This is a genomic window from Shinella sedimenti (genome assembly GCF_022601905.1).
In the GTDB taxonomy this organism is placed as follows: Bacteria; Pseudomonadota; Alphaproteobacteria; order Rhizobiales; family Rhizobiaceae; genus Shinella; species Shinella sedimenti.
This window is the reverse complement of record NZ_JAKVIN010000005.1, coordinates 57672-114251: the sequence shown is the minus strand read 5'-3', so window position 1 is coordinate 114251 and position 56580 is coordinate 57672. Positions and strand designations below refer to the sequence as shown.

Here is a 56580-nt window from a genome sequence, read left to right as displayed (position 1 = left end):
ACGCTCGTTGGGACTGGAACATCAGGCGGTCCATGTCGTTTCGGCATGATCCATGCCCGAGCGAGGAGATCCGATATGCCCCGTGGAGACAAATCCGCGTATACCGAAAAGCAGAAGCGCAAGGCTGAACATATCGAGGAAGGCTATAAGGAGCGCGGCGTTTCGGAGGATGAAGCCGAGCGCCGGGCCTGGGCAACCGTCAACAAGGATAGCGGCGGCGGCAACAAATCCGGATCTGGCCGAGGCAAGCCGGATACGAATGCTTCCGCCGAGAAAGGCGGGCGAAAGGGCGGTGCCGCATCGGCTGACCGCCCCGCATCCGAGCGGTCGGCCAGCGCGAAGAAAGCCGCCGAAACCCGCAAGGAACGGCACCATTGACGCGGTCGTGTCTTACCAGCCTAGTCTTTCTTTCGAACGAAGCTTACGTTGCCGAGGCCAGTGCCGATGGTGATTGCGCCCCAGTGATCGACATCGGCCATGCGCGGCACTTCCGATAGGCCCTGAACGACTGCGTCGTTATGCATGATGACGAAGGTAGGGTGGTCCGCTATCTGCGGAATCGCCTTGCACAGTGCTTCCGGCAGGTTGAAATGGGTGCTTTCCCAATTCCCGCCGGGCAAGTTCTGGCCGCCGCGGGCAATCGAGCCGTCGGCCGCGATAATGCCGGGACATCCGATGCCGATCACAGGCGCCAGCGCGATCTTCGCCTTCTTCGCCTTGGCAATCAGGTCCTCGATCATGCTGACCAGATAGGCGATGGTCGCTGTGCGTCGCGGCTCATCCTCCGCATGACGCCACAGTTCCGATTTCCATACCTTTGCCTTGGAGAAATCCGGCTTCTCATCGAGATTGAGTTTGACAATACCGGCACGGATGTTGGTGCCGCCGATATCGACGGCGATGATGGCGTCGTGACCTCGAAGCATCCAAGCGGGAATGAGATGCACCGCGCCGATGAGGCCTGCCTTGTCAGGGTGATGCTCGATCGGCAGCAGATCCACCTTCATTCCGGCCGCCTTCAGTAGAAGGCCCGTTCGTGCAATCACCATGAGGCCGGACAGGCTGTCCTTGAATCCACCGCCGACCACGATCTTTTTCACGCCCTTCCAGGGCTCTTCCTTCATGTAGCGAGTCAGGACGCCGGCCAGTTCCCGCGAAAAGTCATCGATTGCTGAGAGCACAAGGGCCGCCTTCTCCGTTTCGAGCTGGTCCAGAAGGGCGTCGACATCCTTCTTGGAGAGATCGCCTGTGCTAATGTCGCCTATTGGGTCAGGCCCACCATCTCGCGCGCGCTTGCGCCATTCGTCGAGTATGTCGCGGAAGGCAGACTTGTTGGCGCGGTCGCCAATAAAGCCCTCCTTGTCACGGACCTCCAGATTGTAACTTGCCACCGTCACCGCCGGCAGATCCTCTGCACCGTGCGCGACAGGCGCCGCGCCACCGTTGCTATCCTGCGGTTTTTTCTTTTTTGTCATGCCAGCTCCCAGCCCCGTGACGAAACGCAGAACCCAAATGCCGCCCGATGAAAGTTGTTCCAGCGCACCCCTTGCCGGGCCGGATTTACGATCTAATTGCAATGCCATGACTGAATTGGAGAAATTGCGTCCGTCGGACGCGGCCATTCGCCATCTCGTTCGCCGCCTCGTCGACGAGCCCGACCGCTGGGCACTCTTCCTCGATATCGATGGCACGCTGATCGACCTCGCGGCGACCCCCGATGCCATTCAGGTGCCCCTATCGCTGAGATCGGATCTCAGCGCGGTTTCGGCCCGCCTCGGTGGCGCATTGGCGTTGGTGACGGGCCGAAGCCTTCCTTATGCCGATCGACTCTTCGCGCCGCATCGCTTCCCAATCGCCGGGTTGCATGGCGCGCAGTTCCGTGGCGCGGATGGCAAGGTCAATGCTGTCGTCGAGACACCGGCTTTTGCGGACATCAAGCTGCGCCTTTTACAGCAGACGGCGTGGATGGAGGGTGTGCTGATCGAGGACAAGGGGGCTGCCGTCGCGGCCCATTACAGATTGGCACCTGCCTATGATAAAGCGCTAGAGCAGATCATGCGTGCCTTTGCCGAGGAGGCGGGACCAGACTGGGTGTTGCAACCCGGAAAGATGGTTTTCGAAATCAGACCATCGCGCGCCGACAAGGGCGAAGCGGTTGCGTCCTTCCTGGAAGAACCGGTGTTTGCCGGGCGCCTCCCGATCACGATCGGTGACGATCTGACGGACGAATCCATGTTTGCACTGGCCAATGCCCGGGGCGGAAAGTCGATCCGTGTTGGCTCGTTGTCGACCGAAACCTGCGCGCTTGCAAAGGCATCTTCGCCCTCTGCCATCCGCTCGGCACTGGCAACCATCGCGTCCACGAGTGCAGACCGAACGGCTTCTGCGTCGTAAGCGCCGGAACCCAAACCGGTTCCGCGTCTTTCCCCGAGAACAAGGGAGAAATCGATGAAGCACAAATTGCTGGCAAACGATGCGGGTGAGCGCACCTTCATCCTTATCCTCGAGGAAGACGACGAGGCTTTTGCGTGTCTCACCGCGTTCGCGCGGCAGGAACGCATCACGGCGGCGTCCGTCACGGCGATCGGCGCCTTCCGCTCGGCAACCATCGCCTTCTTCGAATTCGAGACGAAGAACTACAAGAAGATACCCGTCGAGGTGCAGACGGAGGTGCTGAGCCTGATGGGTGATGTCGCTGTCGATGAGAAGGGCGAGGCGAGCCTGCATCTTCACGTCGTGTTGGGCCTGTCCGATGGCAGCACGAGGGGCGGACATTTTCTGCAAGGCCATGTGCGGCCGACATTGGAGGTGGTGGTGCGTGAAACGCCGGCGAAACTGCGCCGAAGGCACAATGCCGAACTTGGCATCGCATTGATCGATATCGATCAGGCTTGACAGAAAGGGCGGAAACAACCGTTTCCGCCCTCCCAGACCGGTTTACTTGCCGGCGGTGTTGTATTTGGCGTCCACGTCGTTGATGGCATTGACGTTGCCGGCCGAGCGGCCGTTTTCATCGAAGGTCTGGGCAAGGAAGGCGTCCGCGATGGTCTTTGCGACTTCCGAGCCGATGACGCGTGCACCCATCGTGATGATCTGCGCATTGTTGGACAGCGCCGCGCGCTCGGCCGAATAGGTGTCGTGGGTCAGCGCGGCGCGGATGCCGGGCACCTTGTTGGCGGCGATGCACACACCGATGCCGGTGCCGCAGACGAGGATGGCGCGGTCATATTCGCCCGCGATGACCGCCGAAGCGACGCGGTCGGAGAGGGTGGCGTAGAAAGCATCCGCGCCGGCTTCGGTGCGCGAGATTTCGTGCACCTCGTGGCGGTCCTTGAGGTAATCGGCGAGAACCTTGGCGAGGCCTTCGCCCGCGCTGTCACCGGCAATAGCAAGTTTCATGGTGCAACTCCTTTTCAGATGGTGGCGGCGCAACGCGCCAGGATGTCGAGATAGCCTTCAACCTTCCAGGCTGAACGGCCGATGAAAAGCCCGTCGATATTGGGGCAGGCAATCAGTTCCTCGCAGTTCTGCGGGTTGACCGAACCACCGTAGAGGCAAGGAATCCGGCGGCCGAGGATATCCTCCGCGACCTTGGCGATTTCGGCATGCCGCGCGTCGGCATAGTCTGCGGTTGCCGGAATGCCCTTTTCGCCGATCGCCCAGACGGGCTCATAGGCGAGCAGGATTTCCGCTTCCTTCTGTGCGCCCTGGAGTTTTCCGAGGGCGCCGCGAACCTGCTGCGCCAACACGGCGTCGGCATTGCCGCTTTCCCGGTCCGCGAGCGTTTCACCGATGCAGATGAGCGGCACGAGGCCATGGCGCACGGCGGCCTCGGTCTTCAGGCCGACAGCCTCGTCCGTCTCCCCGAAATGCTCGCGGCGTTCGGAGTGGCCGAGTTCGACGAGGTCGAGATTGCAGTCCTTCAGCATGACCGGAGAAATCTCGCCGGTCCAGGCGCCCTCGTCGGCCCAATGCATGTTCTGTGCGCCGACCTTGACGGAGGTCTCGGCAAGCAGCGCCTTGACCTCGCGCACCGCGGTGAAGGGCGGGATGATGAAGCGCTGGATGCGGGCATGGCGATCCTTGTCGGCAGCCTTCAGGCCCTCGGCGAAAACCTTTGCCTCGGCCAGCGTCTTGTTCATCTTCCAGCTTGTGCCGACCCAGAAGTTCCGGCCGTCGCTCATAGTGTATTCTCCCTCGTCATTGTGTGCCTCATGCGGAGCTTTGTAGCAGAAGACGGGCGGTTCGCTCGTCGGTGATAAGGCCGTGAAGCTTGTAGCTGTGCAGAACGGCCCGGATGGCTTCGGTCTTGGCTGGGCCTCCCGCAACGGCAACGATGCGATCCCGGCCGGCGTCGGTGAACGAGGCTGCAAGTGTGCGCGCCGTCACGGATGTCTCGAGAATGCGGCCCTTGATGTCGAAGAAGTGACCGAGCAGTTCGCCAGCACCGCCAAGCGTTGCGATCTCCTCCAGCTCGTCGGCGTGTAGCATACCCGATGTGACCAGGTGCGCCTGGTTGTCGACTGTGCCAATACCGACGATCTTGAGATCGGCACTGCGGGCGAGATTGAACACATCGCTGACGCCGCGCTGGGAGAGCAGAACCTCGCGGTCGTCCTCCGTATTGGCGAAAAAGGGCACAGGCATCACATAGGCTTGCCTGCCGGTCTTTGCGGCGAGCTGATGCATGACATCATAGGGATTTGTGGCGTAGTCGCGGGTAAGCCCGCCGAGAAGCGAGACAAAACGCGTATTACCCGCGTTGATGCGCGGCAGGTGGTGAACGGCCGCCGAAAGCGTACGGCCATGGCCAAGACCGATCACGGCAGTCGTGCCGCTTTCGATTTCACGACGGAGAAAATCCGCGCCGGCATGCCCGAGCGCCGTCAGCGCAAGCGCGTCGTCATCGACATCGGGGGCGACCTCACAGTAATCGAGGCCGTAGCGCTCCGAAAGCGCGACCTCCAGGTTGACGCATTCGGCGATGTCGCCATCTATGCTGACCTTCACCACACCGTCGGCCACAGCACGCGCAATCAGGCGGTGTGCCTTGCCCGAGGGAATGCCGAGCCGCTTGGCCACGGCCGCCTGGGTGAAGCCCCCGACATAGTGCAGCCAAGCGGCACGGACGGCGAGGGAATCTTCGTTGTCGGTCATCGATGATGTCCTGTCCTGCTGTCCCCCCGCAACGTCCCTGTCAGAGATGTCCTGACATGCGTTCCGGAAATGGTCAGCCCACTTTGAGATCGGATGCACCGGTGTTGATATAGGGCGCCCAGAAGGCAATGCTTTCGGCAATCTGCGGGATGACCTCGCGGTCGTTCGGTTCGCGTTCCTTGAAGGAGAGTTCGAGGCAGATCTCGTTCTCGACCGCGCCACCCTCTGCAAACGCCTTCAGCAGCGGCTCCGGCTGGATACGGCCCTTGGCATTGAATGCGGCGGTGAACGGCCTGTGGCCGCCCTTGTCCATCAGGCTCTGCTTGATATGGATGATGGGGGATACTTTCGGGACTGCGCGCGCCCAGGCATAGGGATCGTAATCGTCCGGGTTTTCGGATGTGACGTCGCCATGGTCGATATCGGCCATCATCCACATGGGAACGGCCATGTCCGCCGCCGTCAGCCGATCCTGCAAGGCAAGGCAGGCTTCGATGGTCTCGCCGAATTCGCGTCCGATGCTCATTGGTTCCCAGAACACATAGGAAAGGCCGGCGTCCCTGGCGTGATCCGCGACCTCTGCCCAACAGTCGATGGCGATCTTGATCAGCTCCTCGCGACGAACCGGATCATCGTAGTCCTTGTAGGTGAAGATCGCGAACTGCGTACCGACGGACTGGCCGCCAAGGTCACCGATGATGTCGGCGAAGGTCTTGAACCAGTCGACGTAATAGCGCCGCACTTCCGCATCCGGGTGGCCGAAATGATTGAGGCGGCCGTAAGGGCCGGTCATACCGGATGTGACACGCACGCCCGTGCGCTGGAGCGCGCGGTCCATCTGGCGCGTCAGGCGGCGGATCGTATCGGCGTTCCAGCTTGGGTTGATGAACTCATGGGTCAGCTGAAGATCGCGCAGCCGGAGATCCCTTGCGACCGTGTCGATAAGGTCGTCAGGGTCGGCGAAGCGGTTGACCAGCGGATTGGTGTTGAGCGAGAGCGTCAGCGGCATGGTCATCCTCACGCCGCTGTAAGGCGGCTGGTGCTGAACCAGTCCGCGAAGGCGGCCCGTTCGGCTTCAGTCAGGTGAAGGTAGTGCTTGGTGCGACGATAGAGAATGTCCTGCGCCGTCAGCGCCCATTCCTTCTCGACGAGATAGCGGGCTTCCGCTTCATAGAGCTGCCCGCCGAAATACCGACCGAGGCCTTCGATGCCCGTGGCACTGCCGACGACAGATTTCGTGCGCGTGCCATAGAGGCGCCCATAGTGCTGCACGAGCTTGCGCGGCATCCAGGGATAGGTGTCCCGCAGGCTGTTGGCGAAGGTCTCGTAGTCGGCATTTGGCATGTCGCCGCCGGGCAGGGGTGCCTTTTCGGTCCAGTCCGCGCCCATATTAGGGAAGATATGTTTCAGGCGGTGCATGCCGCGCTCGGCAAGTTCGCGAAATGTCGTGATCTTGCCGCCAAACACGTTGAGCAGCGGCGCGCCGCCGGTTTCATCGAGATCGAAGACATAGTCGCGGGTGACAGCAGAGGGGTTGCCTTTGCCATCGTCGAAGAGGGGGCGCACGCCGGAGAAGGAGTGCAGCACATCTTGCCGGCGCAGCTTCTCCTTGAAGTAGCGGTTCACGGCCGTCAGCAGGTAATCGATTTCGGCCTCGTCGGCGGCGACATCCTCGGCGCGGCCTTCATAGGCGATGTCAGTGGTGCCGATCAGCGCCTTGTCGCCCTCATAGGGATTGATGAAGATGACACGCTTGTCGTGGTTCTGGACCAGGTAGGCGTTCGCGCCCGCCCAGAACTTCGGCACGATGATGTGGCTGCCCTTCACAAGGCGGACATTGCGCGCGGAATTCGAGCCGGCGACACGGTTGATAATGTCCGTGACCCAGGGGCCAGCACAGTTGACGAGGCACTTTGCGCGGAAGGTCCTGCTTTCACCGGTCACGCTGTTCTGCGTCGTGACCGTCCAGGCGCCGTTCTCGCGGCGGGCCGATACGGTCGGCGAGCGGGTCAACACGACCGCGCCCTTTTCTGCGGCGCCGATGGCGTTCAGCGTAACGAGGCGGGCGTCATCCACCCAGCAGTCGGAATATTCAAAGCCGCGCGTATACTGGTCGAGGATCGGCGTACCTTCGGGATCGCGCTTCAGGTCCAGCGTGCGTGTGCCGGGCAATTTCTTGCGGCCGCCAAGATGGTCGTAGAGGAAGAGGCCGAGGCGTACGAGCCAGGCCGGCCGGTCCTGCGGGCTATGCGGGAGGACGAAACGCATCGGCCAGATGATGTGCGGCGCAGCGTTTAGCAGCACTTCGCGCTCGATCAACGCCTCGCGTACCAGGCGGAACTCGTAATATTCAAGGTAGCGAAGGCCGCCATGCACCAGTTTTCCCGAGCGCGAGGATGTGCCTTCGGCAAGATCGTCCTTTTCGCTGAGTACCAAGGAAAGGCCGCGTCCGGCAGCGTCGCGTGCGATGCCCGCGCCGTTGATGCCCCCGCCGATGACGAAGAGGTCAATAAGCTTTGGCTCGTTCATATCAGTCTCCTCTGGCGCCGCCGCGGCGGCACGATCGTCGTTGTCCTCAACGCGCGGCAAGGATGTCCCAGGCGGGCGCGATGCCCCGGCGCACATCCGCATAGGCGGTGAAAAGGCGTGTCATACGTTCGGATGCTTCTGCATCAGGCTGTTCGGCCGCGCCGAGCTCGGGTGTCACCCAATCGGCGATGCAGTCGTCCATGGTGCTGTAGGCGCCGATGGCGACAGCTGCCATCATCGAGGCGCCGGCAGCTCCGGCTTCTTCACGCGTGCTGACGCGCACGGGCGCTCCAAGGGCCGCACCAAGCGTGCGCCGCAGGGATGCCGAGCGTGCGGCGCCGCCGCTCACGCGCAACTCGGAGGGCAGGCCCCCCATGGCGGCATAGCAGTCGCGCGTTGCCATTCCGAGGCCCTCGACCACGGCGCGAACGAGATCGGGATAGCGATGGCGACTGGAAAGGCCGGTGAAATTGGCGCGCGCGCGTGCATTGACGAATGGCCCGCGTTCCCCGGCTTCCGAAATATAGGGGTGATAGAGAATGTTGCCCGGCTTGCTTGCCGTAAACCATTGGTCGACGCGGGCGATCATCTCGTCCAGCCCGACGCTGACGCCGAACTCGCCCAGCATGTCGACGCCCACCTGCAGCAGCCAGTCGAGATTGATCGTCGCGCCCATATTGGTCTGGGCTTGGGTGACGATGCCCGGAATCGGAAGTGCGATCACGTATCCGGTGCGTTCGGCATTCAGAACGACGTCTTCTACAGCCTTGGCCAGCAGGTGAACGCCGGTCGAGCCGATGGCGGAGCAGGCGGCGTTGCGGCCCTCGCTGCGTACGCCGGCACCCAGCGCTGTCATGCACATATCGACATAGCCGAGGCAGACAGGCGTACCGGCCCTGAGACCGGATGACGCCGCCGCCTCCGCCGTCAGCTTGTGCGATGTCTGCGTGCCGTCGATGACCTCGGGCAGCAGGTTGCGCCGGTGCGTGAGGCCAAGGGCGGCCAAAACATCCGTATCGTACTGGCGTGTTCGGAAATTACCGAAGGTGAAGCTGACCTCGGACGGGTCCGTCGCGCGCACGCCCGTCAGGTTGAGATAGAGCCAGTCCTTGCAGTGCATGGCCGTTTCCGCCCCGGCGAGGAGCTCGGGATAATAACGGTCCATATGGGCCAGTTGCGTGCCCTGCTGGCAGGTGTTGAGGCCCGTTCCCGTCGCAGCGAATCGCGCCCTATCCCCGTCGGTAGCGGCAAGGCGCTCGACGGTGGAGGCGGCACGGGCATCAAGCCAGAGCCAAGCTTCGCCGGCCGGGCGATTTCCGGCGCCGACGAGCCAGGTGCCGTCGCCCTGTGCTGTGACAGCGATGGCGGCCGTACGTTCGGCAAGACGATCGATCTTTTCCGCCAGTCCGAGCAGGGCGCGTGTGCAGTCGTGCCAGGTCTGGTCCAGGGATTGCGTGACGGACCCGTCGTCGCCCGTTTTGTAGCTGTTGCGCACCGAGGCGCTGGCAATCTGGCGGCCGTTCAGGCTGAAGGCCACCGCCTTCATGACCGACGTGCCGGCATCGATGCCGATGATCAGATCATGCGACTCAGTCATGTCGCGCACCCACGCCACGCGAAGCGGTGGCCGCCGCGTTGCCTGATCCGAAACAGGGCATTCAATCCTCCCGACAAGTCTTTCCGGAAGCGCGTGCTTTTTCGTGTTCGGCGGTGACGCCAAAAGGAAATGAACGCAGATATTCCGTACCTCGCGATGGAAGATAACACAAAGTTATCGCATGTCTCGGAAAAATTTTCGGCCTGTGGAGTTTTTTTCAAGGTAAGCGCAGGTTGTGGTGCTTGTTGAGTCGACGCAATTTTTGAGGTCCCAGCACCGTGTGCCAGATTGTGATTGTGTTCTCATGCGTTGTCGAAAAGTGCCCTGTATTCACGCGGCTTGCGAGGTTAATTGAGTAAAATCAGCATTATATCGGATTTCTCTACGCTTCCAAGGCGACGATTTCACTCTGTCTGGCTTGTTTCTGTCGGGGCGGGGATTCTGACGTTTCGACGAGGGCAGTCATCGCGAATGAATGTGGATTGCCGCAAAAAGCCCGATTGACAGCCTGTGTTAACTTAACATATGTGTTGGGACATATAACGTGCACATACCGCAGATGCGAAGATGTGTGCAATGCAGCGCGAAGCGGGTGAGGAGATCTGGCCAGCGCGGTTCATGGGAGGACGTCGTGACATCTTCTGATCTCCAGATGCCCGTAAACGGTCGCCGCATGAGCGATGCGCCGTTCCTGTCGTCGCCGTCCTCGCTGACAACCTCCTCGTTCTATCTCAAGGCCAACGGACATGACTGAAGCCACGCTCTCGAAATCGCCGCAGCCGGCGCGGTCCTATCGCTGGTTTGGCATTGCAGCCGCCATCGTGCTCGTCGGCGCCATGGCCTTCGACACGAAGATCGTAACGATCGGCTCGGACGCTGACGTCCAGGTGCAGAAGTTCTCGCCGGTCGCCTTCGGTGCCGAGCAGTTCCCCATTATCAAGCAGGATGTGGAAGGGCGCGCCGTCGACGCTGTCGAGCTGTCGCAGGCCATTGCGGCCGACAGGAAGGCCGCCGGTGAAAAGTATGGCGTCGCTACGTCCGTCGGGCCGGTCTTTCCTGTGAAACTCACCGGCGTGCTCGGCGAGCGCAAGGCGAACTACAATGTCGTTGCGGTCGAGGGCCTGCCCGCCGAGCTGACTGTGCGCGTCCAGACCGGGCCGGCACTGAACGGCACGGACCTGCGCGACGCGACGGGCAAGATCGAGTTCGGCCAGTTCAAGAACCAGATCGAATATCAGGATGCCGGTTCTGCCATCAACAACGAGGTCAAGAAGGTCGTGCTCGGCGATCTCGATCCTGCAGCGATCGAGGGCAAGACCGTAACGGTCATCGGCGTCTTCAAGCTGGTCAACCCGAAGAGCTGGATCGTCACGCCCGTGAGGTTCGACGTCCAATGAGCGAAGTTGCCGACATCGGCCAGAAGGGTGAAGTCGTCCTTGCTGCACGCAACGTGGCGAAATCCTACGGCAATATCCACGCTCTCAAGGGTGTGAACTTCGACATTCGCCGCGGCGAAGTGACGACGCTGTTCGGCGAGAACGGCGCCGGAAAGTCGACGCTGATGAAAATCCTGTCCGGCGTGGTACAGCCCACGTCCGGCGAAATCATACTCGATGGGGAACCTGTCGCCTTCGCGTCATCCTCCCAAGCACGCGACCGCGGCATCTCCATCATCCATCAGGAGCTCAGCCTCGCTCCCAACATGAACGTCCGCGACAACATCTTCATGGGTCGCGAAATCATGACGGCGACGGGCGTGGACTTCGCAGAAGAAGAGCGCCAGACGCGCCTCCTGATGGAAGAGCTCGAAGAGCATATCGATCCTCTGACCCCGGTAGAGGAATTGCGCCTCGGTCAGCAGCAGATCGTCGAGATCGCCCGCGCGCTGTCCGTCAATTCGCGCATTCTCATCATGGACGAGCCGACTTCGGCGCTCAGTGCGTCCGAGGTGGAGGTGCTGTTCAAGGTCATCCGCGATCTGACCGCCCGCGGCGTCTCCATCGTCTACATTTCGCACCACCTCGAGGAGGCGCTGCAGATCACAAACCACGCGGTGGTTCTTCGCGACGGCGCCATGACCGCCTATGCCGGGCGGGAAGACATTGATCTGGAATGGATCGTGCGCCACATGGTCGGTGAAAATTTCGATCTTGGCTCGCCGCCAACAGGTTATGAGATGGGCGGCGTCGCGCTTTCCATCGAAGGTCTGACGGTTCCCGATCCTGGCGGTGCCGGCTATTCGGTCGTCGACGACCTGTCGCTGTCGGTGCGCGAGGGCGAGATCGTCTGCATCTATGGCCTCATGGGGGCAGGGCGCACGGAATTGCTGGAAACGGCCGCAGGACGTCTCTTGCCAACCGCCGGAAAGGTGCTTTTGAAGGGTAGGGACGTGACAGGCCAGTCGATTGCACAGTGCATTCGCGACGGTCTCGTGCTCGTGCCGGAAGATCGCCAGCGCGACGGTCTGGTGCAGACCATGACTGTCGGGCGAAACCTCTCGCTCGCCAGTATCGGCTCCTTCACCCGCGGCCTCTTCACGTCCGCCGGCCGCGAGCTCGATCTCGTCGGCAACGCGATCCGCAAGGTGCATATCAAGACGGATGGCGGCGATGCCGCAATCGGTTCGCTCTCGGGCGGCAACCAGCAGAAGGTGGTTATCGGCAAGATGCTGGCGACCAACCCTGAGGTCATCCTGCTCGACGAGCCCAGCCGCGGCATCGATATCGGCGCCAAGGCGGAAGTGTTCAAGCTGCTGGCCGAGCGCGCAAGGCAGGGACTTGCCGTTGTCTACACGACCTCCGAGGTCGGCGAGTGCCTCAGCATTGCGCACCGTATTATCGTCATGCGGCGTGGCCGCATCTCCGCAGAATTCGGTCCCGATGCGACCAAGGAACAGATCATGGCCGCCTCCGGCGAAGCCGTGCATGCCCATTAGGAGCGCTGAAGCATGTCAGTCACACCTGCAATAGACACGATGGCGGCGACAAGCGGCGGCAAGCGCAAGAAAAGCCTTGTCGAACTGCTGTTCGAAGGCCGAGCTTTCTTCGCGTTGATCGCCATCGTGGTCGTCTTCTCGCTGATGTCGCCGAACTATTTCACGATCAACAATTTCCTGATCATGGCGTCGCACGTGGCGATCTTCGGGCTGCTGGCCATCGGCATGCTGCTCGTCATCCTCAATGGCGGTATCGACCTGTCCGTGGGTTCGACGCTCGGGCTTGCCGGCGTTGTTGCGGGCTTCCTGATGCAGGGCGTGACGCTGCCGCAGATCGGAGTGATCCTTTATCCGTCTGTCTGGGTCGTCGTGGTTCTGACATGCCTGCTCGGTGCGGTCGTCGGCGCGGTCAACGGCGTACTCATCGCGTATCTGCGTGTCCCGGCGTTCGTCGCCACGCTCGGCGTGCTCTACGTCGCCCGCGGTATCGCTCTCTTGATGACCAACGGGCTAACCTACAACAATCTTGGCGGTCGTCCGGAGCTTGGCAATACCGGCTTCGACTGGCTCGGCTTCAACCGCCTGGCCGGCGTTCCAATCGGTGTGATTGTGCTGCTGGTCTTCGCCGTCGTCTGCCACATTATCCTGACGCGCACCGCCTTCGGCCGCTGGCTCTATGCTTCCGGCGGTAATGAGCGTGCTGCAGAACTGTCGGGCGTGCCGGTCAAGCGCGTCAAGATCAGTGTCTATGTGCTTTCCGGCATCTGCGCTGCCGTGGCCGGCCTCGTCCTGTCCTCGCAGCTGACATCCGCAGGCCCGACTGCCGGCACCACCTACGAGCTGACGGCCATTGCGGCCGTGGTCATCGGTGGCGCGGCGCTGACTGGCGGCCGCGGCACGGTCATCGGCACGATGCTGGGCGCCTTCGTGATCGGCTTCCTTTCGGACGGCCTCGTGATTATCGGCGTCTCCGCATACTGGCAGACGGTTTTCACCGGCGCCGTTATCGTCACCGCCGTTCTTCTGAACAGCGTCAAATACGGCCGCCGCTGAAGCGCGACGGCTGACTGGAACTGACCGCGGCCGGACGAGGCGGACCATCGAGGAGCCGGCAGCGGAAAGTATTGCCGAAAATCGGCGTCAACAGACTCAACAAAGGGAGTGAGACTATGTTCAAAAAAGGTATGCGTATCCTCTTCGCAGCAACTGCCGTCGTGCCGCTGCTGTTCAGCTCGGCCTGGGCCGAAGGCCTCATCACCGTCATCGTCAACGATCCGTCCAACCCGTACTGGTTCACGGAAGGCGAAGTTGCCAAGAAGACGGCTGAAGGCCTCGGCTACACGGCCAATGTCGGCGCACACAAGGGCGACACGAACACTGAAAGCAACCTGATCGACACCGCGATCACCAACAAGTCGGTTGCGATCATCCTCGACCCGGCCAACGCCGACGGTTCGGTCGGCGCGGTCAAGAAGGCCGTTGCCGCCGGCATTCCGGTCATTCTCGTCAACGCAGAGATCAACCAGGAAGGCCTGGCCAAGGCGCAGCTCGTCTCCAACAATGCCCAGGGCGCCGCTCTCGGTGCGCAGCAGTGGGTCGAGTCGGTCGGCGAGACGGGCAAGTATGTCGAACTCTTCGGCGCGCCTTCGGACAACAACGCCGCAACGCGTTCAAACGGTTACGAAACCGTCCTGACGCAGTACCCGGACCTCGAGAAGGTCGGCCGCGAAGTGGCCGACTGGGACCGCACGAAGGGCCACGCCAAGATGCAGTCCCTGCTTCAGGCAAACCCGGACATCATCGGCGTGATCAGCGGTAACGACGAAATGGCCCTTGGCGCCATCGCGGCCCTGAAGGAAGCCGGCAAGCTCGACCAGGTCAAGGTCGGCGGCTTCGACGGTTCGCCGGACGCTGTTGCGGCCATCAAGGCCGGTGAGCTGCAGTACACCGTTCTCCAGCCGGTTGCCGTCTTCTCTGAAGCAGCCGTCAAGCAGGCCGACAACGTCATCAAGACGGGCTCGACCGGCGTTGAAACCGAAAAGCAGCTCTTCGATTGCCTGCTGATCACCAAGGACAACGTCGACAAGTACACCGCTCCGTTCGTTCTGAGCGAGTAATCAAGACTGGGAGCGCCTTTCGGGGCGCTCCCACCCGGATCCAGGGCACCGCCCGGTCAGCTTGGCATTCTCCTTGCCGCCCGATACGAGATACGACAGCTCTCACCTCGAAGCATGGCAGGATTTCCCGTGAACAAGAAAGTCGATGTCAAGGATTTGCTTTCGGAGGAACTGCCGAGCGATAGCCGGCAGGCCCGGCAGATCGCGCGACGCCAGATGATTGCCGAGGCGGTAATTGCCGAAGGCTCACTGCGCATCGAGGATCTGACCGAACGTTTTGGCATCAGCCTGATGACCGCACACCGCGATGTCGATGAACTCGTCAGCCGCGGCCTGTTTCGCAAGACGCGCGGCATCGTTTCCGCAGCGCCCACCAGCCTGATCGAATCCTCCGACGCTTATCGCGCGACGAAGCAGGCCAAGGAGAAGAAGGCCATCGCGAAGGCAGCGATGCAGTTCGTCGAGCCGGGGCAGGCCATCTTCATGGACGATGCTACAACCGTCCACGAGATGACGCGTTTCCTGCCGGCCAAGGTGCCTCTGACGGTCATCACCAATTCGCTCGTCCTCATCACCGAGCTAAAGGAGGTGAAGGACATCAACCTCATCTGTCTCGGGGGGCAGTTCTACCATTGGTGCAATGCCTTCATGGGGCACATCACCACCAACGAAATCCGCCGGCTGCGCGCCGATACAGTGTTCATGTCGCTGTCGGCCATCGTCGACGACGTGGTCTATCACCAGTCTCCCGAGACGGTGGAGACGAAGCGGGCGATGTTCGAATGCGCGTCGCGTCGCGTGCTTCTGGCTGATCATACCAAGTTCGAGCGGCGCGCCCTGCATCACTTCGCGACGCTGCAGGAATTCGACGCCGTGATCGTCGATGAGGATATTCCGGTCTCCCATCTGTCGCGCCTGCGCTCGAAGGGGATCAACGTGATAGTGGCGGACGGAGAGCGGTCCGGCTGAAGGGTTCGCTGCTGCGGACAGTTTGATGCCGGTTGCCGTTTTTCCTCCGCTTGAGAATGGAGAATACGATGCCCTGCATTCTGGGTATAGACAGCGGCCTGACCGTAACGAAGGCCGTGATTTTCGATGCGGATGGAACGGTTCTTTCCACCGCGCGCCGGCGCGTTCCACAACTCATCCCAGCTCCGCAGCATGTTGAGCGCGATATGGATGGCCTCTGGGAGGCAACGGCCGATGCGATGCGCGAGGCGGTTGCCGCCTGCGGCCGGCCGGCTTCCGACATCGTCGCCATCGCGGCCACGGCGCATGGCGACGGCATCTACCTGCTTGATAAGGAGACGCGGCCGCTCGGCAATGCCATCGTGTCGCTGGACACGCGCGCCGATGCGATTGCGGATGCCTGGAACAGCACCGAGATCGGCGAACGATCGCTTGCTCTGACCGGCCAGAAGCCACACGCTTCCGCGCCCTCCGCCATCTTGAGGTGGATACGCGACAACGAACCTGAGCGCTATGCGCGGATTGCGCATTTCATCGCTGCGAAGGACTGGCTGCGCTTCTGCCTCTGCGGCACGATCGGCACGGACCGCACGGAGGCGAGCACCTCCTTCACAGATGTTCGCACCCAAGACTACACTGACGACGCATTGCGCCTATTCGGGCTGGACCGTCTTGTCGGCCAGCAGCCGCTGATCGCAGGCTCTACCGATGTCGTCGGCGGCGTGACCGCGGCCACCGCGCGTCTGACGGGGCTCGTCGAGGGCACACCCGTCATGGCTGGTCTTCACGATGTCACCGCCTCCGCGCTCGGCATGGGTGGTTATGGCGAGGGTGTCGTCGCCGTCATTGCCGGCACCTACTCGATCAATGAGACGGTGTCGCGTGCGCCGAAGGTCGATGCGCGCTGGTTCTGCCGCAACGGCATCCTTCCCGGTGAATGGAACAGCATGTCGATCTCACCGGCCTCGACTGCCAATTACGACTGGTTCATCGATCAGTTCTGCGCTGGCGACGCGAAGGCGGCGGAAGCTGCCGGCCAGAGCATTCACACCATCCTCGGCAAGGAATTCGAGGCGGCGCGTGGGCGCCCGTCGAGCGTTTTCTTCCATCCCTATCTTTTTGGCTCACCCTTCGGAGGGGCCTCGAGCGCCGGGTTTTATGGCCTTAATGCCTGGCACGATCGTGGCGATCTGGTGCGCGCGGTCCTAGAAGGCATCGCGTTCAACCACCGCGTTCATGTCGATGCCTTGCGCGACGGCTTTGCACCGAGTTCGGCACGCTTGACGGGCGGCGTGTCGCGCAATCCGGCCATGGCCGGTCTCTTCGCCGACATTCTCGGTATGCCGGTGACGGCGACGCGCACCGAGGAGGCTGCGGCCTGGGGCGCGGCGCTCTGCGCCGGTGCGGGTGCGGGGCTTTTCGCCTCTCCGACCGACGATCCGCGCGATCTCGCATCGATCGAAACGACCTATCAGCCGGACCCTGACAGGCAGAAAGCCTATGACGAGAAGTACCGGATCTTTCTCGATCTCGCAGAGGCCATGAGGCCGCTCTGGCCGACGCTGCGGCGTCTCGGCGGCGCGGTACAGTAACAGGACATACCCATCATGACGGACATGGCAGCCGATGCGGTCGAAACATTCGACGTCATCATTCTCGGCGCGGGCATAAACGGGGCGGGGCTTTTTCGCGATCTCTGCCTTCAAGGGCTGAAGTGCCTGATTGTCGAAAAAGCGGATTTCGGCGCTGGCACCAGTGCGGCACCCTCGCGCCTCATCCATGGCGGCATCAAGTATCTGGAGACCGGCGAGCTTGGCCTCGTCGCGCAGTCGACGCTGGAGCGCAACCTGCTTTTGCGCAACGCGCCGCATTGCGTCGAGCCGCTGCCCACCTTCATCCCGTCCTTCTCGCTCATGAAGGGGGCTTTCGCCGCGTTGCGCACGCTGCTCGGGTCCACCACCGCGCCGCGCAGCCGTGGCGCCTTGCTCATCAAGATCGGCCTTGCGCTTTATGACCTTTACGGCGCGCGGCACCGCGTGATGCCGAAGCATCAATTCTTCTTCCGCCGGAAGGCGCTTCAGGAAATGCCAGCACTGACGCCGCGCATCGTTGCCGGCGGCATCTATTATGATGCCAAGATAAGCCGGCCCGAGCGGCTCGTCTGGGAACTGGTGCGCGATGGTCTCAACGCCAGCACGGGGTCCGGCGCGATGAATGGCGCCACGCTGGTTGGCCAACGGGACTGTTTGATCACGCTGCGCGACGCAGACGGAGTCGAACGGCTGGTTCGCGCCGGGACGGTGGTGAACGCCGCCGGCCCGTGGATCGATCACGTCAATGAAACGCTAGGCATATCGGGCAAGCTCATCGGCGGCACCAAGGGCTCGCATATCCTGCTGCAGCACCCGGAACTGGTGAAGAGCCTGAAGGGCCGGATGATCTATTTCGAGGCCGACGACGGGCGTATCTGCCTCGTCTACGATTTTCTCGGGCTCGCCCTGGTCGGCTCGACGGATATCAAGGCCGATAATCCTGATACCGTGCGCTGCGAGGAAGACGAGATCGACTACTTCATCGCCAGCCTGCGCTCGCTCCTGCCGAAGCTCGATTTCAGTCGCGACCAGATTGTCTATGCATATAGTGGCATCCGCCCGCTTCCGGCGTCAGACGCCAGCAATCCGGGCCTGATCAGCCGCGACCATTCTGCACCGGTCGCAGAGCCGGCCAAGGGACGACCGTTCCCGGTCATCTCGCTGGTCGGCGGCAAATGGACGACGTTCCGTGGATTTGCCGAAGAAGTCGCCGACACGATCCTTTCGCGCACTAGCCGCAGTCGCACGGTCAGCACGCAGATGCTTCCGATCGGTGGCGGACGAGATTTTCCGACGGACGACGCGGCACGCAAGGCGTGGATTGCCCGGCGTGCGGCGGAGAGTGGCCTTCCGGCGTCTCGGATAGAGGGACTGCTTGCGCGTTACGGCACGACCGCCGACGCTGTGTTGGCGCATATCCGTAAGGTGGGCGACCAGCCGCTCGCTCACGTGGAGGGTTATGGCCAAGGTGAAATCGACTGGGTCGTGCGTAACGAGATGGTCGGCCATCTCGCCGATATCGTCATGCGGCGCACGACGCTTGCCATCGAAGGCAAGCTGACGGCAGCGGGGCTCGATGAGATCGCACGCGTCGCAGCGACTGCTCTCGGCTGGAACGATGACAAACTGGCCGCTGAACTGGCTTCCGTGACCGCGCATCTCACGACGTTCAACCGCGTCAGCCTCTAAGCCGCGCGATTGTCCCCAGATCCAACCTGACCGCAATGGAGAGATCCGTTGTGACAGCGTACGCCGGAGGACCCGGCGTACCCGGTCTACGAGCAAGGCGCTCAGGAGGCGGATGTGAGCTTGACGTTGCCGCCGTGGCCACCGCCGCCGAAGACCTGATGGTGTCCGAACGAGGCACGCAATTGGTTGCGCGGCCCGGGCAGACCGAGTTCCGGGAAGAGCAGTTCTGAGACGCGGTAGGCCTCTTCGAGATGCGGATAACCCGAGGCGATGACCGTATCGATGCCGAGGTCCTGATACTCACGCAGGCGCGCGGCAACCGTTTTCGGCGAGCCGACCAGCGCGGTGCCCGCGCCGGACCGCACAAGCCCGATGCCGGCCCACAGGTTGGGCGAGACTTCAAGCTTGTCGCGGCGGCCGTTGTGAAGGGCGACCATGCGCGCCTGGCCGACCGAATCCGAATTCTTGGTCAGCACTTCCTGCGCGGCTGCAATCGCCTCGTCGGAAAGATGGGAGATCAGCCTGTCGGCAGCCTCCCACGCCTCGTCGTCCGTCTCGCGGACGATGAAATGAAGCCGGATGCCGAACGAGGCATCGCGGCCCTTGGCAGCGGCGGCCTTGCGGGCATGCGCGATCTTTTCCGCCACCTGCGCGGGCGGTTCGCCCCAGGTGAGGTACTTGTCGACGAGGCCGTCGGCGAAGTCTATTGCAGCGTCCGAGGAGCCGCCGAAATAGATCGGCGGGCGCGGTTGCTGCACCGGAGGAAGGCCAAGCTGGGCGTCGATTGCCTTGATATACTTGCCGTCGAGGTTGGACTTGCCGGTTTCGATCAGTTCGTTGAAGACCTTGAAGAATTCGGCTGCGTGGTCGTAGCGCTCGTCATGCGGCAGGAAGATGCCATCGCCGGCCAGTTCCTGCGCGCTGCCGCCCACGACGATGTTGAGCAGCAAGCGGCCGTTCGACACGCGGTCAAGCGTCGAGGCGAGCCGGGCATAATAGGCTGGGGTTGCCGTGCCGGGACGGATGGCGACGAGAAATTTCAGTTTTTCCGTGCGTGCGGCGAGATCCGCGGCAAGCACAAAGGACTCTTCGCAGGCCGCCCCGACCGGGATGAGCACGCCCGAATAACCCAGCCGATCAACGGCAACGGCGATCTCGCGGAAATAACCGGGATCCGACGGACGGCTCAGCTTGTCAGAGCCCAAATAGGAACCGTCACCGGATGACGGGATGAACCACAGGAAATCAAGGGGAGTGGCTGTCTTGGTCACGAAATGTCTCCTGCGGTGCGCATGGCGTCGTCTGGTGATGCGCCTGCGGAAACAGGCGTTTCCCCGAGAATAATAAATTCTATAGTTTCCATAAGGAATTTAATTCTCTTGTGACGAGGCCCGGTGGATTTTTATCGCGATCCGCGAATGTGCGGAAACGCGTTCGGTGTCTGCCAAAGTTTTTGAGCGGACATGCGGCGCTTCAACAAGACTTGGCTGACACCATATTCATTCCAGCGTTCACCGCGGCGCCTGGGGCTCTGCCTCACGGCTGAGGAAATCGGTGCCCTCTTGCCTTGGTGAGGACGAGAATGCGCGGGCGGGGGCGCCGCGCAAAACAATATTCCCACCTTACCACCAGAAATAATCTATAAAATCTATAAACAATAGACGTTTCGATTAAGCTGGTGCCATCAACAGTCGAGGGGACCAATGATGAGCCAGCAATCCGAATCCACGTTATCAAAGGGCTTTTCGCGTCGCAGCCTGATCAAGGCAGCAGGGGTGACAGCGGCAGCCGCCACGGCCGGCGTCGTCGGCGCCCGTTCGACGCGCTATGCGATCGCCGGCAATCCGATTCCGATCAAGCTGGAGTGGACGGAAGTGGCGGCCTGCCATTCGCCTGTCGGCTTCGGCCTTTCCAAGGGCATCTATGCCAAGCACGGTCTCGATGTGGAGCTGTTTTATCAGGGCGCGAGCGGCCAGACCCTGATCCAGGCGCTCGCCACCCGCAAGGCGGAAGCCGGGCCGGGCCTGCTGTACGACTGGCTGAAGCCCATCGAGCAGGGTTTCGACGTGCGGCTCTTTGCCGGCTCGCATGGCGGTTGCCAGAGCGTGCTCGTCAAGCCGGACTCCGACATCAAGATACTGACGGACCTAAAGGGAAAGACCATCGGCACCTTCGATGTGATGTCGCCGTCGCGCGTCGCCTTTTCCGTCGCGCTCGCCAAAGCTGGTCTCGATCCCGAAACAGACGTTACCTGGAAGGTCTTCCCGTTCGATCTGGTGGCGGAGGGCGTACTGAAGGGCGAGGCGGATGCCGTTGCGCATATGGATCCCTGGGCCTATTCCTATGAAAAGCAACACGGCTTCCGCCGCGTCGCGGACACGCAGACCGGCACCTTCACGGACCGCGTCTGCTGCGTGCTCGGCGTCAATGGCGATTATTACGAAGCCAACAAGGATGCCATCAAGCGCGTTGCCGCTGCCAATCTGGAAATCCACCAGTACACGGCGGAACACCCTGACGAGGTTGCCAGATGGTATTTCGATACGCTGAAGCCGGGCCTTCCGCTGGAGGACCTGACGGAAGTCCTCTCCTCCTTCACCTACCACGACCACTGGTTCGGCAAGGATCTGCTGAAGGAGGTTAAGATCGGTTACGAGGATCTCAAGCTGACCGGCGTCATCGATGCGTCGACGGACCCGGACGAGATCGCAAACCGCATCACCATCGACATCTTCGCGTGATGTCATGAGCGCTGCGGTGGAAAATACATTCGAAGGGGCAGGGCAGCGATCCTTCGGTCTGCCCTTAGCCGGTCTCTGGCGAAACGGCGTGTTTGCAGCCGGAACATGGCTGCTCGCCTCTGCCGTGACTTACGGATTGCCCGATGTCATCACCTGGGGTGCAACGGAGCTGTTCGCAATCGTGACGCTTCTCGGCGCAGCCTTCTTTCTTGTGCTGTCGGTGACGGTGCACCGGCTCGGCGGCCTGGGACGTACCCTTGTGCACTATGGGCCCTGGTTCATCGTCCTCGGCCTATGGCGTGCGATTTGGGAAGTGCTGACTGCAAAGCTCGGCTGGTTGCCCAAACCTTTCTTTTCGCCACCGCAGGGTTTGCTGCATGTCTATGTCACGGATTGGGAGCGGCTGCTGATCTGCGTCGCCTATACCGGGCGGCTCTGGGGTCTCGGCTTCTTTTCGGGCATTCTCGTGGGCTTTGCCGGCGGCGTGGCGCTCGGCTGGTCGAAGCGGTTCGCCTATTGGGGCATGCCGCTTCTCAAACTGATCGGCCCCGTTCCGGCAAGTGCCTGGATCCCCTGCACGTTCTTCCTCTTTCCGACCACTTTCCACGCGTCCATCTTCCTCGTGGCGCTGGCATCCGGCATTCCGGTCGCCATCCTCACGGCCGCCGGTGTCGGGCAGGTCAACCGCTCGTTCTATGATGTCGCTCGTACGCTCGGCGCCAGCAATCGCTTCCTCATCTTCAAGGTTGCCATTCCCGCATCGTTGCCGAACGTCTTCGTCGGCGTCTTCATGGGGCTTTACTACTCCTTCGCCGTGCTGGTCGTCGCCGAAATGCTGGGCGCGAAATTCGGCCTCGGCTGGTATCTCCAGTTCAACACGGCCTATTCGGCCTACGCCAATGTCTATGCCGCCCTCATCATCATGGCGCTGATCTGCGCTGGCCTCGTGCGCCTCCTCTTCGTGGTGCGCGACAGGCTGCTCGGCTGGCAGAAGGGGATTCTCTGATGGCGCTTGCTCTTGCGGAGAACGTTGTCTCGAACAGCATTGCCCTCGACATCGAAGGCGTCACACACCACTACGACCTCGACGGCAGGAATCTTCAGGTTCTCGACGATGTGAGCCTCGTTATCGAGCCAGGGGAATTCGTTGCCCTGCTCGGACCGTCGGGGTGCGGCAAGTCCACGCTTCTGAGGCTTGCCGCCGGGCTGGAGACACCCACCGTGGGGAACGTGCTGGAGGACGGCCTGCCGATCGCCGCGCCCAATCCGGATCGCATCCTCGTCTTTCAGGACGCGACGCTGTTTCCCTGGCGCACGGTACGGGACAATGTCGCCATCGGCCTTGAGGCACGGGGCCTCATCCGCGAGCGGGAGTACCGTATCGACGAAGTGCTGACACTGGTGAAGCTCGAGGGCTTTGCCGATGTCTACCCGCATCAGCTGTCCGGCGGCATGGCCCAGCGCGCAGCCCTTGCCCGCGCCCTCGTCAACGACCCCAAGCTGCTGTTGCTCGACGAGCCCTTCGGCAAACTCGACTCGCTGACGCGGCTGAGAATGCAGAACGAGCTTCTCGACCTCTGGAAGAGCGCCGGTTTCACCGCGCTTCTCGTGACGCACGATGTCGAGGAAGCACTGCTTCTCGCCGATCGGGTGATCGTGCTTTCGGACCGTCCGGCGTCCATCGTTGCGGAGGTTCGCGTCGATCAGCCACATCCGCGTCGGCGCGATGATGCCGGTCTCGTGGCGCTTCGTCGCGAACTGCTTGAAAAGCTGGGGATCTCCCATGACGTCTAGCGCCCGAACCTATCCGATCGTCGCAGCCGCTGGGGGCGTCTTTTCCCTCGCCGCGATCGGTTGGTGGTGGCTGATCTTCAGCAAGGTCGTTGAGGCGGACTACCTGACAGTCCGCCAGGCCGTCATCTGCATTGCCGGGGCGACGGACCTTTGTGCGCTCGCCCAGGCACTCTGCACCGACGATCACCTCTACGGCATCCGGTGGTACGCGCCGGAAGCCTTCTGGGCTGCAGCAAGCCTATTCCTTGCCGGCGCGTTGCTGTCGGCTCGTCCCGCGCGCGCCTGACGCGCCTCATCAAAGGAGAAATGTCATGACGATTCATCAATCCCCAGAGGTCGCCGAGCAGGATATCATCGACGTTCCCGCGGGAAACGCGACCTTCAAGAGCCGTCATCCCGAAACCATCGCGCTCCACGGCGGAAGCTTCCGGTTCGATCCGACGACGGGCGCGGTCGCGGTTCCGATCTACCAGACTTCCTCGTTTCAGTTGCCCGGCACCGAAGGGGCGGACAAGCTCTTTGCGCTTGAGGCGCCGGGCCATCTTTATACCCGTGTCTCAAACCCGACGCAGGATGTCTTCGAGCAACGCTTGGCCGAACTGGAGGGCGGTGCGGCTGCGCTGGCGGTTTCCTCGGGACAGGCGGCGTCGGCATTCGCTATCCTCAATCTTGCGCGTGCCGGAGACAATATCGTCAGCGCCGCGGGCCTCTACGGCGGCACCTGGGCGCTGTTTGCCGCTACGCTCAAGAGCTTCGGCATCGAGACGCGCTTCGTCGACGCTGCCGATCCTGAGGCGTTCGAGAAGGCGACGGATGAACGCACACGCGCCTACTACGCTGAATCCCTGCCAAACCCGAAGCTGGAAGTCTTCCCGATTGCCGAAGTCGCTGCAATCGGCCGCCGGCACGGCGTCCCGCTGATTATCGACAACACTGCCGCTCCCTTGATCATCCGGCCGCTGGAGCATGGCGCCGCTGTCGTCGTTTATTCGACAACGAAATATATCGGCGGACACGGCACCTCTATTGGTGGCGCGATCGTCGATAGCGGCAGCTTTCCCTGGACGGAAAACCCGGCGCGGCAGCCGAATCTCACGGAGCCCGACGCGAGCTATCAGGGCAAGACCTGGATCGAGAAGGCGTCGGCGATCGGCTTCCACCCCTACATCCTGCGTGCCCGTGCCGTGCTGCTGCGCGACATCGGCGCTGCAATCAGCCCGCAGAATGCGTTCCAGTTCATTCAGGGCCTCGAAACCCTGCCGTTGCGTCTGCGCCAGCACAACGAGAATGCGGTGAAGGTCGCCGACTATCTCAAAGGCCATGCCAAGGTCGAGCGCGTCATCTTCCCGAAACTCCAGGATGGAACGGCCCGTGCCCGTGCCGAGAAATACTTCAAGCCCGGTCATTTCGGTGCGCTTATCGGTTTCGAGCTGAAGGGCGGGCGCGAGGCGGGGCGACGCTTCATCGACGCGCTCCAGCTTTTCTACCACCTCGCCAATATCGGCGATGCCCGCTCGCTGGCGATCCACCCCGCAACGACGACCCATTCGCAACTGTCGCAGGACGATCAGCTCGCGACAGGAGTCACGCCCGGCTATGTGCGCCTGTCCATCGGCCTCGAACATCCCGACGACCTGATCGCCGATCTCGGACGCGCCATTGCACTGGCCTGATCCGTCCGTTCGATCGGCATGGCTCCGGCGTACCTCCTCCCGCGCCGGGGCTTCCCTTGCGGCAACGCCGGTTGCGCAAAAAGAAATGCATTTCACCTTTAACCGCATAAAAAAGATAGAATTTCTGTATTTGCGCGGGGCGACCGCTAGTCTCGTGTCAGATCACGGGCGCGGCGGATTTTCCGGCCACGCCAGAACAACGCGGGACCTTCGATATGACGATACACACCAAGCCGGTTCATCTGCCGACGATCGATTTTTCACGATTCTACGGCGATGCCGCAGAACGCGATGGTTTCATCCGGGAACTGACCGGCATTCTGCATGATCACGGCTTCTTTTACCTCACGGGCCATGGCGTTCCGCAGAGTCTGATCGACGATGTGATCGCGGTTTCGAAGCGATTCTTTGCCCTGCCGGAGGCAGACAAGCTGTCGATCGAGATGGTGAAGTCGCCGCATTTCCGCGGCTACAATCGAGCCGGATACGAGCGGACCCGTGGCGAGCAGGACTGGCGCGAACAGCTCGACATCAACACCGAGGGCGAGGCTGTCGAGGGTGGCGTATACACCCCCTGGGACCGGCTTCACGGACCCAATCAATGGCCCGAGGCACTGCCGGAGTTGAAGCCGCTTCTCCTGCGCTATCAGGCGGAAGTCACACGCATCGGCATCGACGTGCTGAAGGCGATCGCGCTTTCGCTGGGACAGCCGGAAAATGCCTTCGCCGACATCTACGAGCCGACGCCGTCGCAGCTCCTGAAGATTATCCGCTATCCGGGCCGCGAGGCCGCCGGCAGTGACCAGGGCGTCGGCGCGCACAAGGATGGTGGTTTCGTTACGGTCCTGCTGCAGGATACGACGCCCGGCCTGCGCATCCGCACGGAAGAGGGTGTCTGGATCGAGGCGCCTCCGGTGCCGGGCACCTTCGTTATCAACAGCGGCGAGCTGCTCGAACTCGCGACAAACGGTTTCGTGCGCGCCGACGTGCATGATGTCGTCACGCCGCCGGCCGGCGTGGAGCGCTTCTCGGTCGCCTTCTTCCTCGGCGCGCGTTACGACGCGATCATCCCGGTTATTCCGCTGCCGGAAGAACTGAAGCGCGGCGAGCGCGGCGTCACGGTCGATCCGCTCAATCCCATCTTCCGCGAGGTCGGCGTCAACCACCTGAAAAGCCGTTTGCGCTCTCACCCCGATGTGGCCGAGCGGCACCATACCGACCTGCTCCATCTTCTGGAGAAGCCCGCGAAAGCATGATGCAGGTCGCCGTTTCCAGCGCCGCCACACGAGCGCCGATACCGCCGTTACTTAGAAAGGAAGATCCATGAGCAGCGTCACCACGCTCGTACAGCCTCCCAAGGCGGCCAATCGCATCGCAAGCGAGGAAGACGCGCTGTCGGTTGCCCGCACCCTTGCGGCTGAATTCGCCGGAGGTGCCAGTCGGCGCGATTTCGAACGCGCGCTGCCGCACGAGGAATTGGACAGGCTTTCCGACTCGGGCCTACTCGCGATCACGGTTCCAGCCGAATACGGCGGCATCGACGTCTCGAATGCGGTGCTTGCCGAGGTCACAGCGATCCTGTCGGAAGCCGACAGCTCGATCGGGCAGATTCCGCAGAATCATTTCTATATCCTCGAGGCCTTGCGCCATGACGGGAGCGAGGCGCAGAAGCGCTTCTACTTCGGCCGCGCCCTTGCCGGCGACCGTTTCGGCAATGCCCTTTCGGAAGTCGGTACGAAAACGGTCGGGGACTACAACACGCGCATTACGCCTGACGGGGCGGGCTTTCGCATCAACGGGCGGAAGTTCTATTCGACGGGTGTGCAGTTCGCCCACTGGGTAACGGCCTTCGCCGTGGACGACCAGGAGCGGCTGACGATGTGCTTCGTGCCGCGTGAGACCGACGGCATCGAGATCGTCGATGACTGGGACGGTTTCGGTCAACGCACCACGGGAAGCGGTACGACGATCCTGCGCGACGTCTATGTTCCCGCCGATGCCGTCGTGCCGCATCAGAAGGGCTTTGAACGGCCGGGTACGATCGGGTCGGTCGGCCAGATCATCCACGCCGGCGTCGATCTCGGCATTGCCCGCGCCGCCTTCAAGGAACTTATCGGCTATGTGCGCGACAAGGCACGTCCCTGGATGGATTCGCGCGTCGAGCGCGCCGCAGATGATCCGCTGACCATTGCACGCATCGGCGATCTGGCGATCCGTATTGAGGCGGCCGAGGCGACGGTGGAGCGGGCCGGGCGGAAGATCGACCAGGCGCAGGTGAGCCTCAACGCGGACAATGCGGTCGCCGCAACGCTCGCTGTCGCCGCTGCCAAGGTGCTGACGACGGAGCTGGTCATCGACGCAACGAACGTGCTTTTCGAGCTTTCCGGCACATCCGCGACGAAGCGCGGCCTCAACCTCGAACGCCATTGGCGCAATGCCCGTACACACACGCTGCATGATCCGGTGCGCTGGAAGTACCACGTTGTGGGCAACTATCATCTCAACGACGTCATTCCGCCGAGAAACGGAGCGCTGTGAAATCAACCTCGTGGTGGGGGTGGTCGCCTGGCCGCAATCTCTCGGGATTGCGGCCTTTTTTTATCGACCGAGCCCCCATCGGTGTATCTGGCACCCCGAGGGTTCCGTTGAAAAGCGATTTCCATAATTAATCCATATAAAATATGGAATTTCTGTATTTAATAAGCCGGAGCATTATTCTCAGCCAGAACTGGAAGCCACTCGGCATTCCCCACCGCTGGAGACACAAATGGCACGCCACATTCGCTTCAACGCCTTCGACATGAACTGCGTGGGCCACCAGTCACCGGGCCTGTGGGCGCATCCGCGCGACAAGTCCTCGAAGTACAAGGACCTGGACTACTGGCAGGACCTTGCCCGCACGCTGGAGCGCGGCGTCTTCGATGGCATCTTCATCGCCGACGTCGTCGGTTACTACGATGTCTACAAGGGTTCGAATTACCATGCCATCCACCAGGCCGCGCAGATTCCCGTGAACGATCCCCTCCAGCTGGCAGCGCCGATCGCGCTTGCCACGAAGCATCTGGGTATAGGCATCACCGCGTCGACGTCCTTCGAACACCCCTATACCTTCGCGCGGCGGCTTGCGACGGCGGATCACCACACAAAGGGCCGCGTGGGCTGGAATATCGTCACCTCCTATCTGGAGAGCGGGGCGAAGAATGTGGGGCAGGGCGGTCTTCGCCGGCATGACAACCGGTACGAAGTCGCCGCCGAATATCTCGAAGTGCTCTACAAACTCCTCGAAGGGTCCTGGGAAGAGGGCGCCGTTGTGCGCGATAGCCAAAATCGCATCTTCACCCATCCCGAAAAGGTTCACGAGATCGCTCACAAGGGCAAGTATTTCGAAGTGCCGGGCTACGGTTTGACGGAGCCGTCGCCGCAGCGCACGCCGGTGCTGTATCAGGCCGGTGCGTCCGGCCCCGGCAAGGCTTTCGCCGCCGCGCACGCCGAGTGCATCTTCGTGGCCGCGCCGACCAAGGCCGTGCTCAAGGCCTATGTCACCGACATTCGCCAGCGGATTGCCGACGCCGGCCGCGATCCGAAGAAGGTCTATATCTACACGCTCGTCACCATCATTACGGACGAAACGGAAGAGAAGGCGCAGAAGAAATTCGAGGACTACCGCGGCTACGTGTCCTATGATGGCTCGCTGACCTTCATGTCGGGCTGGAGCGGCATCGATTTCGGGCAGTATGCGCCGACCGACGTGGTGGAGAGGATCGAGACCAACGCCATCCACTCCTTCGTCGAGCACATTGCCGGCGGCGACAAGTCGTGGACCATCGACGAGTTGGCACAGTTCGGCGGCATCGGTGGCATGGGGCCGGTCTTTGTCGGATCGCCGGAGCGCATCGCCGATATCCTGCAGGAATGGGTGGCGGATACCGATGTCGATGGCTTCAACATCGCCTATGCCGTCACACCGGACAGTTTCGAGGATGTCGTCGGTCATATCGTGCCAGAACTGCAGAAGCGCGGCGCCTATCCCACGGCCTACAAGCCGGGAACGCTGCGGGAGAAGCTCTTCAGGGAGGGGCCATATCTGCCGAAGTCCCACCCGGCGGAGAGCTACAGGGATATCGAGGCGTTGAAACAGCGCGAAGCCGAGGTGATCCCGGCCGTGAAGATCGCGGGGTGAGCATGACCGTGCCTTTCCAGCACAAAGGACTGGCCCCGCCTGTCTTCGCCATCATCGGCGGTGGCTTCACCGGGGCGGCCTTGGCCTATCATCTCGACGGTCTTGTAGGTGCAGCGGCTGTCCGGATCGTCGTCTACGAGCCGCGTGCCACGCTCGGCGGCGGACTTGCCTATGACACGGCCGAACCGGTCCATCGCATCAATGTGCCGGCGTCGCGCATGTCGCTCATTCCGAGCCAGGGAGAACATTTTCAGGATTGGCTGCTCGAGACAGGCGCGCTCGATGACGATGCGGAAGCGACGACGCCCGATGGGCACGTCTTCGCGCGCCGCTCGACCTTTGGGCGTTACGTTGCAGCCCACCTTCAGCCGCTTCTGGCGGCGGGCGCTGTCGAACATCACAGGGCGCGCGTCGTCGCAATCGAGCCGGCAGGCAAGGCATGGCGGATCGAGGCGGAGGATGGCACCAGCCTCGTGGCCGACCACCTCGTCCTGGCGACAAGCCATCCGGGGCCGCAGGCGCCGGCTGCCATCGAGCGGGCGCTTGCCGGGCACCCTCGTTACGTCGCGGACGCCACGCGCCCATCGGCGCTCGCGGCGATCCGTCCGCGCGACCGTGTGCTTATCGTGGGAACGGGATTGACGGCGGCCGACATCATCGCGGCGCTCGACGCGGCCGGCCATTCCGGCATTATTACCGCTGTTTCCCGGCGCGGGTTGCGCTCGCGCGGCCACAATCTGCTCCCGCAGGAGCCGTTCGGCGAGTTCGTCGATCCGCCGAGCCGCACGGCGCGTGCTTTGTTGCGGCGGGTTCGTCGTACGATCGCGGTTGCGGAGGCGCACGGCGTGACATGGCATGCGGTCTTCGATCCGCTGCGGGCTCAAGGTGGCGACATCTGGCGCGCCTTGCCGGTTGCCGAGCGAAGACGGCTGGTGCGCTTTCTGCGGCCCTACTGGGATGTCCACCGCTTCCGCATCGCCCCACAGGTCGAGGCGGCCATCGAGCAGCGTCTTTCGACTGGTGGTCTCGGCTTTCATGCGGCATCGCTTGTTTCGGTCGTCCGCGAACCGGACGACACGATCGCGGTCACTTTTCGCCCGCGCCGCGGCGGTCTGCCCTTTAAAGGGCGCTACGATGCCGTCGTGCTGGCAACAGGGCCGGGGCATGGCAGCATCCTGTCCAGCCAGCCCTTTCTTGCCGGACTTGCCGAGGCCGGCGTTCTGAAGGTCGACAGCGTCGGTCTCGGCATAGCGGTCGATGCCGAAAGCCGCGCAATCGGCGAGGACGGCGTCAACGTCGGAGATATCCACGTCGCCGGACCGCTTGCCCGCGGCACGTTCGGGGAACTGATGGGCCTTCCCCAGGTGACGGAGCATGCAGTCTTCGTGGCCGAGCGGGTCGCAGCGGCACTGGCTCGGCCTGCCTCGCAAACGGTCACGGCGGGGGAATGCCGGATCGACTGAGGCGCGACGGCATGCACGTGGCTGCCGTCACAATACCTTCATGAAGCCTTCCTATCTCTAAGCCGCGCCGATGCTGGCCTCCCGGCCCGCACGCGCCTCACTGACCCCGGCGGCGGCCGCTTCCGGGCGCAGCTTCCATTGGCGGATACCGGTCATGTTCAACGATAATCATCTGAACCGCATCAAGGCGGAAATTGCCGACAGCTTCGACGAGGAGCTGGAAATGCAGATCGAGGAGGACCGATTGGACGACCTCATCTCTGAGGGCATGTCCGAGGCGCCTGCGCAGACGCTGGAGCGCCGCATCTATTTCCGCGAGCTGTTTCGCCTTCAGCACGAGCTTGTCAAGCTTCAGGATTGGGTTCAGCACCAGAAGCTCAAGGTGGTCGTGCTGTTTGAAGGCCGTGATTCCGCCGGCAAGGGCGGCGCCATCAAACGCGTCACCCAGCGGCTTAACCCCCGCGTCTGCCGCGTTGTCGCGCTGCCTGCACCGACCGAGCGCGAGCGCAATCAGTGGTACTTCCAGCGATACGTGCCGCATCTTCCGACGGCCGGCGAAATGGTGCTGTTCGACCGCTCCTGGTATAATCGCGCCGGTGTCGAGCGCGTCATGGGCTTCTGCACGCCCGACGAACTGGAGGAATTCTTCCGGTCGGTGCCGGAATTCGAGCGCATGCTCGTCCGCTCCGGCATCATCCTTATCAAATACTGGTTCTCGATCACCGACGACGAGCAGGAATTCCGCTTCCGCATGCGTATCCATGATCCGCTGAAGCAATGGAAGCTGTCTCCGATGGACCTGGAAAGCCGCGTTCACTGGGAGGACTACACCAAGGCCAAGGAAGAGATGCTGGAACGTACGCACATTCCCGAGGCACCCTGGTGGATCGTCGAGGCCGTCGACAAGAAGAGGGCGCGCCTGAACTGCATTGCCCACCTTCTTGCGCAGGTGCCCTACGAGGATGTGCCGAAGGCCGCTGTCGACTTGCCCGAGCGCGTGCGGCACGACGACTACATCCGCCGCGAGCCGCCGGACGAAATGTACGTTCCCGAGGTTTTCTGACGCGCGGTCATGTCCCTGGCCCTTCTGAATGAGAGTGAAAGCGGACATGCGCCCGGGCTCGTCGGCGCATGGCGTGGAGAAGGCGGCGGCCGCGTGCGGCCGATCGCGCCGCAGGATCTCGATACGGCACTGGCCGATGGCAGCGGGTGGGTCTGGCTGCATGTCGATCTCGTCGATCAGCGCATGCACGGTTGGCTGACCGGGCGCTGTGCCCTTCCCATCGCCGCACGTGCCGTCCTCGACGGGCACGACGAGAGCCTGGTGCTGGGCCATGAGGCGGGCACCACCCACGGCGTCGTGGTCGACCTGGAACAGGACATGGGACGCGTGACGACTGTCGTCGGACGGCTGCATTTCGCGCTGACCGACCGGCTTCTCGTCACGGCGAGGCGTCATCCGCTCGCCGCGGTGGATAGGGTGCGCCGCTCGTTCTCCGAGGGATTTGCGCCCGCCACGGCCTACGAACTGTTCGAAGGCATTGTCGCCGCCTTCTGCAAGAACACCAATCTTCGGCTCAAGGAGGCCTCGGGCCTGCTCGATACCATTGAGGATCGTATCGTCACCGAACGGCTGAGCGACGAACGGCGCAGCCTGAAGGAGGTCCGCCGTCTTGCGGTCTCCCTGCATCGGCCCGTCGCCGGCATGGTGGCGCTCTTCGATGAGGAGGACCGCGAAGGCTGGATGCTGTCGGAAACCGCTCATGCCGTGCTGCGCAGGCTTTCCCTGCGTCTCGAAAGGCTGGATCGCGAAATTGTCACCGTCAATGATCGCGCCCGACTGCTTCAGGAGGAAATGGCGGCCGAGCTTGCCGATGAGTCCAACCGCAGCCTTCGTGCGATGGCGATCATGAGCGCGCTTCTTCTGCCCGGCACGCTTGTCGTGGGCGTCTTCGGCATGAACACGGCCGGCTTGCCATTCAGCCACGGTGATTCGGGTTTCGGCTGGGCCGTGGCACTTGGGATCGCCGCGACCGGACTTTTCTACTGGTTGCTGCGGCGTGCCGGGATCAGCCTGCGCTTCTGAGGATTGCGAGACCGCGAAAAAGGGGCTTGCAATCTCATCTAAATTCTATTGTTTTAGTAGGGAAATGCAGAGTCACCGCTCGTCCCGCGTGGGGCGAGCCCTGGAATACCGCCTGATGCAACACAGGAGAGGAGCCGACAGATGACGCTTGTTCCAAGCCATTTCGCCCAGCAATCGCGAGAGACCGGAGCCCTTGCCCGCATCGCCGTGGTCGGTCGCGGCTTTACCGGCATGATGACCGCAATTGCCTTGCTGAAGACGTTCGACAGGCCGTTCCACCTCGTACTGCACGATCCCTATCCAAGGATCGATGGCGGCGAAGGCATCGCCCATGCGGCATCGCCGCTGCTGAACAGCCGGGTACGGGATCTCTCCATCGATCCGATCCTGCGCGATGATTTTCGGGCCTGGCTGGAAACGGACGGTCGCTGGGATGCGGGTGGTCAGACAGGCGCCGCTGGCGCGGTCGACCATGCGTTCGTTCCCCGTGAAATTTTCAGTGCGTATGTCTATCAGCGCTTCGCCGAGGCGCTGCGCGGGCGCACCGACGTCATCATGCAGGTCAGCGCGGAGAGCGTGGCCGCCGTCGAGCGGCACGCGCAAGGCGGATTGAATGTCTTCTCCGGCGGGGAGCGCGCGCGCTTCGATGCGGTGTTCCTGGCGACAGGTTATGGCCTGCGCGACGGGCGCGAGGACACGGCTGCGCAGGGAGCAACCGCAGAGGCGATCGTCATTGGCGGCGGGGTTCATGCGGTCGATCGCGCGCTTCGCCTGTTGGCGTCCGGCGGCGCGGCGCATGTGACGCTCATTTCCGCGTCCGGTTTCCTGCCCCAACCGCATACCGCGGCTGCCGTCGGCACTGTGGTGTCGGACAGGCCTTTCCCAAACACGTTGCGCGGGGCTTTCCGCTCGCTGCGCGAAGCGGCCAACCGCGCGGCCGTGGACGGATCCGGCTGGCAGGGGATCATGAACGATTTCCGTCAACGGGCAGGCGATCTCTGGAGAGGATTGACGCCGGATGAGCGCCGACGCTTCAAGCGGCACGTCAAGCCGATCTATGACAGCCATCGAAACCGTCTGCCGCCCGCCCAGTATGCACGTCTGCGTGAGGCGATCGCCAGCGGCGCGATTACCGTCCGAAAGGGCAAGGTCGAGCGCATCGCGACAAACGGGGTGCTCCTGTCGACGGCCGGAGGCCTACAGGTTCTTGCCGCCGACGTGACGATCGATTGTCGCATTCGGTCGGCGGATCTGGATTCGTCGCTGTTCAGGGCTTTGTTCTCCACCGGCGTCGCGCAGCGGGACGAACTCGACCTCGGCGTCTTTGTCGATGCCAGCGGCCGCGTGGTGAATGGCGAGGATCGTTTCGAAGGTCTTTTCGCCATGGGGCCGCTGGGCCTTGGCAGTCTGCCGGATATCGACCTCGTGCCGCAGATCGTGACGCAGGCCTATGCGGCGGCGTCGGCTCTCGCCGAGCGTCAACTCATCGGCGTCGATGTCGTTCGGGCCGAATGACAGCCCTCTTACGGGAGCACGGTGTCGATGGACGGGTGGAAGACTGGACGGTAACCAGCACGCAGCGCCATGACCGTCGAGGGCGGTGTCAGCAGGCCGTCGGCATGATCGAGGCCTCGCGGAGGCGCATACCCTTCAACGGTCCAGCGATGGGCGTGACCGCGGCGCATTGTGTAGGCGTCCGTGCCGGCCGCGACAACGGAACCGTCCGGCAGGGCGGACGGCGGACCCTCCATGGGATGCCGGCGCTTCTGCCCGTTTTCCAGACGTTCGGCATGGAGTTGAGCATCGATTTCCCGGGCCGAGGGTTGTTCTGCCGGATAGCAGGCGCGGAACTGTTCGGCCTGTGGCCGGCGGCAGAAGAAGCAGGGCCGATGCCCCGCGGCAAGGGCAACGGCTTCGTCCAGGAAGAAAAGCTCCGTCCAGCTGCGCGTGCTCATCACGTCGCGGCGGACGTTCTTGAAATCGCAGTCGCAGATGATCCAGGCCTTGCTCGTCCAGCGCCTCTTCAACAAAGTACGGGTAGCGGGGTCGTGGATGATGCCGCGATTGCCCGTGAAAAGGCCTCGTTGCGCAATGGCGACGATCTCGCCAAAGGGTGTGACGCGGTTCTGTAAACTCATAGTTGGCTCCGGCATGTCGGGCGCTTCCCCAACGTAGCATGACAGACGGAATTTTCGATGGACGCGACCCGCAATCGTGTTGCCTGACACAAAACAGGGCGCATAGAGGCAGACGCACAGAGTGCATATTTTCTATAAAAATAGTCAAATTAAGAAAGACGTGCCTGCTGATGCCCTGCCGGGTTTGCTATGCCTTTCACCATTCGAAGTCTCTGCCGGAGCGGGAACGATGAACGCGCATGTCGAAAACATTCTTTTCAACGCCGAAAACACGGCATTGCTCAACCAGCCAACGGATGCGGACAGCCTGAAGGCGGCCCTGCGCACGCTTGGCGGCGGCGTGAGCATCATCACGGCGGGCGAGGGGGAAACGCGCACAGGAGCCACCGTGACCTCCGCGACCGCCCTGTCCGTCGAGCCCGCGCGAATGCTGGTCTCTCTCAACCGTTCGTCCTCCACATGGCCCGTGGTCGAGCGCTACGGTCATTTCGGGATTAACATCGTCGGGGCGGCCCATGAGGAGATCGCCAACCAGTTCGCCGGCCGCGGCGGCCTGCGCGGGCCGGCCCGTTATCGCGGCGCCGAGTGGACAACGGCCGTCAGCGGCGCACCGCTGCTGGTCGATGCCGTTGCGGCGATTGACTGTGTCGTCGAAGAGGCCATCGAGCGGCACAGCCACGTTATCGTCATCGGCACCGTGCTGGCTATCCGCCTCGGCACGGGCCGTTCGCTACTATATCAGGATGGACGCTACCACGCGGTCGCTTGACGACGGACGCCGGAAACACGTCGCCCGCCGGCCGGAAAGCCGAATAATGCCTTTGACCCCGCCTGCCGCGCTCGATAGACGACAGTCATCGGCCGGGCAGGCGTGTTTTCCGTCACGCCCGCCGCCTGCACTGGTTTTCGACGGGAGGTCCCATGTCCGATCTTTTCGACGCGGCGCCGCGCACGGGCTCCATGCCGCTGGCCGCGGAAATGCGTCCGTCGACGCTGGATGACGTCATTGGTCAGCAGAAGGTGATAGGCGAGGGTACCATGCTGCGCCGGCGCATTGCGGCCGGACGGCTCGGCAGCATCATCCTCTACGGACCGCCGGGCCTGGGCAAGACATCCATCGCACGCGCCATCGGCAACATGCTCGGCAAGAACTTCCGCCCGCTGCATGCCGCGCACAACAATGTCGCCGATATCCGCAAGATCGCCGACGAGGCGCGCATGCGCCCGACCTTGCTTTTCGCGGATGAGGTGCATCGCTTCAGCGCCACGCAACAGGATCATCTGCTTGCGCTATGTGAGGAGGGCGTTGCAGACTTCATCGGTGCGACGACGGGCAATCCTTATCATACGCTGACACCCGCTCTCATCTCCCGCTCCACCATTCTCAAGCTGGAGCCGCTGACGATCGAGGAAATGGAAGAGGTCGTGCGGCGTGGCCTGCAACACCTCGCCGCAAACGGCGTCGCTGTCGATCTCCCGCCCGAACAACTACGTCGCATTGCCGGCCGGTCCGGCGGGGATGCACGCCGTGCGCTGACGGTTCTTGAAAGCCTGGCTGTCGGTCACGCGCCCGGCAAGCCCGTCGTCATTACCGAAGCGATGGTGGAGGAAGCCTATGCGGCTGCGCCGGTCAATCACGACCGCTCGGGCGATGCGCATTACGATGTGGTCTCGGCTTTCGTCAAATCGATGCGCGGCTCGGATCCCGACGCGACGCTCTACTGGCTTGCGCGGCTGATCCATGGCGGCGAAGATCCGCGCTATATTGCCCGCCGCATCATGATCCATGCCTCCGAGGATGTCGGGCTTGCGGACAACACCGCGTTGCAGACTGCGGTTGCGGCCCTCCATGCCGTGGAGAAGATCGGTTATCCCGAGGCGCAGATCGTGCTGGCCCATGCCGCCCTTCATGTCGCGCGGGCACCGAAATCCAACTCCGCCTGTCGGGGTATCTCGCTTGCGCTTGCGCATGTAGCGAACGAAGCGCCGTCGGCGGTGCCGATGCATCTGCGCGATACGCATTACAAGGGCGCGGCAGCACTCGGCCATGTCGGTTACGCCTTCCCGCATGATGACGGGCGCGGCTGGAGCGAGCAGGTCTATGCGCCGGATGTGCCCCGCGGCGCGCTTTACCAGAGCGATGCGCGCGATGCCGCGACCTTCGAGCGGCGTGCGGACGAACACTGGGAGCAGGTGACAGGGCGACCGACGCCCGGCCGGTTCGGCGCGAAGCGCTAGGACGGGGCGAGGCCTGCCCGCACGCGGTTCACGACCGTCCAGGCGAGCAGGACGCAGGCCATGGGCTGGATATGCCATGTCCAGTCCGGCAGGGTGCCGAAACCGGCCACAAGCGCGCCGAGCGCGCCGAAAAGCAGCGCCCTGTCGCTCTTGCCCATCGGTCCCTCGTAGCTGCGGCCCTTGCCGTGCGCGACGCCCAAAACGCCCGTGAATTCCGTGAGCGTCGCCAGGAACACGATGGCCGTCAGCCACGGCAGCGAGAAGGGTGCGACCAGCGCAAAGGGCAGGTAAAGCGCGGCGTCGGAAACGACGTCGGTGATCTCGTTGAGATAGCCGCCGAGCGCGCTCTTCTGGTCGTGCTCGCGCGCCAGCATGCCGTCAACGGCGTTCAGCGCCATGCGTAGGAACATCCAGAGCGGCACCAGCGCGAAGAGCGCGGGTTGGGGATTGGCCAAGAGAAGTGCACCGATTCCGACCGAGACGATGGCCGCGAAAAGCGTGACCTGATTGGCGGTGACGCCGCGCTCCGCAAGACGCCCGACCAGTGGCCGCAGCAGGTTCTGGAAGGACGATTTCAGTTTATAGATCGACATAAGGGCTTGAATCCGCTTCGCTCGATTCAACAAATGCAGGTGCGGCGGTATGAAATCAACTGCAAACAGGCGGTCTCATCCGTATAGGATGTGTGTTCATACGCGAAACGAGGACAGGCATGATCGAATCGACGTTTACCAGCCACGACGGAATAGAGCTTTTCTACCGTTACTGGCCGGCCCGCTCCGGCACGCCGAAGGGGGCGATCGTCCTTCTGCACCGCGGCCACGAACATGGCGGCCGGATGGCGCATATTGTCGATGAACTGGGCCTGGACGATTTCGCCTTTTACGCCTGGGATGCGCGCGGCCACGGCCGCTCACCCGGCGAACGCGGCTTTTCGCCGTCGTTTGCCCATTCGGTGCGCGACCTTGATTGCTTCGTCCGGCACATTATGGAGACCGGCGGTTTTGCAATCGGCGATATCGCCGTCGTCGCCCAGAGCGTCGGGGCCGTGCTGGCCGCGACCTGGGTGCATGACTATGCGCCGGATATCCGTGCGCTCGTGCTGGCCGCGCCGGCCTTCGACGTCAAGCTCTACGTTCCCTTCGCGAAGGAGGGCATTGCGCTCTGGCAGAAGCTAAAGGGTACCTTCTTCGTCAATTCCTACGTCAAGGCGCGCTTCCTGACACATGACCGCGCGCGCATTGCCTCGTTCGAGGCCGACCCGCTGATCACGCGCCCTATCGCGTCCAACATCCTGCTGGAGCTTTATGAGGCTGCCGACCGTGTGGTGGCGGATGCCCGCGCCATCACGGTACCGACGCAAGTCCTGATCTCCGGCAGCGACTTCGTCGTTCGTCACGCGCCGCAACATCGTTTCTTCGAAAACCTCGGTGCCACGAGCAAGGAACGCCACGTGTTGCCCGGTTTCTATCATGACACATTGGGCGAGCGGGATCGGGCCAAGGCGCTGGAGAAGGTGCGCACTTTCCTCCTCGCCCGCTTTGCCGAACCGCCCGTCGTGGCCGATGTGCGGGGCGCCCATCTTTCCGGCTACACCCGTGACGAGGCCGACCGGCTGGCGACGCCCCTGCCGCTGCTGTCGCTGCGCGGCCTCTATTGGGCGCTCACGCGCGCCTCGATCCGCCTGGGCGGCTTGTTCTCCAAGGGGCTCGCGACCGGCGGCCGTACCGGCTTCGATTCCGGCTCCACGCTTGATTACGTCTATGAGGACGAGGCACGCGGGCTCGGTCCGGGCGGACGTTTCATCGACCGGCAGTTCCTCGATGCCATCGGCTGGCGCGGTATCCGCCAGAGAAAGGTGCATCTTGAGGAAGTGATCGGCAAGGCGCTCAAGCGTCTCGATGCCGAAGGAAAACCGTTGCGCGTTCTCGACATCGCCGCCGGCCATGGGCGGTATGTGCTCGACGCCGTCGCCGCATCCGAGGTGAAGCCGGAAAGCATCCGCTTGCAGGATTATTCGCCGATCAACGTAGAAAAAGGCACGGCGCTGATCGCGGCGCGGGGCCTTGGAGACAGCGCGGCATTCCATCGGGCGGATGCCTTCGATACACAAGGCCTTGCGTCCATCGAGCCGAAGCCGACGCTTGCCATCGTTTCCGGCCTCTACGAGCTCTTCCCGGACAATGCCATGATCGAGGCCTCGCTTGCCGGCTTGGGCCGTGCGCTGGAGCCGGGATCGCTGCTCGTTTATACTGGCCAGCCTTGGCATCCGCAGCTGGAGATGATTGCCCGGGCGCTGACCTCCCATCGAGGCGGCGAGGCCTGGATCATGCGCCGTCGCACGCAGCAGGAGATGGACCAACTCGTGGCCGCGGCGGGCTTCCGCAAGATCGAGCAGCGCATCGACAAGTGGGGCATCTTCACCGTCTCACTGGCCGAACGCATCTGAGGCCATCATGGGGGAGGGGGTCGCATCCATGCCCGGGAGCCAGCGCCGCGCCGTGTTGCGCGCGGCGGCGCTTTGGCTGCTTTTCCTGGCGCCATTCTTCTACCTGACCTACGGCACGGCGAACTGGCTGGCCTCACTGCGATCCGATGTGCCGAACGTCGCGTTCGGCTGGGAACGTCACATCCCCTTCCTCGCCTGGACGATCGTGCCCTACTGGTCGATCAATGCCTTCTATGCCATCTCGCTGTTCGTGAACGACACGCCGGAGGCGGTCGGCCGGCTGGCTCGGCGCTATCTGACGGCACAGGTCGTAGCCATCGCCTGTTTCGTCGCGTTTCCGCTCCAGGCTATCTTCGTGCGACCGCCGACGGAGGGGCTGCCGGGTTTCATGTTTGATGTGCTCGGTGGTTTCGATAAGCCGTTCAACCAGGCGCCGTCGCTGCATATCGCGCTTCTGGTGATCATCTGGGATCACTGGCGCGGTCGCTTTGCCGGCGCAGCCAGAATGATCTGGCATCTCTGGAGCGCTCTAATCGGAATCTCCGTGCTGACGACATGGCAGCATCATGTTTTGGACATTCCAGCCGGCGCGCTTCTCGGGTTTTTTGCGCTCTGGCTTTTTCCTTCGAGCGGAAAGTCGCCGCTTTCCGGCTTCCGGTGGGCCGTGGAGGCAAAGGCGCGGCGGCTTGCCACCTTCTACGCAGCCGCAGCGGCGATCCTGCTCATTCTGGCGATCCTCACGACGCACAGTTACGGCGCCGGGCTGTTGTTGCTCTGGCCGGCGCTGGCGCTTGCCATCGTGGCTCTCGGTTATGCGGGGGCGGGCGAGGCGGTTTTCCAGAAGGCTACCGACGGCCGTGTCAGCCTGGCGAGCCGCTGGCTGCTCATGCCTTACCGGTTCGGCGCGTGGCTCAACATGCTCTGGTGGACGCGCCGGCTTCCGGCGACGGTGAAAATCGGTGATGGTGTGCTGCTCGGGCGGTTTCCCGAACGAAAGACGCTTTCGACGATCGCGACGGTGATCGACATGACGGCAGAGCTGCCGGGTCTCGTGGTGCCGGGGCTTGCCTGGCGCGCATTCCCGTCCCTCGATCTCCTGTCGTTGTCTGCCGGCCGCATCCGTGAAGCCACGCTTTCCGTGGAGGAGGCCCGCCGTCACGGCCCCGTCCTCATCTGCTGCGCGCTGGGTTTCCAGCGCAGTGCGGTGGTTGCTGCCTGCGTTCTGGTTCGCATGGGGTATGCGGCAAGTGCGGCTATTGCGGTGGCGCAGATCAGGGCCGCCGGCCGGCCGGTTCATCTGCCGGTCGAGGCCTATGCTGTGATCGATGAGGCAGCGCGATGACGGACTGGCGGATGCGTATGACGAAAGCAGCGCTGAGCTTCAGGCGCAACGGACTTGCGGGCGGAGCGCTTGCGGTGCTGATCCTCGCGGTCGCTCCGCCGACCGCCGGCGCCCATGGTTTTACCGCGCCGCTCGGCTGGTGGCTGTTGCTCGCCTTCTGTCTCGCGCCGCTCGGGCTGTCGGCTCACCTTCTGTTCGATGCCGGGCTATTCAGGCTGGCTGCCTCCCATAAGAGGGAAGATGCCGCGCTATCGGCCATCGACGACGTACTGGAGCGCATGGGCCTTCGCAAGCGCAACGGCCAGCCCGCTCCCCTTGCCACCAGACTTGCGGGATGCCGGCGGCTGGTCTGGATGCAGCGCATTCTTCTGGCCTTCGCGCTTTCCCTTTTTGCCATCCTGCTGCTCGACGGTATCGAGGGGGGCGGGGCATGAGCGGGGCGAGCCTCCTCCAGAGAGCGTCAGCCGCTGTGCTCGCTGTGCTCGCCCGCGCCGTGACCGGTGTGCGCCCGATCTGGGCGGGCACGTCGCCGAACGGGCCGCTGCGCATCTACTTCGCCAATCACGCCAGCCACGGCGATTTCATTCTGGTTTGCACCTGCCTTCATCCGGCCGAGCGTGGTCGCACAGCGGCGGTCGCCGGCGCGGATTACTGGAATGCCGGTCCCGTCAGGCGTTTCATCGCCGGCAGGCTGCTGCGCACCGTGCTGGTAGAACGCAACTGGGTCGAGCGCCGAGTGGATCCTATGGAGGTGATGCTCGCGGCACTCGATGCGGGCGAGAGCCTGATCTTCTTTCCAGAAGGCACGCGCAACATGACGGAGGAGCCGCTGCTGCGCTTCCGCTCTGGCCTCTACAATCTCGCGGCCGCACGTCCCGAGGTGGAACTCGTGCCGTGCTGGATCGAGAACATGTCCCGTGTACTGCCGAAGGGAGCGTTCCTGCCCATCCCGCTGCTCTGCCGCGTCGTGTTCGGCGCGCCGCTTAAGCTGGAAAATGGCGAGGACCGCAAAGTCTTTCTTGACCGCGCCCGAGTGGCGCTTCTCGCGCTTGCGCCGCGAAAGGATGGAACCCCGCAATGAGCGACGATACCACTTGTCTTTTTCTCGGGCTTGTCGCGGTGCTGTCGGTGGCGAGCCTTGTCGCGGCCATCCTCTCCTGGCGCAGTCCCAAGCCTTTGCCTTCCACGCTCGACAACCTGAACGCCCGCATCAAGGCGTGGTGGATCATGGTTGCAGGCATTTCGGTGGCCTTCGTCTTCGGCAAAGGCGGCGTGATCCTGCTTTTCGCCTTCGTCTCCTTCGCGGCGCTGCGGGAATATGTGACGCTCACCAATACCCGCCGCGCAGACCGCTGGACGCTGCTTGGCATGTTCCTGATCGTCATTCCGGTACAATACTATCTGATCTGGATCGACTGGTACGGGCTCTACTCGATCTTCATTCCCGTCTACTGCTTTCTCGCCATGCCGGCGCTGACGGCGCTGCGCGGCGATACCTCCCGCTTTCTTGAGCGGGTTAGCGAGCAACAATGGGGTATCATGCTTTCGGTCTATTGCCTGAGCCATGTGCCGGCGCTCGTGACGCTGCCCATTCCCGGCAATGAAGGGCGAGGACTGCTTCTGATTGCCTTCCTGATCGCCACCGTGCAGGGCAGCGATGTGCTGCAATATATCTTCGGCAAGCTGTTCGGCCGGCACAAGGTGGCGCCCGCCATTTCTCCATCCAAGACCTGGGAAGGCCTCATCGGCGGCATCGCCAGCGCATCGCTGATGGGGGCGGGGCTTTATTGGCTGACGCCATTCTCGCCGCTCGAAGCCGGGGTTTTGGCGGCGCTCGCCTGCATTATGGGCTTCTTCGGCGGCCTCGTCGCCTCTGCCATCAAGCGCGATCGCGGGGTGAAGGACTGGGGCCACATGATCGAAGGCCATGGCGGAATGCTCGACCGTGCCGACAGCCTGGTCTTTGCCGCTCCCGTTTTCTTCCACATTGTTCGTTACGCCTGGACCTGACGGCGGGTCGCTCCTGAAACCCGCCGTCGTCGTCGGTCAGAGCGCCTGCAAGACGCCGCGCAGGGCGTCGAGCAGCATGTCCGCATTTTGGCGCGAGAAGACGAGCGGCGGGCGGATTTTCAGGACGTTGGCGCGCGGGCCGGAGGCGCTGATGAGCACGCGGCGCTCCCGCAGCCCGTTGACGATGCGGGCCGTGAGCGCGGCATCCGCGCTCTTTGCCGCGGGGTCTGCGACGATCTCAACGCCAATAAACAGGCCGGAGCCGCGCACGTCGCCGACGGCATGGTAACGGTCCGACAGGCTCTTGAGACCATCCATCATGTAGCGGCCGACATCCAGCGCATTCTGCTGAAGGCCTTCTTCGTGGATGACCTCTAATACGGCCTTGCCGGCAGCAGCGGCGATCGGGTTTCCGCCGAACGTGTTGAAATAACGAGCCTGTGGTCCGAACTCGGCGATCACTTCCGGTCGAAGCACGATGCCGGCCATAGGATAGCCATTGCCCATCGGCTTGCCGATCGTCACCATGTCGGGCGCGACACCATGGCGCTCAAAACCCCACATGGTTTCGCCCGTGCGTCCGAAGCCGGGCTGCACTTCGTCTGCGACGAACAGGCCGCCCGCCTCGTGGATGGCGTCCACCGCAGGCTTCAGGAAGCCCTTCGGCCCCTCGAAGATGCCGTCGCTCGAAAAGATCGTGTCGGTGATCAGCATGGCCGGCTTGATGCCGTGTCGCTTCAGGTCCGCGATGGCGGCGCGAACGTCGCGGCCGAATTTTTCCATCATTTCTCCGGGCGTGTTGCGATAGCTATCCGGCGCGGGAACGGTGCGCACATGCGGCCCGAGCGTGACGGATTCGCCGAGCGACGGCGAGAATTCCGCGACCGCGCTTGTCAGACCGTGATAGGCGAGTTCCGTCGCGATGATGCCTGTCCCGCCTGTGACGAAGCGTGCGATGCGCACAGCAAGATCGTTGGCCTCGCTGCCCGTGCAGGTGAACATGGCCTGGCTGAGCGCGTCGGGAAACGTTGCCGTCAGCTTCTCGGCATAGTCGATGATCCCTTCATGCAGGTAGCGCGTGTGGGTGTTGAGCACGGCCGTCTGACGGGTGATAGCCTCGACCACGCGCGGATGGCAGTGGCCGACCGAGGCAACGTTGTTATAGGCATCGAGATACCGCTCGCCGGAGGTGTCGTAGAGAAAGACGCCTTCGCCGCGCACAAGATGCAGCGGCTTTTCATAGAACAGGCGATAGGCAGGACCGAGTACCTTTTCCCTACGGGCGATCAGCGCCCGCTCGGCTTCGTCGAGCCTCTCGAAATCCGCACGCGAAAATGCATTCACCATCGACATGATCAGGCCTCGGAAAGATTGGGCACGAGCCATGCGAGCCCGGCCGGGTTGAGATCGGAAATGTTCTGCAGGCCCCTAAGGGCGACGGGGTGGTTACGCATGATGTAATCCCGATTTTCCGGGAAGAGCGCCGAGCGCCATTCGGCAATGATGATGGACATGGCCAATCGGCAGCGCAGCAAGAGCGGCAGAAGCTTGATCTCCGCCTTCTCCAGCGGTCGCGCCGACAGGAAACCTTCAAGGAAGCCGCTGGCGCGCGCCGCCCAGTTCTCCGTCGCCAGATGATAGGATAGGCCGACCGCGAGATCGTTGATAAGCGGTGCATGCACCATGTCGCCGAAATCGATGATGCCGGCCACCACGTCTGGCGCGGCCGGATCGAGCAAGATGTTGTGTGGGTTGAAATCGTTGTGGATGATCTGGCGCCGCCTGAGGGCTGCGATGGACGGCAGCGCGCGTTCAAATTCCGCCAGAACGGCTTCCACCCGGGCGCGGCGCTCCGGGGCGACGTGTCCGACAACGGCGGCAAGATCGAGCATGTGGGAAATGTCCCACATCAGCTTTCCCTCCGGCGGGCGGCCCTGATAATCCTCAAGCCCACGGCCGAGTTCGGCGAGCGCACGGCCGACATTGCGGCTCTGCGACGGCGTTGCCGGCGTGCGATATTGCAGTTCGCCGGGCAGGAAGGAGAGCAGCCGCATGATGCGCGGCCCGTCGGGGCTCGCGAGCGTGTGGCTCTGCTCGCCAGCCTGGGTGCGGATCAGTCTTGGAACCGGTACGCAAGGGGCGGCCCTTTCGAGGTGCAGCAGCGCGCCATCCTGGAATTCCAGCGCCGCAGGATCCTCCGCAGCGTTGGCGATTTTCAGGATAAATGCCGTGCCGTCCGTTCGCTTGAAGAGAAAGGTCTCGTCCCGCTCGCTCGAAAGACGCTTGGCCTCGCCTTTGAGCCCATACACCGCGGCGACCGCTGCCGCGGCCTCCGGCAAGGCCGTCACCGTCAGGGTCGCGGACATCGAATCTTTTCTGGGACTGGCGAGCGGTGGCTCGGTCATGCTGGCTCCGTTGGCGCGCTCTGTTCGGCGTATCGTTCTGCCGCAGATAAAGGGCATGCGGGATTTCCGAAGGTTTTCGCAAGAGGAACGACCCTTGGTACGACCCCATACTTGAAACACGTCAAAAAAGATGCATCAAGTATGTTATTGCGCAATTTTATGGGCCGGTCCATGGCGGAATTCACCACACTGGAACATGAGAACCTCAACAGCGTCGTTTATGGCGCTCTGTGCGACGCGTTGATGCAGGGACGGTTCCAACCGGGCGACCGGCTCAAGATCCGCGACCTTGCCGAGCAGTTCGGCACCAGCGTCACGCCGATCCGTGATGCGATTCTGCGTCTGGCCAATGATGAGGCGATCACCTTCCGCTCGCCGCGCGATATCCGCGTCGCCGGCCTCAGTGAAAACCGCTACCGCGAAATACGCGCCATCCGCGTGCGTCTGGAAGGGCTTGCCGCGGAGACCGCAGCACAGGTCGCGACGAGCGCGGATATCCAGGCGTTGGAACAAATTCTCATGGAAAATGAAGCGGCTATCGCCGATGGCGATCGCTTGCGGGGCACGCAGCTCAATCAGGCTTTCCACTTCAGACTGCCGCAGATCGCCGGCCTTCCCGTGCTGACAACGATCCTGCGACGCCTGTGGCTACAGATGGGACCGCATATTTCCGATGCCTACCTTGCCGGCGGACGGGCGATGATCGATTATCACTATCCGGTCGTCGAGGCGCTGAAGCGGCACGACCCGGCCGCGGCGTCCATGGCAATCGTGGACGACATCCTTCTGGGCGGGAAGCCGATTCTCGAACGCATTGGAGCTGTCGCTCCCGGCGCAGAGCGTTCGGCCTGAACCCCGCCGAAAGGGACTTGCATTTCACCGACCGCGGATTACGATGTATCAAGCATCAACGGAGACTGCCGGATGACCGAAGAACGCCGCTACATGTTGCTGACGGGCGCAAGCCGCGGCATCGGGCACGCAACGGTCAAGCTGTTCCAGTCGAAAGGCTGGCGGATATTCACCGTTTCGCGCCAGCCGTTCTCCGAGGAGTGTGCCTGGCCTTCCGCACGTGAAAGCCACATTCAGGCCGACCTTGCCGACCTCAGCCAGATCGATCGTCTTGCCGCAACGGTGCGCGAGCGGCTGCCCAACGGCAGGCTGCATGCACTCGTCAATAATGCAGGCATCTCGCCGAAGGGGCCGAACAGAAGCCGTCTCGGGGTAATGGGCACGGATGCCGACGTGTGGACACAGGTCCTCAACGTCAATCTCGTCTCAACGGCGTTGATCGCACGCGCGCTGATGCCCGAGCTCGAAGCGGCCAAGGGGTCGATCGTCAACGTCACCTCGATCGCCGGCTCGCGCGTGCATCCCTTTGCCGGTGTCGCCTATGCGGCCTCCAAGGCCGGACTTGCCTCGCTGACGCGCGAAATGGCGCATGAATTCGGCAAGCGCGGCGTGCGGGCCAACGCGATCGCGCCAGGCGAGATCGAAACCTCGATCCTGTCACCCGGCACCGATGCACTGGTGGCTGCGGAAGTGCCCCTGGGACGGCTGGGCGAACCGCGCGAAGTCGCGGAAACCATCTATTTCCTGTGCACCGAGCAGTCCTCCTACATCAACGGCGCGGAAATCCACATCAATGGAGGGCAGCACGTCTGACGATAATTAAGCCGCGGCGGATTTCCGTTGACCGGCGATGATCGGAATGCATGAATCGGTCGACATGTCCCGGGGAAAGGACAGGCCGACTGGAGAGGCCATGATGCCGTGCCACGCCAAAAGGCGGGCGCGGAGCGGGTCGTAAGTCGCAACAGAGCCCGCACCGGCTCTTCCACAAAACAGAAAAGGGGAGTGCAATGAAGACTATCGTTAAATCCGGAATCCTGGTGGCCGCAGCCGTCGCCCTCTCCGCGAGCCTGGTTCTTCCGGCTGCTGCGCGGGACCTTACCGTCGTTTCATGGGGCGGCAACTATCAGGACGCGCAGCGCAACATCTATTTCAAGCCGTTCTCCGAGAAGATCGGAAAGCCGGTGCTCGACGAAGCGTGGGACGGCGGCATCGGCGTCATCCAGTCGAAGGTCAAGGCCGGCGCGCCGAACTGGGACGCCGTGCAGGTAGAAGCCGAGGAGCTCGCGCTCGGCTGTGCCGACGGCCTTTACGAGAAGATCGACTGGGACAAGATGGGCGGCAAGGACAAGTTCCTCGACAGTGCCGTCAACGATTGTGGCGTCGGCGCCATCGTCTGGTCCACGGCCATCGCCTATGACGGCGACAAGCTGGCCGAAGGGCCGAAGTCCTGGGCAGATTTCTGGAACGTCGAGAAGTTTCCGGGCAAGCGCTCGCTGCGCAAGGGCCCGAAATACACGCTTGAATTCGCGCTTTTGGCCGATGGCGTCTCCAAGGATGAGCTCTATGACGTCCTGTCTACCGAAGAAGGTGTCGAGCGCGCCTTCAAGAAGCTCGATGAGCTGAAGCCGAACATCGTATGGTGGGAATCCGGCGCGCAGCCGATCCAGTTCCTCGCATCCGGCGAAGTCGCGATGACGTCGGCCTATAACGGCCGCATCACCGGCATCAACCGTTCCGAAGGCAAGAACTTCAAGGTCGTCTTCCCGGGCAGCATCTACGCCGTCGACAGCTGGGTCGTTCTCAAGGACGCCGAGAACAAGGATGTGGCGCAGGACTTCATCGCCTTCGCGAGCCTGCCGGAAAATCAGGCCAAGCTGCCGGAATCCGTCGCCTACGGTCTGCCCAACAAGGAAGCCGCGGCGATGGTGCCCGCTGATCTTGCAAAGGATCTGCCCACCGATCCGGCAAACCTGCCGGAAGCCATCGCGCTTAACGTCGATTTCTGGATCGACAATGCAGAATCGCTGACGCAGCGGTTCAATGCCTGGCTGGCCCAATAAGGATATCCGCAGCGAAGGGCGTCCTCACGGGCGCCCTTCCTGACTGGCCGGATGCGTCGCGATCCTTCATGCCGCATCCTTCGCCGCTAGCGATGGAGCACTCCTTGGCCGAATTTATCAAATTCGATCGCATCACCAAATTCTATGGCCCGCTCTGTGTCGTCGAAAATCTCGATCTGAGCATTGCGAAGGGCGAGTTTGTCAGTCTCCTGGGGCCGTCCGGTTCCGGCAAGACGACGCTGCTCATGATGCTTGCCGGTTTCGAGCAGGCGACCTCAGGAAAAATCCTTCTCGATGGCGCGGCCATCAACGATGTGCCGACCCACAAGCGGGATATGGGTGTGGTTTTCCAGAGTTATGCGCTCTTCCCGCATATGACGGTTGGCGAAAACATCGCCTTTCCGCTCCAAATGCGCGGCATCGACAAAGCCGAGACCGCCGCGCGCGTCAAGCAGGCGCTGGATATGGTGCAGCTGTCTACGCTGGCCGATCGCCGTCCCTCGCAGCTTTCCGGTGGCCAGCAGCAACGCGTGGCGCTTGCCCGCGCGTTGGTCTTCGAGCCGCGTGTCGTGTTGATGGACGAGCCGCTCGGCGCGCTCGACAAGCAACTACGCGAGCAGATGCAGCTCGATATCCGCGAACTCCATCGCCGACTCGGATTGACCATCGTCTTTGTGACGCACGACCAGTCCGAGGCTCTGACCATGTCGGACCGCGTTGCGGTTTTCAACAAGGGCAAGATCGAGCAGATCGGCACGCCGCGCCAGGTCTACGACGAGCCGGCGACGCGCTTCGTTGCCGAATTCATCGGTGAGACCAATCTCGTCGAGGGAGTGGTGGAAGCGATCGAGGGGCGGGAGGCGACGGTGCGCCTGCCGAACGGCGCGCAGATCGTCTCTGCCGTGTCTGACGGTGTTGCGGCCGGCCAGGGGGTCTATCTTTCCATCCGCCCGGAACGCATCGATCTTGCCGAAGCCCGCGGTGCCGCCCGAAACGTGCTGGAGACAGAGGTGACGGACAGCGTCTATCAGGGGGATCACCTGCGTGTTCAGTTGCAGAACGAGGCATATCCGCTGATTGCCAAGCTCGGCCGTCGCTCGCGTGAATTCGCACCAGGCACCAAGGTCTTCGCCGCCTTTTCGGCGGGCGATTGCCGGGTTATCGCGCAATGAGTGGCCCGTCGTCCCGCATGGGGCGCTCCCTTCTGCTGCTCGCGCCGCTCTTTCTCTTCCTCATCGGCTTCTTCGTCTGGCCGCTGTTCAGCATGATGTCGCAGGCCGTCTCCGATCCGGCGGTCCTGCGGCTCCTGCCGCGCACAGCTGAAATCATGGGCGATTGGGATCGCGAATCCCCGCCGAGCATGCCGATGCAGACGGCGTTGATGGAAGATCTCAAGGCCGTCGACGATGATCAGGCACTCGGCGACATGGTGCGTCGCCTCAACAGCGCCCGCTCCGGTTTTCGCACATTGATGTCGAAGACGACGAGCGCGCTTGGCGATGCCGCCAGCCCGCCGCCCGATCTCGTTTCCATCGACAAGCGCTGGGAAAAACCGGAATTCTGGATCGCCATCGCCGACGCGCTGTCGCCGCTCACCGACCGCAACCTGCTCGCCGCCGTCGATCTCGGGCGCAATTCAGCCGGTGCCATAGAACATCTGCCTGCCGACCAGTCCGTCAATCGCGTTATCCTCGTGCGGACCTTCTGGATTGCGGCGCTTGTCACCTTCTTCTGTGCCTGTATCGGCTTTCCCTATGCGATCATCGCCGCCTCGCTGACCGGCTGGAAGCGCGATTTGATGCTGGCCGCCGTTCTCCTGCCGCTCTGGACCTCGCTTCTGGTGCGCACGGCCGCATGGTTCATCCTTTTGCAGGAGCAGGGGCTGATCAACGATTTCTTGCGCGCCATCGGCCTGATCGACGCGCCGCTGGCACTCATCTTCAACCGCACAGGCGTCATTATCGCCATGACGCATGTGCTGCTGCCCTTCATGGTGCTGCCGATATACTCGGTGCTTATCACCATCCCTAAGAACCTCATGCCGGCGGCGGCCTCGCTTGGCGCGCCGCCCATCCGGGCGTTCCTGCGCGTTCTCCTGCCGCTTAGCCTGCGCGGCGTCGCTTCAGGCGGGTTACTCGTCTTTATTTCGGCCATCGGGTACTACATCACGCCGGCGCTGATCGGCGGGCCGGGCGACCAGATGATCTCCTCGATCATCGCCTTCTACGCGACGGGTTCGGCGAACTGGGGCATGGCGGGCGCGCTCGGCATGGTGCTGCTGGTGGCGACGCTGTTGCTCTACAGCGTCTATGCCAGGCTTTCGTCGGACGAGCCAGGGAGGCGCTGACCATGCCTATGAAGATCGCAAAACTTACCTTCGCCCTGCTGACGATCCTGTTTCTCGTCGCACCGCTCATCGCCATCCTGCCGCTTGCATTCACGTCTAGCGTCATCCTCACCTATCCGATCCCGTCCTGGTCTCTGCGCTGGTTCGAGGAGTTGTTTTTTGCGGATGCCTGGCGCCGCGCGATCATCAACAGCCTGATCATCGGCACGGGCACGACGCTGCTCGCCACCGTGTTGGGCACCGCAGCGTCGCTCGGCCTTCGCAACCGGCTGTTCTTCTTCCGGGGCTCGATGCGCACGCTCTTCCTGCTGCCGATGGTCGTGCCGGCTGTGGTGCTGGGCGTGGGCATGCAGGTGCTGCTCGCACGCTTCGGCCTCATCAACAGCTATGCCGGCGTGATCATCGCCCACACGGTCGTCGCTATTCCCTTCGTGGTGGTGAGCGTGACGGGGGCGCTTGCCGGCATCGACGAACGCGTCGAGCTCGCCGCGCAAAGTCTTGGGGCGGCGCCCGTCACCGTCTTCCGGCGCGTGACACTGCCCTTGGCCATGCCGGGGGTTCTGTCCGGTGCCGTGCTTGCCTTCGCCACATCGCTGGACGAGGTGGTGCTGACACTCTTCGTCGCTGGCCCCAACCAGCGCACATTGGCACGTCAAATGTTCTCCAGTATTCGTGAGAATATCAGCCCGGCGATTGCCGCCGCGGCGTTCCTGTTCATCGCTGCGACGATCCTGATAGGCCTCGTCGTGGTGCTGTCGCGGTCTATGCTGGCGAGACGGATGAGACCGGCCGCTTCATGACGTCGGCAAGCACGGTGTAGATGCGTGGCTCCACCATGAGGGCCACGTTGAAGCGCATGAAGTTGCCGGCGCTCTGCGATACGCTGAACACGTTGCCCGGCGCCAGAACCACGCCCTGTGCAAGGGCTGCCTGCGCGACCTCACCGGAATCCAGTCCCTCCGGCAGCCGGCACCAGAGGTAGATACCGCCGCGTGGCATGAGCCACGGCTCGATGCCGACGCGGAACAGGCGGTCGGCCGTCTCGCGCCGGATGCGCACCAGCTTGCGGCGAACATCCTCCATGTGCTTGCGGTATCCGCCGCCCGCCAGCATATGGGTTATGATTTCGCTGGCGATTGGGCTCGGCCCACCGAAATTCGTCGCGATCTGCAGGTCGATCAGGCCCTCGACCCAATCCGGGCGGGCCGCGATATAGCCGCAACGCACCGCCGCCGACAGGGTTTTCGAGAAGCTGCCGATCCGAATTACCCGCTCAAGCCCGTCGAGCGCCGCGAGCCGGGTGGAGGGGTCCGGCTCGAAATCTGCGAAGATGTCGTCTTCGACAATGATCGTTTCGTTGGCCGCAGCGGCGTTCAGCACCCGGTGGGCAATCTGCGGGGAAAGGGTTGAGCCCGTCGGATTGTGGATCGTCGAATTGGTGATGTAGAGACGGGGTCGGTGCGCGGCCAACGTTGCCTCGAAGGCGGCAATGTCAGGCCCATGATGCGTGCGGGCGACGCCGATGACCTTGACCTGATGCGCCTTCAGCATCGCCTGGAAATTGAAATAGCAGGGGTCGTCCACCAGCACCGTGTCGCCGGGCCGCAGGAGGAAGCGGCAGATAAGATCAAGCGCCTGCGTCCCCGTGCTGGTCAGAAGCAGGTTGTCCCGAGCGGCTGGAATGCCATTCTCAGCAAGACGACCAAGCAACAGGCGGCGGAGGGCAGGGGAGCCGCGCGTGCTGCCGTAGTAGGCCAAAAGCGCGTCGTCGCTGCGCGCAAGGCTTCGGATCGCCCGCCGCAGGGCATCGTTGGGCATCCAGTCGGCCGGCAACCAGCCGCCGCCGGGCTTGAGCGTCGTATCGTCCGCATCGAGCGACTGTCGCGATACCCAGAACGGATCGACAGCGCGGGCTTTGGGCGTTTCGGCCTCGGCGAGCTTGAGGGGAGGAAGGGCGGCGCCAGTCACATAGAAACCCGATCCCTGTTGGGGTCGGATCAATCCTTCCGCTGCAAGTCTGTCATAGGCCTCCACGACGGTCGACGGGGAAACGCCCATGGTGGTGGCAAAATTACGGATCGAGGGCAGGCGATCTCCGGGGCCGAGCATGCGTCCGGCGATCCGCCCGCGAACGGCATTCATGACATGGGAGGTCCGTGTGCCTGTCGCTGTCGTTGTCATGTCAGGCCTTTGTATTGGTTATTGCATCAGTACAGTTTTTCATAATTGTACTGCACTGTTCCTGTCATTTCCAGTCTCCCCGCGCTTAACAGGACAGGAAAGGCAAGGTGCTATGAAAACATCGATGGAAGGCTGGGGCAGCGGGCTGACGGGCGTAGTCATCTTCAGTGGGTCGCTCCCCGCGACGCGCTTGGCAGTTGGAGATTTCTCACCGCTGTTTTTGACCTCCGCGCGGGCGGTGATCGCCGGGACGCTGGCGGCGATCTTTCTTCTCGCCTTGCGGCAAGCCAGGCCGCCGCGGGAAAATCTCCTGCCGCTCGCCGTCGTTGCACTTGGTGTTGTTGTCGGCTTTCCGCTTCTGACCGCGATTGCCCTGCAATATGTCACGGCCGCGCATTCCGCCGTCTTTATCGGGCTCCTGCCACTGGCGACCGCAATTTTCGGGGTGCTGCGCGGCGGCGAGCGGCCGAAGCCGCTCTTCTGGCTGTTCTCCTGCATCGGCAGCGCAACGGTGGTCGGCTTTGCGCTGACGGCCGGCGTGGAGATCTCGCTTGTCGGCGATTTGCTGATGGTCGCTGCAATCATCCTCTGCGGCCTCGGCTATGCAGAAGGGGCCAAGCTCTCGCGCGCCATCGGCGGATGGCAGGTCATCTGCTGGGCGCTCGTCCTGTCCCTGCCGCCGATGGCGATCATCGCGCTGCTATGGCTTCCGGATGCTTGGAGCGGCATAGCGCCTAGTGCCTGGGCAGGGCTGTTTTACGTTTCGGTTTTCAGCATGCTGGTCGGCTTCTTCTTCTGGTATCGCGGCTTGGCGAAGGGCGGTATCGCCGCTGTCGGCCAGTTGCAGCTGCTGCAACCCTTCTTCGGTCTTTTGATCGCCGCCGTCCTGCTTCACGAGAAGGTCAGCCCAGTCATGATTGTCACGACGCTCGCGGTCGTGCTCTGCGTCGCCGGCGCGCGGAAGTTCGCGCGCTGAAACGCAAACGAGGGGCGCGAGCCGCCCCTCGTCGCGCTTATCGTTTTTAGCCGCAACGTGCCGCAAGCGTCGTGCTGCCGATCTCCTGGCCGTTGACGGTGAAGACGGAGCCTGGCGACTGCGTAATGGAGCCGTTGACGCCAGTGCCGCTCCAATGCGGATCGGACTTGCAATCGCGTGGCGTGTTGCGAACGGTGATATCGCCCTTCAGGTCTCTCGCCGGTCCCATGAAGTAGAGGCCGGCATTCGCTGCCTTGTCGATAACCACGTTCTTGAAGTCGATATCGGCCACCGGCCCGCCGAGGAAGGCATAGTCGCTTCCGTAAATGAACATGCCGTAGGTGCCGGCATTCTTGATCGTGACATCTTCGAGCGAAATGCCCGAGACGGGATTGAAGAAGATGCCGGCATTCGTCGTGCCATCGGTCGTCAGGCCTTTGACCTTCACATTTGTCGTCACGGCATCTTCGGGAAGGGTGGACGCCGTCACCAGCATCAGGCCATTGATGCCGCCCTTCAGCGACATGTCAGTGATCGAGACGTTCGAGGTGCCCTGGAGCACGACGAGGTCCATATCGCGGCCTTGCTGTGTGTTGTCGATCGTCACTTTGTTCATGTCGACCTTGTCCGCTGCCACAAGCAGGATGCCCTCCCGCCGCGAGCGGGAAATGGACACGTTGTCGAAGGTAATGTTTCTGGCAAGGTCCGTCACGACAGGCGGCCAGTCGCTGTCATCGATAACGCTTCCGGCAAAAATGCCATAGGTCACGTTGTCGATGACAGTATCGCGAACGGTGAGGTTTGCGGTGCCATGCGCGCTGATCGCGGCATAAGGCGCGCGGTTCGGGTTGCCGACGGCGAACTCGCAAAGCGTATTGTTGTCGCAGATGTAAAGGTCGTGGATACGGGTGTTCTCGATGACGGCGCCGTTGACGCTTGCCAGCCTGATTCCGTCATGAGCGGTATTTGAAATGTCGACATTGTGGATCGTCAACATGCTCGTACCGGCGCTGCCAATTCCCGCAAGGCCGCCGATGATCTCCAGCGAGGAGACCATGCTGTTGGAGGCCATGGTCACGACGTCGCTGGCCGGGTCGTAACCGGTCAGCGTTGTATGAGCGCCGCTATTGGTGAAACTGCCCCGGCCGCCGCTCGACGCGCCGCGAAGGGCCAACGTCCCGCCTCCGCCAAGGAGAGTCTGACCGTTCGCCAGCATCAGGGAGCCGTTGAGGCCAATATCGCCATCGGCGAGAACAACCGCGCCGTCTCCCGCCCCCGCGAGGATGGCGTTGATGGTCGCGGCGTCGCCGCTCCCCGCAGAGATGTTGACGAGCCTGCCGGCCGTCTGGCCATTCAGGTCAAGAACCGCGTCTTCGATGTCGCCGGTCGCGCCGGCATGGGTCTTGATGGCCGAGGCTCGTCTAACGGCCTGTATTGCCGGGTCGAAGGGGTCGCCGGCCGCGCTGCCGGCTCCGCCAAATGGAATACGCAGCCGTGCCATGACCGCGCCGCCAAGCTTGTCCTGATTGTCGTAGGTGCCGGTCGCGCCGAAGGAGACAGTAGATCCGGACGGCAATCCGTTGATACCGGTAAAGGCGAGTTCCGCCCGCAACTTGGCCCCGAACATGTCGCTGACATTCTTGCCGCCATACCAGTAACTTCCGGCAAAGAATTTCAGCTGCGTATCGTCGTCAAGGCCCGGCATCTTGATGCCAGCCTCAACATCCAGGCCGGGGCGTGCCTGTTCGCGGCCGTCGCGGAAGCGAAGGGCACCGTTATCGACAACCGCCACACCTAAGCCGTCGACCGAATAGCCGTTTCCGAGTGGCAGGTAGACATTTGCGCGCGTTTCCAGCACTGCACCAATGGCCTCTGCGCCAAAGGACAGCTGATGGAAATCATTGCCGAGGCGCGAGTTCAGGTAGTCGTAGTAGCCGTAGATGCCAAGCGTCCAGTCGCTTGATGTCGCAAATCGATAACCGGCTCCAAGCGAGCCTTGTCCGACGCCACCGGATACTAGTGTGCCGCTGAGATCAACGAAGAATGTTTGCCCGGCGTCCAGCTGGAAGGGAAGCATGATGCCGAGGCCACCGGTCGACTCCCCACTTCCCAATCGCCCCTCGAATTCGGCAAGACCGCCAAAATCTGACGCATAGCCGTGCGAAAACCCCGTGGCCACCGCGAGGAGCGGCCCGGCTAACCCTCTCAAGATAAACATAAAAATCTCCAATTCGATTGTCCGATCGGCGGACAGTCGCGGCGATATGATACATGAATAAGAGAGTCAACTTTATATGCGGGAGAGCCCAGCTGCGCTTTGTTCGATAACGCAACTTCTACGATAGGCCGAATGTTTTTCTGGATGCGCGAACGCGCTTCAACTGCTGTAAACGCTTCGCCTGCGATTGATAGCGCCCATGCCAGCGGTTGAGCATGGCACTTGAAGGTGACAAAATGGCGCAATCAGGAAAGTCAGGGGAAGCGTCTTGGCGGGATGCGACGAGACTATGCCGGGCCGTTCGGCACATCGACACCGGGTCTGGTGATCCCTGCGTCGCTCTCGCACACTTCGACATGCCGGGCGAGTGCTTTCGTGTTGAGGATGGCGGCGATGGTGGTGATGTCGCGGCGCTCGAACTTCGGCATCTGCTGGACTGCTTTCAGTCTCTCCAGAAGGGCTAAGCGGGTCATGACAGCCTCCTTGCTATGCTTGATGTGTAGAGGGGTGCGCCCAAAGCGGGCTGCGGTCGGCCAGGTGTCCTTCCTGAGCGTTGAACAGTGCCGCCCGCCCGAGCCGGGCGCGGCGGCGTGATCGGCATGGCCGTCAGGCGGCCTTCTTGCCGGCGTCGAAGGGGATCTCGATGTCCACGGCCAGCGTGGAGACCTGCGCGCCGCGTTCCATCTTGATGCTGACCTTCTCGTCATCAACCTGCATGTGTTTGGAAATCGCCTTCAGGATTTCGTCGCGCAGCTTGTTGACGAGGTCGATGTCGCCGGTAGAGGCGCGTTCGTGGGCAAGCAGGACCTGCAGCCGTTCACGGGCTGCCGGCGCCGACT

At 62.7% G+C, this 56580-nt stretch carries 53 protein-coding genes (1 of these 53 cut by a window edge); 37 read left to right on the top strand and 16 right to left on the bottom strand.

Annotated features, from left to right (window positions below):
- Positions 1 to 75 precede the first annotated feature (75 nt).
- The gene (locus MKI86_RS12870) at positions 76 to 378 is read left to right on the top strand and encodes a plasmid stabilization protein (protein ID WP_241601310.1); all 303 of its coding nucleotides are present in this window, start codon (positions 76 to 78) and stop codon (positions 376 to 378) included.
- A 20-nt stretch (positions 379 to 398) separates the two neighbouring features.
- Here MKI86_RS12870 and MKI86_RS12865 read toward each other — a convergent pair whose 3' ends face one another.
- A complete protein-coding gene (locus tag MKI86_RS12865; protein ID WP_241601309.1) occupies positions 399 to 1475 on the bottom strand; it encodes an ROK family protein in 1077 nt (358 codons plus the stop codon).
- A 106-nt stretch (positions 1476 to 1581) separates the two neighbouring features.
- Between MKI86_RS12865 and otsB the strand changes: the two genes are divergently transcribed.
- Together otsB and MKI86_RS12855 are read left to right on the top strand one after the other, a co-directional pair.
- Positions 1582 to 2394 (top strand): trehalose-phosphatase, encoded by an 813-nt coding sequence (gene otsB / locus MKI86_RS12860; RefSeq protein WP_241601308.1) that lies wholly within the window; start codon positions 1582 to 1584, stop codon positions 2392 to 2394.
- Between the two features lie 54 nt (positions 2395 to 2448).
- The gene (locus tag MKI86_RS12855; RefSeq protein ID WP_241601307.1) at positions 2449 to 2895 is read left to right on the top strand and encodes a PPC domain-containing DNA-binding protein; all 447 of its coding nucleotides are present in this window, start codon (positions 2449 to 2451) and stop codon (positions 2893 to 2895) included.
- Between the two features lie 42 nt (positions 2896 to 2937).
- Here MKI86_RS12855 and derI read toward each other — a convergent pair whose 3' ends face one another.
- From derI to MKI86_RS12825, 6 genes are all read right to left on the bottom strand, one after another.
- Entirely contained in the window at positions 2938 to 3399 is a 462-nt protein-coding gene (derI, locus tag MKI86_RS12850; RefSeq protein WP_241601306.1) for a D-erythrulose-4-phosphate isomerase, read from the bottom strand.
- Between the two features lie 14 nt (positions 3400 to 3413).
- The gene (locus MKI86_RS12845) at positions 3414 to 4184 is read right to left on the bottom strand and encodes a triose-phosphate isomerase (protein ID WP_241601305.1); all 771 of its coding nucleotides are present in this window, start codon (positions 4182 to 4184) and stop codon (positions 3414 to 3416) included.
- Between the two features lie 28 nt (positions 4185 to 4212).
- Positions 4213 to 5157 (bottom strand): sugar-binding transcriptional regulator, encoded by a 945-nt coding sequence (locus tag MKI86_RS12840; RefSeq protein WP_241601304.1) that lies wholly within the window; start codon positions 5155 to 5157, stop codon positions 4213 to 4215.
- A gap of 73 nt (positions 5158 to 5230) precedes the next feature.
- The gene (locus MKI86_RS12835; protein WP_241601575.1) at positions 5231 to 6166 is read right to left on the bottom strand and encodes a sugar phosphate isomerase/epimerase family protein; all 936 of its coding nucleotides are present in this window, start codon (positions 6164 to 6166) and stop codon (positions 5231 to 5233) included.
- Positions 6167 to 6174: 8 nt separating this feature from the next.
- Positions 6175 to 7686, bottom strand: a complete 1512-nt coding sequence (locus tag MKI86_RS12830) for a glycerol-3-phosphate dehydrogenase (RefSeq protein ID WP_241601303.1) — start codon at positions 7684 to 7686, stop codon at positions 6175 to 6177.
- Positions 7687 to 7732: 46 nt separating this feature from the next.
- Positions 7733 to 9283: an FGGY-family carbohydrate kinase gene (locus MKI86_RS12825; protein ID WP_241601302.1), complete on the bottom strand. Its 1551-nt coding sequence runs from the start codon at positions 9281 to 9283 to the stop codon at positions 7733 to 7735.
- Between the two features lie 631 nt (positions 9284 to 9914).
- Here MKI86_RS12825 and MKI86_RS23800 point away from each other — a divergent pair.
- The 8 genes from MKI86_RS23800 (at position 9915) to MKI86_RS12790 (ending at position 18585) form a co-directional block, all read left to right on the top strand.
- Positions 9915 to 10037 (top strand): hypothetical protein, encoded by a 123-nt coding sequence (locus tag MKI86_RS23800; protein ID WP_256464536.1) that lies wholly within the window; start codon positions 9915 to 9917, stop codon positions 10035 to 10037.
- On the top strand, positions 10030 to 10680 hold the full coding sequence (locus tag MKI86_RS12820; protein ID WP_241601301.1) for a DUF2291 family protein: 651 nt from the start codon (positions 10030 to 10032) through the stop codon (positions 10678 to 10680). Before MKI86_RS23800 ends, MKI86_RS12820 begins: the two co-directional genes overlap by 8 nt.
- Complete coding sequence (locus MKI86_RS12815; protein ID WP_241601300.1) at positions 10677 to 12218, top strand: sugar ABC transporter ATP-binding protein; 1542 nt, start codon at positions 10677 to 10679, stop codon at positions 12216 to 12218. Before MKI86_RS12820 ends, MKI86_RS12815 begins: the two co-directional genes overlap by 4 nt.
- Positions 12219 to 12230: 12 nt before the next feature.
- On the top strand, positions 12231 to 13271 hold the full coding sequence (locus MKI86_RS12810; protein WP_241601299.1) for an ABC transporter permease: 1041 nt from the start codon (positions 12231 to 12233) through the stop codon (positions 13269 to 13271).
- Between the two features lie 116 nt (positions 13272 to 13387).
- Positions 13388 to 14335 (top strand): D-ribose ABC transporter substrate-binding protein, encoded by a 948-nt coding sequence (locus MKI86_RS12805; RefSeq protein WP_134648774.1) that lies wholly within the window; start codon positions 13388 to 13390, stop codon positions 14333 to 14335.
- Between the two features lie 114 nt (positions 14336 to 14449).
- Positions 14450 to 15304, top strand: a complete 855-nt coding sequence (locus tag MKI86_RS12800) for a DeoR/GlpR family DNA-binding transcription regulator (RefSeq protein ID WP_241601298.1) — start codon at positions 14450 to 14452, stop codon at positions 15302 to 15304.
- A 68-nt stretch (positions 15305 to 15372) separates the two neighbouring features.
- The gene (locus tag MKI86_RS12795) at positions 15373 to 16896 is read left to right on the top strand and encodes an FGGY-family carbohydrate kinase (RefSeq protein WP_241601297.1); all 1524 of its coding nucleotides are present in this window, start codon (positions 15373 to 15375) and stop codon (positions 16894 to 16896) included.
- 15 nt (positions 16897 to 16911) lie between these two features.
- Entirely contained in the window at positions 16912 to 18585 is a 1674-nt protein-coding gene (locus MKI86_RS12790; protein WP_241601296.1) for a glycerol-3-phosphate dehydrogenase/oxidase, read from the top strand.
- Between the two features lie 101 nt (positions 18586 to 18686).
- Here MKI86_RS12790 and ssuD read toward each other — a convergent pair whose 3' ends face one another.
- Complete coding sequence (ssuD, locus tag MKI86_RS12785; protein ID WP_241601295.1) at positions 18687 to 19856, bottom strand: FMNH2-dependent alkanesulfonate monooxygenase; 1170 nt, start codon at positions 19854 to 19856, stop codon at positions 18687 to 18689.
- Positions 19857 to 20291: 435 nt separating this feature from the next.
- Between ssuD and MKI86_RS12780 the strand changes: the two genes are divergently transcribed.
- The 12 genes from MKI86_RS12780 (at position 20292) to MKI86_RS12725 (ending at position 34037) form a co-directional block, all read left to right on the top strand.
- Positions 20292 to 21326 (top strand): ABC transporter substrate-binding protein, encoded by a 1035-nt coding sequence (locus tag MKI86_RS12780; protein WP_241601294.1) that lies wholly within the window; start codon positions 20292 to 20294, stop codon positions 21324 to 21326.
- 16 nt (positions 21327 to 21342) lie between these two features.
- A complete protein-coding gene (locus MKI86_RS12775; RefSeq protein WP_241601293.1) occupies positions 21343 to 22332 on the top strand; it encodes an ABC transporter permease in 990 nt (329 codons plus the stop codon).
- Positions 22332 to 23120, top strand: a complete 789-nt coding sequence (locus MKI86_RS12770) for an ABC transporter ATP-binding protein (RefSeq protein ID WP_241601292.1) — start codon at positions 22332 to 22334, stop codon at positions 23118 to 23120. The genes MKI86_RS12775 and MKI86_RS12770 overlap by 1 nt, the downstream gene beginning before the upstream one ends.
- On the top strand, positions 23110 to 23406 hold the full coding sequence (locus MKI86_RS12765) for a hypothetical protein (protein WP_241601291.1): 297 nt from the start codon (positions 23110 to 23112) through the stop codon (positions 23404 to 23406). Before MKI86_RS12770 ends, MKI86_RS12765 begins: the two co-directional genes overlap by 11 nt.
- Before the next feature lie 25 nt (positions 23407 to 23431).
- A complete protein-coding gene (locus MKI86_RS12760) occupies positions 23432 to 24793 on the top strand; it encodes an O-acetylhomoserine aminocarboxypropyltransferase/cysteine synthase family protein (protein ID WP_241601290.1) in 1362 nt (453 codons plus the stop codon).
- Positions 24794 to 25008: 215 nt separating this feature from the next.
- A complete protein-coding gene (locus tag MKI86_RS12755; protein WP_241601289.1) occupies positions 25009 to 26049 on the top strand; it encodes an isopenicillin N synthase family dioxygenase in 1041 nt (346 codons plus the stop codon).
- Positions 26050 to 26116: 67 nt separating this feature from the next.
- The gene (locus tag MKI86_RS12750; RefSeq protein WP_241601288.1) at positions 26117 to 27331 is read left to right on the top strand and encodes an SfnB family sulfur acquisition oxidoreductase; all 1215 of its coding nucleotides are present in this window, start codon (positions 26117 to 26119) and stop codon (positions 27329 to 27331) included.
- A 229-nt stretch (positions 27332 to 27560) separates the two neighbouring features.
- Positions 27561 to 28973 (top strand): LLM class flavin-dependent oxidoreductase, encoded by a 1413-nt coding sequence (locus MKI86_RS12745; protein WP_241601287.1) that lies wholly within the window; start codon positions 27561 to 27563, stop codon positions 28971 to 28973.
- A 2-nt stretch (positions 28974 to 28975) separates the two neighbouring features.
- Positions 28976 to 30436 carry an FAD/NAD(P)-binding protein gene (locus tag MKI86_RS12740; protein WP_241601286.1) on the top strand — a complete coding sequence of 487 codons (1461 nt, stop codon included), beginning with the start codon at positions 28976 to 28978 and terminating at the stop codon, positions 30434 to 30436.
- A gap of 154 nt (positions 30437 to 30590) precedes the next feature.
- Positions 30591 to 31499, top strand: coding sequence for a polyphosphate kinase 2 (ppk2, locus tag MKI86_RS12735; RefSeq protein ID WP_241601285.1), 909 nt, complete (start codon positions 30591 to 30593; stop codon positions 31497 to 31499).
- A gap of 9 nt (positions 31500 to 31508) precedes the next feature.
- A complete protein-coding gene (locus MKI86_RS12730; protein WP_241601284.1) occupies positions 31509 to 32522 on the top strand; it encodes a CorA family divalent cation transporter in 1014 nt (337 codons plus the stop codon).
- Between the two features lie 141 nt (positions 32523 to 32663).
- The gene (locus tag MKI86_RS12725) at positions 32664 to 34037 is read left to right on the top strand and encodes an FAD/NAD(P)-binding protein (protein ID WP_241601283.1); all 1374 of its coding nucleotides are present in this window, start codon (positions 32664 to 32666) and stop codon (positions 34035 to 34037) included.
- Positions 34038 to 34045: 8 nt separating this feature from the next.
- Here the strand turns inward: MKI86_RS12725 and MKI86_RS12720 are convergent, their stop codons facing one another.
- Positions 34046 to 34660, bottom strand: a complete 615-nt coding sequence (locus MKI86_RS12720; RefSeq protein WP_241601282.1) for a hypothetical protein — start codon at positions 34658 to 34660, stop codon at positions 34046 to 34048.
- 229 nt (positions 34661 to 34889) lie between these two features.
- Here MKI86_RS12720 and MKI86_RS12715 point away from each other — a divergent pair, with 229 nt between their 5' ends.
- Positions 34890 to 35429 carry a flavin reductase family protein gene (locus MKI86_RS12715; protein ID WP_241601281.1) on the top strand — a complete coding sequence of 180 codons (540 nt, stop codon included), beginning with the start codon at positions 34890 to 34892 and terminating at the stop codon, positions 35427 to 35429.
- A 152-nt stretch (positions 35430 to 35581) separates the two neighbouring features.
- A complete protein-coding gene (locus MKI86_RS12710; RefSeq protein ID WP_241601280.1) occupies positions 35582 to 36898 on the top strand; it encodes a replication-associated recombination protein A in 1317 nt (438 codons plus the stop codon).
- Here the strand turns inward: MKI86_RS12710 and MKI86_RS12705 are convergent.
- Positions 36895 to 37491 (bottom strand): CDP-alcohol phosphatidyltransferase family protein, encoded by a 597-nt coding sequence (locus MKI86_RS12705; protein ID WP_241601279.1) that lies wholly within the window; start codon positions 37489 to 37491, stop codon positions 36895 to 36897. The two genes, MKI86_RS12710 and MKI86_RS12705, sit on opposite strands and share 4 nt — an antisense overlap.
- A 119-nt stretch (positions 37492 to 37610) precedes the next feature.
- Between MKI86_RS12705 and MKI86_RS12700 the strand changes: the two genes are divergently transcribed.
- From MKI86_RS12700 to MKI86_RS12680, 5 genes are read left to right on the top strand one after another with little or no spacing between them, the layout of a single operon-like run.
- Positions 37611 to 39347 (top strand): bifunctional alpha/beta hydrolase/class I SAM-dependent methyltransferase, encoded by a 1737-nt coding sequence (locus tag MKI86_RS12700; protein WP_241601278.1) that lies wholly within the window; start codon positions 37611 to 37613, stop codon positions 39345 to 39347.
- A gap of 7 nt (positions 39348 to 39354) precedes the next feature.
- Positions 39355 to 40689: a phosphatase PAP2/dual specificity phosphatase family protein gene (locus tag MKI86_RS12695; protein WP_241601277.1), complete on the top strand. Its 1335-nt coding sequence runs from the start codon at positions 39355 to 39357 to the stop codon at positions 40687 to 40689.
- 11 nt (positions 40690 to 40700) lie between these two features.
- Complete coding sequence (locus MKI86_RS12690) at positions 40701 to 41123, top strand: hypothetical protein (protein WP_241601276.1); 423 nt, start codon at positions 40701 to 40703, stop codon at positions 41121 to 41123.
- A complete protein-coding gene (locus MKI86_RS12685; protein WP_241601275.1) occupies positions 41120 to 41770 on the top strand; it encodes a lysophospholipid acyltransferase family protein in 651 nt (216 codons plus the stop codon). Before MKI86_RS12690 ends, MKI86_RS12685 begins: the two co-directional genes overlap by 4 nt.
- Positions 41767 to 42699: a phosphatidate cytidylyltransferase gene (locus MKI86_RS12680; RefSeq protein WP_241601274.1), complete on the top strand. Its 933-nt coding sequence runs from the start codon at positions 41767 to 41769 to the stop codon at positions 42697 to 42699. The genes MKI86_RS12685 and MKI86_RS12680 overlap by 4 nt, the downstream gene beginning before the upstream one ends.
- Positions 42700 to 42735: 36 nt before the next feature.
- Here the strand turns inward: MKI86_RS12680 and MKI86_RS12675 are convergent, their stop codons facing one another.
- Together MKI86_RS12675 and MKI86_RS12670 are read right to left on the bottom strand one after the other, a co-directional pair.
- Positions 42736 to 44052 (bottom strand): aspartate aminotransferase family protein, encoded by a 1317-nt coding sequence (locus MKI86_RS12675; protein WP_241601273.1) that lies wholly within the window; start codon positions 44050 to 44052, stop codon positions 42736 to 42738.
- A 2-nt stretch (positions 44053 to 44054) separates the two neighbouring features.
- On the bottom strand, positions 44055 to 45065 hold the full coding sequence (locus MKI86_RS12670; protein ID WP_241601272.1) for a phosphotransferase: 1011 nt from the start codon (positions 45063 to 45065) through the stop codon (positions 44055 to 44057).
- Between the two features lie 210 nt (positions 45066 to 45275).
- Between MKI86_RS12670 and MKI86_RS12665 the strand changes: the two genes are divergently transcribed.
- The 6 genes from MKI86_RS12665 to MKI86_RS12640 all read left to right on the top strand — a co-directional run bounded on the left by MKI86_RS12665 (position 45276) and on the right by MKI86_RS12640 (position 51166).
- Positions 45276 to 45956 carry a GntR family transcriptional regulator gene (locus MKI86_RS12665; RefSeq protein ID WP_241601271.1) on the top strand — a complete coding sequence of 227 codons (681 nt, stop codon included), beginning with the start codon at positions 45276 to 45278 and terminating at the stop codon, positions 45954 to 45956.
- A 72-nt stretch (positions 45957 to 46028) separates the two neighbouring features.
- Positions 46029 to 46769: an SDR family NAD(P)-dependent oxidoreductase gene (locus MKI86_RS12660; protein ID WP_241601270.1), complete on the top strand. Its 741-nt coding sequence runs from the start codon at positions 46029 to 46031 to the stop codon at positions 46767 to 46769.
- Between the two features lie 197 nt (positions 46770 to 46966).
- Complete coding sequence (locus MKI86_RS12655; RefSeq protein WP_241601269.1) at positions 46967 to 48019, top strand: ABC transporter substrate-binding protein; 1053 nt, start codon at positions 46967 to 46969, stop codon at positions 48017 to 48019.
- Between the two features lie 92 nt (positions 48020 to 48111).
- A complete protein-coding gene (locus MKI86_RS12650; protein WP_370879974.1) occupies positions 48112 to 49191 on the top strand; it encodes an ABC transporter ATP-binding protein in 1080 nt (359 codons plus the stop codon).
- The gene (locus MKI86_RS12645) at positions 49188 to 50366 is read left to right on the top strand and encodes an ABC transporter permease (RefSeq protein ID WP_241601267.1); all 1179 of its coding nucleotides are present in this window, start codon (positions 49188 to 49190) and stop codon (positions 50364 to 50366) included. The genes MKI86_RS12650 and MKI86_RS12645 overlap by 4 nt, the downstream gene beginning before the upstream one ends.
- A gap of 2 nt (positions 50367 to 50368) precedes the next feature.
- The gene (locus MKI86_RS12640; RefSeq protein WP_241601266.1) at positions 50369 to 51166 is read left to right on the top strand and encodes an ABC transporter permease; all 798 of its coding nucleotides are present in this window, start codon (positions 50369 to 50371) and stop codon (positions 51164 to 51166) included.
- Here the strand turns inward: MKI86_RS12640 and MKI86_RS12635 are convergent.
- The gene (locus tag MKI86_RS12635) at positions 51129 to 52547 is read right to left on the bottom strand and encodes an aminotransferase-like domain-containing protein (protein WP_241601265.1); all 1419 of its coding nucleotides are present in this window, start codon (positions 52545 to 52547) and stop codon (positions 51129 to 51131) included. The genes MKI86_RS12640 and MKI86_RS12635 overlap by 38 nt on opposite strands.
- A gap of 112 nt (positions 52548 to 52659) precedes the next feature.
- Between MKI86_RS12635 and MKI86_RS12630 the strand changes: the two genes are divergently transcribed.
- Entirely contained in the window at positions 52660 to 53523 is an 864-nt protein-coding gene (locus tag MKI86_RS12630) for a DMT family transporter (protein ID WP_241601264.1), read from the top strand.
- Positions 53524 to 53569: 46 nt separating this feature from the next.
- On the opposite strand, the gene MKI86_RS12625 is transcribed toward MKI86_RS12630, so the two are convergent.
- The 3 genes from MKI86_RS12625 to minE all read right to left on the bottom strand — a co-directional run.
- A complete protein-coding gene (locus tag MKI86_RS12625) occupies positions 53570 to 55741 on the bottom strand; it encodes a right-handed parallel beta-helix repeat-containing protein (RefSeq protein ID WP_241601263.1) in 2172 nt (723 codons plus the stop codon).
- Between the two features lie 287 nt (positions 55742 to 56028).
- On the bottom strand, positions 56029 to 56214 hold the full coding sequence (locus tag MKI86_RS12620) for a hypothetical protein (RefSeq protein ID WP_241601262.1): 186 nt from the start codon (positions 56212 to 56214) through the stop codon (positions 56029 to 56031).
- A 133-nt stretch (positions 56215 to 56347) separates the two neighbouring features.
- Positions 56348 to 56580: the 3' portion of a cell division topological specificity factor MinE gene (gene minE / locus MKI86_RS12615; RefSeq protein WP_241601261.1), read on the bottom strand. Its footprint extends 31 nt past the window's final position; only the last 233 of its 264 coding nucleotides appear in the window; the start codon falls outside the window, past its right edge — the gene reads right to left on this strand; it ends in the stop codon at positions 56348 to 56350.

Coding starts and splice junctions, on each gene's coding strand:
- MKI86_RS12870 (WP_241601310.1), top strand. CDS start 76: ATGCCCCGTGGAGACAAATCCGCGTATACCGAAAAGCAGAAGCGCAAG.
- MKI86_RS12865 (WP_241601309.1), bottom strand. CDS start 1,475: ATGACAAAAAAGAAAAAACCGCAGGATAGCAACGGTGGCGCGGCGCCT.
- otsB (WP_241601308.1), top strand. CDS start 1,582: ATGACTGAATTGGAGAAATTGCGTCCGTCGGACGCGGCCATTCGCCAT.
- MKI86_RS12855 (WP_241601307.1), top strand. CDS start 2,449: ATGAAGCACAAATTGCTGGCAAACGATGCGGGTGAGCGCACCTTCATC.
- derI (WP_241601306.1), bottom strand. CDS start 3,399: ATGAAACTTGCTATTGCCGGTGACAGCGCGGGCGAAGGCCTCGCCAAG.
- MKI86_RS12845 (WP_241601305.1), bottom strand. CDS start 4,184: ATGAGCGACGGCCGGAACTTCTGGGTCGGCACAAGCTGGAAGATGAAC.
- MKI86_RS12840 (WP_241601304.1), bottom strand. CDS start 5,157: ATGACCGACAACGAAGATTCCCTCGCCGTCCGTGCCGCTTGGCTGCAC.
- MKI86_RS12835 (WP_241601575.1), bottom strand. CDS start 6,166: ATGCCGCTGACGCTCTCGCTCAACACCAATCCGCTGGTCAACCGCTTC.
- MKI86_RS12830 (WP_241601303.1), bottom strand. CDS start 7,686: ATGAACGAGCCAAAGCTTATTGACCTCTTCGTCATCGGCGGGGGCATC.
- MKI86_RS12825 (WP_241601302.1), bottom strand. CDS start 9,283: ATGACTGAGTCGCATGATCTGATCATCGGCATCGATGCCGGCACGTCG.
- MKI86_RS12820 (WP_241601301.1), top strand. CDS start 10,030: ATGACTGAAGCCACGCTCTCGAAATCGCCGCAGCCGGCGCGGTCCTAT.
- MKI86_RS12815 (WP_241601300.1), top strand. CDS start 10,677: ATGAGCGAAGTTGCCGACATCGGCCAGAAGGGTGAAGTCGTCCTTGCT.
- MKI86_RS12810 (WP_241601299.1), top strand. CDS start 12,231: ATGTCAGTCACACCTGCAATAGACACGATGGCGGCGACAAGCGGCGGC.
- MKI86_RS12805 (WP_134648774.1), top strand. CDS start 13,388: ATGTTCAAAAAAGGTATGCGTATCCTCTTCGCAGCAACTGCCGTCGTG.
- MKI86_RS12800 (WP_241601298.1), top strand. CDS start 14,450: ATGGCAGGATTTCCCGTGAACAAGAAAGTCGATGTCAAGGATTTGCTT.
- MKI86_RS12795 (WP_241601297.1), top strand. CDS start 15,373: ATGCCCTGCATTCTGGGTATAGACAGCGGCCTGACCGTAACGAAGGCC.
- MKI86_RS12790 (WP_241601296.1), top strand. CDS start 16,912: ATGACGGACATGGCAGCCGATGCGGTCGAAACATTCGACGTCATCATT.
- MKI86_RS12780 (WP_241601294.1), top strand. CDS start 20,292: ATGAGCCAGCAATCCGAATCCACGTTATCAAAGGGCTTTTCGCGTCGC.
- MKI86_RS12770 (WP_241601292.1), top strand. CDS start 22,332: ATGGCGCTTGCTCTTGCGGAGAACGTTGTCTCGAACAGCATTGCCCTC.
- MKI86_RS12765 (WP_241601291.1), top strand. CDS start 23,110: ATGACGTCTAGCGCCCGAACCTATCCGATCGTCGCAGCCGCTGGGGGC.
- MKI86_RS12760 (WP_241601290.1), top strand. CDS start 23,432: ATGACGATTCATCAATCCCCAGAGGTCGCCGAGCAGGATATCATCGAC.
- MKI86_RS12755 (WP_241601289.1), top strand. CDS start 25,009: ATGACGATACACACCAAGCCGGTTCATCTGCCGACGATCGATTTTTCA.
- MKI86_RS12750 (WP_241601288.1), top strand. CDS start 26,117: ATGAGCAGCGTCACCACGCTCGTACAGCCTCCCAAGGCGGCCAATCGC.
- MKI86_RS12745 (WP_241601287.1), top strand. CDS start 27,561: ATGGCACGCCACATTCGCTTCAACGCCTTCGACATGAACTGCGTGGGC.
- MKI86_RS12740 (WP_241601286.1), top strand. CDS start 28,976: ATGACCGTGCCTTTCCAGCACAAAGGACTGGCCCCGCCTGTCTTCGCC.
- ppk2 (WP_241601285.1), top strand. CDS start 30,591: ATGTTCAACGATAATCATCTGAACCGCATCAAGGCGGAAATTGCCGAC.
- MKI86_RS12730 (WP_241601284.1), top strand. CDS start 31,509: ATGTCCCTGGCCCTTCTGAATGAGAGTGAAAGCGGACATGCGCCCGGG.
- MKI86_RS12725 (WP_241601283.1), top strand. CDS start 32,664: ATGACGCTTGTTCCAAGCCATTTCGCCCAGCAATCGCGAGAGACCGGA.
- MKI86_RS12720 (WP_241601282.1), bottom strand. CDS start 34,660: ATGAGTTTACAGAACCGCGTCACACCCTTTGGCGAGATCGTCGCCATT.
- MKI86_RS12715 (WP_241601281.1), top strand. CDS start 34,890: ATGAACGCGCATGTCGAAAACATTCTTTTCAACGCCGAAAACACGGCA.
- MKI86_RS12710 (WP_241601280.1), top strand. CDS start 35,582: ATGTCCGATCTTTTCGACGCGGCGCCGCGCACGGGCTCCATGCCGCTG.
- MKI86_RS12705 (WP_241601279.1), bottom strand. CDS start 37,491: ATGTCGATCTATAAACTGAAATCGTCCTTCCAGAACCTGCTGCGGCCA.
- MKI86_RS12700 (WP_241601278.1), top strand. CDS start 37,611: ATGATCGAATCGACGTTTACCAGCCACGACGGAATAGAGCTTTTCTAC.
- MKI86_RS12695 (WP_241601277.1), top strand. CDS start 39,355: ATGGGGGAGGGGGTCGCATCCATGCCCGGGAGCCAGCGCCGCGCCGTG.
- MKI86_RS12690 (WP_241601276.1), top strand. CDS start 40,701: ATGCGTATGACGAAAGCAGCGCTGAGCTTCAGGCGCAACGGACTTGCG.
- MKI86_RS12685 (WP_241601275.1), top strand. CDS start 41,120: ATGAGCGGGGCGAGCCTCCTCCAGAGAGCGTCAGCCGCTGTGCTCGCT.
- MKI86_RS12680 (WP_241601274.1), top strand. CDS start 41,767: ATGAGCGACGATACCACTTGTCTTTTTCTCGGGCTTGTCGCGGTGCTG.
- MKI86_RS12675 (WP_241601273.1), bottom strand. CDS start 44,052: ATGTCGATGGTGAATGCATTTTCGCGTGCGGATTTCGAGAGGCTCGAC.
- MKI86_RS12670 (WP_241601272.1), bottom strand. CDS start 45,065: ATGTCCGCGACCCTGACGGTGACGGCCTTGCCGGAGGCCGCGGCAGCG.
- MKI86_RS12665 (WP_241601271.1), top strand. CDS start 45,276: ATGGCGGAATTCACCACACTGGAACATGAGAACCTCAACAGCGTCGTT.
- MKI86_RS12660 (WP_241601270.1), top strand. CDS start 46,029: ATGACCGAAGAACGCCGCTACATGTTGCTGACGGGCGCAAGCCGCGGC.
- MKI86_RS12655 (WP_241601269.1), top strand. CDS start 46,967: ATGAAGACTATCGTTAAATCCGGAATCCTGGTGGCCGCAGCCGTCGCC.
- MKI86_RS12650 (WP_370879974.1), top strand. CDS start 48,112: ATGGAGCACTCCTTGGCCGAATTTATCAAATTCGATCGCATCACCAAA.
- MKI86_RS12645 (WP_241601267.1), top strand. CDS start 49,188: ATGAGTGGCCCGTCGTCCCGCATGGGGCGCTCCCTTCTGCTGCTCGCG.
- MKI86_RS12640 (WP_241601266.1), top strand. CDS start 50,369: ATGCCTATGAAGATCGCAAAACTTACCTTCGCCCTGCTGACGATCCTG.
- MKI86_RS12635 (WP_241601265.1), bottom strand. CDS start 52,547: ATGACAACGACAGCGACAGGCACACGGACCTCCCATGTCATGAATGCC.
- MKI86_RS12630 (WP_241601264.1), top strand. CDS start 52,660: ATGAAAACATCGATGGAAGGCTGGGGCAGCGGGCTGACGGGCGTAGTC.
- MKI86_RS12625 (WP_241601263.1), bottom strand. CDS start 55,741: ATGTTTATCTTGAGAGGGTTAGCCGGGCCGCTCCTCGCGGTGGCCACG.
- MKI86_RS12620 (WP_241601262.1), bottom strand. CDS start 56,214: ATGACCCGCTTAGCCCTTCTGGAGAGACTGAAAGCAGTCCAGCAGATG.